Genomic DNA, 56,219 nt, shown 5'->3' with positions numbered 1-56,219 from the left:
CGAGCACGTTCGCCGGCGTGCCGCGTGGGCCGGGATGCTTGCGGTTCCGGACGGGATCGCCGTCGGGGCCTGTGCGCTCGCGCTCCACCGGGTGGCAGGCCTGCCGGCGCGGCTCGTGCCGGAGGTGGCGCGGCCCGACGGCAAGGCCGCGACGGTCGGGTCCGAGGTCGTCCTCCGTCGATACCGATCCTTCTCGACGGTGCGGTACCGGGGCAGGCGGATCACGGCCTTGGTCCCGGCGCTGGCGCAGGCACTCCCGGGTATGTCACGGGACGAGGGGGTGGCGGTGCTCAGCAGTGTGCTGCACCAGGGCTTCCTCGACGAGCCGGCGCTCGATCAGGTGCGCGTCCTGATACGGCGCCGGCGCGGTTCGGTGCAGGCCCTCGGGTGGTTCCCCCTGGTGTCCGCCCTGGACGAGTCGCCCGCCGAGACGGCTGCGCGGCTCTCGTGCCTGGACCGCGGCGTCCCGCCCGACGGTCAGCAGGTGACCTTCACACGGGGCGGTGTCTTCCTCGCCCGGGTCGACCTGGTCTGGCGGCTGCCGGGCGGGCGGTACCTGGTGGTCGAGATCGGCGGGCGCGCGTTCCATTCGGGCCAGGCGATGCTCGCCGACGACTCCGTGCGGCAGAACGGCCTGGTCGCTACGGATCGTCTGGTCGTGCTCCGCTACCCGGCGGCTCAGGCCCTGGACGCCGAGGGCATCGGTCAGGACGTTGCCGCCCGCCTGACCGGCCTGCGCTGGACCTCGGGTGCCCCGCTGCAGGGTGCGGTCGAGCTTCACGGCGAATGAGCGCGGAGGTAGTGGCGGAAAAGGCGCTCAGAGTGCAACCCGCTCCGCACTCACTTGCGGGTCACGCGGTGCGGAGCGTGCGCCACGGGATGTTGAGGTCGCCCAGGAGCTCGCGGAGGAGGGGAAGGCTGATGCCGACCACGCCGTGGTGGTCGCCCTCGATGCGCTCGACGTAGGGGCCGCCGAGGCCGTCGATGGTGAACGCGCCGGCCACGTGCAGCGGCTCGTCGGTGGCGACGTAGGCGTCGATCTCGTCGTCGTCGATGTCGGCGAACCAGACGGTGGTCGAGCTGGTCGAGCCGAGGGTGCCGCCGGTGCCGCCCGCGGCGTCGTCGCGCAGGTCGACCACCCAGTGGCCCGTGTGCAGCACGCCCTTGCCGCCGCGCATGGCGCGCCAGCGCTCGCGCGCGGTGGCGGCGTCCGCGGGCTTGCCCACGATGGTGCCGTCGATCTCCAGCATGGAGTCGCACCCGACGACGATCACGTCGACGGGCGCCTCGGCGGCGGGAGAGCCGGCCCCGGCGGGGGCGCCGTCGGCCGGAGCCTCGGCGTCGTCCCAGGACTCCTCCAGCCGGGACGCCACCTCCTCGGCCTTGGCCTGGGCCAGGACGAGCACGGCGTCGGCGGGATCGAGCTCGCCGAACCGTTCCGTGGCGTCGGCGAGGACCTTGTCCTCGTCCACGCCGGACACGACGACTTCCGGCGTGACTCCGGCGGACTTCAGCGTCGCGAGTCGGGCGGGGGACTGGGAGGCGAGGACCAGGCGTGGCACGCGCGCCACAGTAACGAGAATGCGGGCGGACGAAACAGCAAATACGAGATCTGCCGAAAGTGACGCCGGTCACGTGTCAGACGGACAGGTCGCCCGAGGGACCCGTCCGTCTGACACGCGCCCTCAGGACAGGGCCTCGCGGAGGGTGTCCAGGCCCACGGAACCGAGGTTCAGCGCCCGGGCGTGGAACGCCTTGGCGTCGAACTCCTGGCCCGCCGGCACGGCCGCCCGGGCGGCGTCGCGCGTCTGCTCCCAGAGGCGCTGCCCCACCTTGTACGACGGCGCCTGCCCCGGCCAGCCGAGGTACCGGTTGAACTCGAAGCGGACGAACTGCTCGGGCATGTTCACGTTGGCCAGCAGGAACGGCCAGCCCTTCTCGGCGGTCCAGGTGCCGCCGCCCCACTGCTCGGGGGCGGGCAGGCCGAGGTGCACGCCGATGTCGAACACCACGCGGGCCGCGCGCAGGCGCTGCGCGTCGAGCATGCCGAGGCGGTCGCCCGGGTCGTCCATGTAGCCGAGGTCGGCCATGAGGCGCTCCGCGTACAGGGCCCAGCCCTCGCCGTGGCCGGACACCCAGCAGGCCAGCCGCCGCCAGGTGTTCAGCGTCTCGCGCGCGAACACGGCCTGGCCGCACTGGAGGTGGTGCCCCGGGACGCCCTCGTGGTAGACGGTCGTCTTCTCGCGCCACGTGTTGAACTCCGTGACGCCGGCCGGCACGGCCCACCACATGCGGCCGGGCCGGGACCAGTCGTCGCTCGGCGGGGTGTAGTAGATGCCGCCCGACTGGGTCGGCGCGATCATGCACTCCAGGTCGAGCACGGGCTCGGGGACGTCGAAGTGGGTGCCGTTCAGCGCGGTGATCGCGGCGTCCGACGTCTCCTGCATCCAGGCCTTGAGGGCGTCGGTGCCCAGCAGCTTGCGCGCGGGGTCGGCGTCGAGCGCCGCCACCGCCTGCTCGACCGTGGCGCCGGGCCCGGCGATCTGCGCGGCGACCTGCTCCTGCTCGGCGACCACGCGAGCCAGCTCGTCGAGGCCCCACTGATAGGTCTCGTCGAGGTCCACCTGCGCACCCAGGAAGTACCGCGAGAACAGGGTGTAGCGCTCGCGGCCCACGGCGTCCGCCTCGGGGGCGCGCGGCGCGAGGTCGCGCTCCAGGTACTCCGCGAGCTTCCCGTAGGCCTCGCGGGCGGCGGTCGCGCCGTGCTCCAGCTCCTTGCGGACCAGGCTGCACGCCGCCGACTCGTCCAGCACCGCGTCGACGGCGGGGCCACGCGTGAACGACGTGAAGAAGGAGTCGCTCCCGGCCAGCTCGCGCGCCTGGACGACGCACTCGCGCACCTGACGGATCGCGGCGACGTTCCCCTGCGCGGCCGCCGCCGTCAGCGACTCGATGTACCCGTCGACGGCGTCCGGCAGGCCGTTGAGGCGGGACGCGATGTTCTCCCAGGCCTCGACCGAGTCGGTGGCCATGATGTCGAAGACGTCGCGCAGGCCCTGTACGGGGGACTCGATGTTGTTCAGGTTGCGCAGGCCCTCGCCGGCCTCGTGGAGCTCCAGGTCGAGCCCGATCCGCTCGCGCATCGCGGAGAGCGTGACGCGGTCGACGTCGTCGGCGGGCTCCACGCCGTCGAGGCGGGCCAGGACGTCCCGCCCGGCCTGGGCCAGCTCGTCGTGCCCGGCCGGCGAGAGATCGCCGATCTCGTGGTCGTGTCCGGGCAGGCCCATGGCTGTGGCGGACAAAGGGGCGAGTTCAGTGAGACGCTTGACGTAGTCATCGGCGATGACGTCGATCTGCGTGGATGTGCGCACAGGGCTGGTCATGTCGGCCGAGCCTACGTGCCTCGCCGGTGACAAACGAGAAGTTAACGTGCTATGTGGCGCTCGTGGGGCCGCTGGATCGGCCTGGACGGTACGATCGTCCCCGGCTTGAGCGCCCAGCTCGCCGACCCCGAGAAAGGTATATGGATGAACGTTCGAGGCCGGAGCCTGCGCCGTCGCGCACTTCGCAAAATCGCCAGGACGGCTGATCGCTGGGCCGGCACCAGCGCGCCGCAACCCAAGAAGTCCGCCGAGGCAGCTGCGAAGGCACCGTCCTCGGGGTCGTCGGTCAAGCCGACGGTCAACGAGAAGGCCGCCGCGCGCCTGCGCGGCTCGTACCGCCAGATGACCGAGGTCGTCCTCGGCGTCGAGCCCGGCAGCCTGCCCGAGGAGGAGGTGCGGGCGAAGCGCCAGTACGTCCACGCCGCCAAGCGCCTGGCCGCCGACGCGGAGCTCACGCGCAGCCTGCGGTCCGGCGTCCCGCTGACCGACGCCGTGGTCAAGCTGATCCGCGGCCGGTTCACGCGCAAGCTGAACGCCGAGGTCCTCGTGGGCGCCCGCGCGCTGTGCCACTCGCTGCACAGCCAGCCCGAGACCCGCGTCGCCGGCGCGCTCGGTGGGGCGCTCGTCGCCCGCCACGCCGGGACCTACGACCTCGCCTGGGACCTGTTCACCGAGGTGCCGCGGGACGTCGTGGCCCGGAACGCGCCCGTCGAGTTCCTCCGCACCGCCGCCCAGGTGGGCCAGCTCGGTGTCGTGGACGAGGTCGTCAAGTGGATCGACCAGGGCGTGGTGCACGGCGCCAAGCCCCTGTACAACATGGCGTCCATCTTCTTCGCCGTGAAGGAGTACACGGCCGCGTCCCGCGCGATCGACGCGGCCCGCGAGGCCACCGACGCCGACGAGGCGCTGACCCGGCGCATCGAGCTGCTGGCGGACTTCACGGCGCGCGCGATCACGCCGCAGACCGCCACGGTCCCGCAGGGGCGCGTGTCGTTCGGCGTCATCGACTACAAGCAGCCGGACGAGGGCACGACGTCGTCCAACGTGGGCGACTACGTCCAGACCATCGCGAGCCTCGGCCACCTGGTCCGCCACGCGAACCTGCGCCTGCACGGCGACGACGAGCTCGTCGAGGTGGTCTCCGAGCTCCAGGGCCGGGTGCGCCCCGAGCTGCAGATCGACGGCCCGGGTGCCGACGTCCAGCTCATGACCCTCAACCGTGACTCGTCGAGCTACGACGCCGTCCCGGAGAACACGTGGGCCATCGCCTTCGGCTGGTACATGCAGGACATCTTCGGGCTGGCCTACGACTTCCCGTTCAACCCGAACGTGAACCCGCTGTTCATCTCGTTCCACGTGAACCGCCCGAACATGCTCACGCCCGAGGCGATCGAGTACCTCAAGGCGCACGGCCCGATCGGCTGCCGCGACTGGAACACGGTCTACCTGCTGCTCGCCCGCGGCGTGCCGGCCTTCTTCTCGGGCTGCCTCACCACGACGATCAGCACGGTGTTCCCGGACGCCGCCGCGCCGGTCCCGGTCGGCGGCCCCACCGCCTACGTGGACACCCCGGCGCCGACGGACGACGCCATCCAGATCACGCAGATGCACGAGGACGTCCGCTGGACGTCGATGGGCCCGAACGTCCGCGAGGCGCTGGGGCTCCTGGAGAGCTACCGCTCGGAGTTCGGCCAGGTCGTCACCTCGCGCCTGCACTGCTACCTGCCGTCGTGGTCGATCGGCGCGAACGTGCAGTTCACCCCGAAGAACCGCGCCGACGTGCGGTTCGCCGGCCTGCTCGACGCCGACGAGAACGACCTGAACGAGATGCGCGAGCGCATCCGTCGCCTGCTCGCGCCGGCGATGGCCCTCGTGCTCCAGGGCGCGTCGCGCGAGGAGGTCTACGCCGAGTGGCGCAAGACCGTCGCGCCCGAGGTCGCCCTGGCGGAGCAGCGGTTCGCCGCCCCGACCACGCGGCTCACGGCGTCCTTCGACGTCGACGAGGCGTGCCGGACGGCGCGGGCGTCGCGCGTGCTGACGCCGGCCACCGCGCCGCGCACCGGTGAGGTCGTCAACGTGGCGGTCGCGCTGGACGGCAACCTCAAGCAGGAGATGGAGATCGTCATCGGCGGTCTGGTCCAGCACTCGGACCGCCCGCTGCACGTCGTCGCCCTCACGCGTGACCACACCACGGAGGACCACGACCGGCTCGCCGGCCTGTTCCCCGAGGTCAGCTTCGAGTGGATCGCGTGCGACGACATCGACTACGGGCCGGTGCTCGGCATGCTCAAGCACATCACGGTCTCCACGATGGACCGCCTGCTGCTGCCGGAGCTGCTCCCGGACCTCGACCGCGTGGTCTACCACGACATCGACGCGCTGACCGTCAAGGACATCGCGACGCTGCACGACGTCGACCTCGGCGGCTCCCCGCTGGCCGCCCGCCCGTCCGTCGGGCACGGCGTGCGCAGCGGCCTCGGCAACATCCTGAAGCAGGGCCGCCGCCTGTCGGAGGAGCCCGTGGTCGCCAACGAGTTCTTCCGCGCGATGTACCAGCGGCACCCGAACGACTTCGACGGCTTCAACGCGGGCATCCTGCTCATGGACCTCGCGCAGATGCGGTCGGAGGGCTTCACCGCCGACTACGTGGCGTACGTGGAGACCTACGGTCTCAACGACCAGGAGATCCTGAACTGCTACGCCGGTTCCCGGTACCGCAAGATCGCGCCGGCCTGGAACAACTGGCCCACGCAGGAGACGGTGACCGACCCGAGCATCGTCCACTGGGCGGGCTGGCTCAAGCCCTGGAACCAGGAGCTGTACGTCAAGTACCGCGAGCTCTGGGACAAGGGCAGCGCGTTCGTCGAGTCGCGGCGCGCGGCGGCCTGACCCGATGAACCGGGGCCCGGACGAGGCACCGCACCGCGAGGTGCGGCACCCCGTCCGGGCCCTTCGCGTTCCCGGCGGCGGCATCGACCTGCCGACGGCGAAGCGCCGGGCACGCGATCTCGTGGCGGCGGGGGCGCCCGCGCACGAGGTGGACGACGCCTACGGCCAGGTGCTGCTCATCGATCCGACGAGCGCCCAGGCCTGGGCCGAGTGGCGGGACGCGCCCCGCGGCGCCGACGACGTGCCGCTCCCCGAACGGCTCTCCGCGCTCCAGGCGGGCTCGGCGCGACCGCTCCCCGTGGTGCTCCTCGCCCTGCTCGGCGGGCCGACGGCGGACCCGGCGCGGCACGACCACGCCGCGCACCTCGCGGCGTTCCTCGAGACCGACGACGCCGCCGCGTGCGCCCGCGTCTGGGCGGCCTACTCCGCCCTCCGCCCGTTGCCCGAGGCTGACGCCGCGCGCGTCGGTGCGCTGCAGCCCGCCGTGATCAAGCTCTACTTCGCCGCCATGCGGCCCCGGGTGCTGACGTTCGAGGAGGCGGCCGAGGCCGGGGAGCCGCTGTCCGCCGACGCGGTCGCGTGGTGGCAGGACGAGTTCCTCAGCCCGGACGTCCCGCAGGCGGACGACCGGGAGTTCGTCACGCCGGCCCAGCGGCGGATCCACGAGGCCGCGGACCCGTACCTGGGCCATCAGTCGCGCGCGGTGCGTGACCGGCGGCTGGTGCTCCGCGACCCGGTGACCGGCGTTGAGTGCGCGCCGTTCGACGCGGTGGTGACGGTCGGCAAGGCCGTCTACTCGTTCGGTGACGCCGAGCACGCCATGCTCGTGAGCGTCCTGGCGGGGTTCAAGGCCGCCTACCTGTTCCTCCCCGCCCGGGGGCTGGTGCTGAACCTCGGCGCGTTCACGGGGGCGGTGCTCGCGCCGCGCAAGATCACCAACCTGTCGGCCGACCTGCTCCGCCGGGTCGTGGCCCGGCGCGACCAGTACGCCCGCGCGGTCGCCACCCGGCCGGACCCGCGCGCGCGGCGTCGGGTGGTGCTCCAGATGACCGTCGCGGAGAACTTCGCGCACCACGTCTGGAACTTCTACCCCGGCGTCGAGCGACTGATCGACCACGGGCTGGCCGGTAACGTGGCCGAGGTGCGCACGGCGGGGTCCGGGTTCTTCGGGGCCTTCGAGGAGCTGTTCCCGGAGTTCTCGGCGGCGCGCGTCGTGGACGAGCCGCGCCGGCTGCTGCGCGACCCCTACCCCTTCTCCCACGAGCACCTGGTGCTCTCGGTCGGCGGGTACTTCATCCGGCGCTCGCTCGTGGACCGGATCCGGCGGCGGATGGTCCAGGCCGAGCCGACGCCCGGGTACCCGCAGCCGCCCCCGGCCAGGGACGGGCCGGTGGTCTGGATCGGGCTGCGCGTGCGCAGCCGCGCGTGGGCGGACCAGGAGCGCGAGGCCGCCCGGTTCGTCGACGCGCTGCACCGGCGCTACCCGCGGGCGCTGGTGCTCCTGGACGGCTACTCGTACCCGGTCGGCACCGACCTCGTCTCGGACCGGTGGCGTGCCAGCATCGAGGAGCTGCACGCGGTGGCGCGCGCGATCCGGGGCGACGTGCGGCGCCCGGACCAGGTGGTCGACCTGGTCGGCAGCACGCTGCGGGAGGCCGTGCTGTGGGCCGAGGCCACCGACGTGTACGTCGCGCCGAACGGCACCAGCCAGCACAAGGTGGGCTGGTTCAGCGACGCCCCGGGCGTGGTCTACGCGCCGCCGAGCCTGGGCGACGTGCTACCGGAGCTGCGGCCGGGCGCGCGCGAGGCCGAGGGGCGGCCGGTGCCCGTGACACTGCTGGGCGAGCCCGTGGGTGAGGGCGAACGCCGTCGGCACGACGACGCCCGCCCCCACCTGGACAACCTCCGGATCGACCGGCGTCAGCTGCTGGCGACGGTGTGCGAGCTGCTCGACTCGCGGCTCGCCACCTGGCCGAGCAGGTCCCGCCAGGCGTCCCTGTACCGGCGCGGCGAGAAGCTCGTGGTGACGCGCTTCGCCTCCCGGCCGAGCCGGCGGGCCAGCCGGTCGTCCTGGAGCACCTGAACCAGGCGGTCGGCCAGCGCCGGCACGTCGTCCCGGGCCACCAGGAACCCGTTCTCGCCGTCCCGGATCACCTCGGCCGGGCCGTAGTTGCAGTCGTACGCCACGAAGGGCGTGCCGACCGACATGGCCTCGGTGAGGGTCAGCGGCAGCCCCTCGTGGAAGGACGTCATGGCCGCGACCCGGGCGCCGGCGAACGCGTGCAGGGCCTGCGACGTCGCGCCGTGGAACCGCACGGTGGTGCCGAGGTCCAGGCCGAGCTCGGTGGTGAGCTTCTTGAGCGACTCCTCCTCCACGCCGTGCCCGTACACGTCGAGGTGCGCGCCCGGGACCCGCTCGTGCACCAGCACGAACGCCCGCAGCAGGTGGTCGAGCTGCTTCTGCGGCGCGAGCCGGCCGACGAACACGACGGAGTCGCTGTCCCGCCGCACGCCGCGGACCCTGGGCTTGGGTGCGGCGTGCCGCAGCACGTGCAGCGGCAGCCCCGGGTACCGCTGGAGGAGGTCGGTGCGCTGCCGTTCGGTGAGGCAGACCATGGCGTCCACGTTGGTCGTGTCCGAGAAGAAGCCGGCCCAGTGCGGCTTGGTGGGCGCCGCGGCGTCGTAGGGCGCCGCGAGGTGCGAGTTGTGCAGCACCGACACGCCCCGCAGGTGCGGGTGGCGCATGAGGCGCAGGCTGCGCTGCCACACGTTCTCGCCGTCGGCGAAGACCACCAGGTGCTCCGCGGAGGCGAAGGTGGTGTCGAGCCAGCGGGCGATCGCCCCCGCGTAGTCCCCGACCTCCTCCTCCCGCAGGCGCAGGTGCGCCTCGCCCGTGCCGACGTGCCCGTCGACCTCGGCCTCCAGCCAGACGGCGCGCCCGTCGACCACGAGCTCGCGCCGGCGGCCGCCGCCCTTCGGGAGGTGGTCGATCGCGATGAGCTCGCCGTGCGCGAACGCCCACAGCGACTCCCGCGAGCCGTCCTCGCGCAGCACGATGAGCTGGCGCGTGACCTCGGTGCCCTGGTCGAGCAGCTCGATGGTGCGCAGCTTGTCGTCCACCAGCGTGCGCACCTGGAGCACGTCGCTCACGGTCCGCCGACGGCGCTTCACGCCCGGCCCGTCGGCGATGCGGGGCACCGTGACGGGCTCCACCTCGCGGGCGCGCGCCCGGTCGACGGCGTCGGGCCCGTCGCGCCACAGGACGAGCAGATGCACGTCGGGGCGCAGGAGGCCGTGCTCACGGACCCAGTCGCCGTCGTCGTCCAGCAGGCCCGTCACCACGAGCGTGGTGCGGTACCCGAGGCCGGCGTAGAGGTTGGCGCGGGCCAGGACGGCGCGGGTGCCACCCGCGATGCGCTGGCCGAGCGAACGGACGAACAGGACGACGTCGGTGTCCCCGGGGCGGGGAGCCCGGGTCATGAGCGCAGGCTCCAGCGCCACGCGTCGGCGTTGTGCCGTCCGGAGCGTCCGCCGAAGTTCTTGGCGGTCGCGGCACCGTTCCCGCGCAGCACCCGCGAGTGGTTGGTCCACTCGTCGAGCGGCGCGGCGTCGTCGGGCTCCGTGCCGGCCGCCGCGACCGCGGCGAGGCCCGCGACCAGGGCCGCCACCTCGACGTCGTCGGGCTCACCGCGGACCACCCGGACCTCGGGGCTCACTCGTCGTCCTCCTCGTAGAAACCGAAGCCGGGGGCCTCGCCGCGCGAGGCGGCCCACTCGGCGATGTCGTAGCCGCCCTCGGTGAGCTGCGTGGCGACGGACTCGCCGGCGGCGTCGAGCAGGTCGATCACGCCGTCCAGCGAGGCGTCGCCGCCCCGCGCGCCCACGACGAAGCCGAGGTAGAACGACTCGCCCTCCTCCGGCGCGTCGGACTCGAGGATCTCGTCCTCCTCGCCCTCGTGCTCCGGCTCCCACACGGACGAGGTGAGGTCGGGGTGCATGCCCAGCGCGCCGTGCAGCACGTCGAACAGGGCGGCGTTCAGGTGCCCCACCTTCGACTCGAGGGCCAGCACGCGCGGGTCCTCGTCGGCCTCGGCGGCGCCGAACTCGGCGCGTACGCCCACGGCGGTCCCCACGTAGTCGTGCAGCGCGGCCGCCAGGGCGTCGACGGCGCGGTGCATCGGCTCCGTGTCGACGCGGCCCATCGGCGCCGGGCCGTGGGTGGCGTCTTCGTGGCTCATGCGGTCTCCTCCAGGTCTGGACCGGCTCGACATCCCGCTCAGAGCGGGATGTTGCCGTGCTTCTTCGGAGGAAGCGTAGATCGCTTGGTGCGCAGCGCGCGCAGGGCACGCACGACCTGCACCCGGGTCTCGGACGGGCGGATGACCGCGTCGACGTAGCCGCGCTCGGCCGCGTCCCACGGGTTGACGATGGCGTCCTCGTACTCGGCGGTCAGCCGGGCCCGCTCCGCCTCGACATCGCCGCCCGCCTCCTGGACCGTCTTCAGCGCGCCGCGCTGCAGGATGTTCACCGCGCCGCTCGCGCCCATGACGGCGATCTGGGCGGTCGGCCACGCCAGGTTGACGTCGGCGCCGAGCTGCTTGGAGCCCATCACGATGTACGCGCCGCCGTACGCCTTGCGGGTGATGATCGTGACCAGCGGCACCGTGGCCTCGGCGTACGCATAGATCAGCTTGGCGCCGCGGCGGATGATGCCCTGGTGCTCCTGCCCCACGCCGGGGAGGAAGCCCGGCACGTCCACGAACGTCAGCACGGGGATGTTGAACGCGTCGCAGGTGCGCACGAACCGCGCGGCCTTCTCGGCGGCGTCGATGTCGAGCGTGCCCGCCATGGACTGCGGCTGGTTGGCGATGATGCCGACCGACTGGCCCTCCACGTGCCCGAACCCGATCAGCACGTTCGTGGCGAACATCGGCTGGACCTCCAGGAACGACTCCGGGTCCAGCACCGCCTCGACGGCGTCGCGCATGTCGTACGGCTGGTTGTCGCTGTCGGGGATCAGCGTGTCGAGCGCCTCGTCCTCGGCCGTGACCTCCAGCACCGTCTCGTCCTCGGGCGGGAACGCCGGGGCGTCCGACAGGTTGTTCTGCGGCAGGTAGCTCACGAGGTGGCGCACGTAGTCGAGCGCGTCGTCCTCGTCGCTGCCCATGTAGTGCGCCACGCCCGACTTCGAGTTGTGCGTGCGGGCGCCGCCCAGCGTCTCGAAGTCGACGTCCTCGCCCGTCACGGTGCGGATCACGTCCGGGCCGGTGATGAACATGTTGGACGTCTGGTCGGCCATGACGATGAAGTCGGTCAGGGCGGGGGAGTACACCGCACCGCCCGCACTCGGGCCGAGGATCAGGGAGATCTGCGGGATCACGCCCGACGCCGCGACGTTGCGCCGGAACATCTCCGCGAACTGCGTCAGGGCCGCGACGCCCTCCTGGATGCGCGCGCCGCCGCCGTCGCTGATGCCGATCAGCGGCACGCCCGTGCGCAGTGCGAGGTCCTGCACCTTGGTGATCTTCTGGCCGTGCACCTCACCGAGGCTCCCGCCGAACACCGTGAAGTCCTGGGAGTAGATGCACACCTGGCGACCGTCGATCGTGCCGTAGCCGGTCACGACGCCGTCGCCCGCGATGCGCTTCTTGTCCAGGCCGAAGTTGCGGCTGCGGTGCTTGGCCAGCGCGTCCAGCTCCGTGAAGCTGCCCTCGTCGAGGAGCGCCTCGATGCGCTCGCGGGCGGTCTTCTTGCCGCGCTTGTGCTGCTTCTCCTGGGCCGTCTCCTCTGGCGTGTCGATGGCGGCTGCCCGGCGGGCGTCGAGGTCGTCGAGCTTGGCGCGCGTGCCGGCGAGGGTCGTCGTGGAGTCGTTCACATCTCCGAGCGTAGTTGTCGGATGCCTCCCGCTCGATGCGGGAGCGTCCAGCGGGTCGCGCCGCCGACTTGTGGGGTTCCTCCAAGGGCGGTCGCGCGGCCCAGGAGAGAGGATGAGGAGGTGCACCCCTCCCTGTACCTGGATCGGCTCACCGTCCCCGGGTTCGCCCGGGTCGAGGTGGTCGAGACCTCGCCCTCCACCAACGCCGAGCTCGTCGCCGCCGTCCGGGACGACCCGGCCGCCTGGCCCGCGCCGTCGGCCCTGGTCGCCGAGGAGCAGACCGCCGGCCGGGGGCGCGCCGGGCGGTCCTGGGAGACGCCGCCGCGCGCCGGCCTGACCGTCTCCGTGCTGCTCCGGCCCCGCGTCCCCGCGGAGAGCCTGGGCTGGCTCCCGCTGCTCGCGGGCCTCGCGGTGGTCCGCGCGGTGTCCGACGGCGGGGTCGCCGCCGCCGTGAAGTGGCCCAACGACGTGCTGCTGCCCGCCGTCGACACCGTCGCCGGGCTGGGCCCGTACCGCAAGGTCGCCGGGATCCTCGCCGAGGTGGTGCCGGAGGGGCCGGACACCGCCCGTGCCGTGCCGGGCGCAGCTCCCGCCGTTGTGCTCGGGATCGGCCTCAACGTGTCGCAGTCCGCCGAGGAGCTCCCCGTACCGACGGCGACGTCGCTGGCGCTCGCGGGCCATCCCCGGCCCGACCGCACCGACGTGCTGGTGCGGATGCTCGGCGAGGTGCACGCCGTCGTCCGGCGCTGGGAGGAGGCGGACGGCGACGTGGTCGCGGCCGGCCTGCTGGCGGAGTACACGGCCGTGTCCGCGACGCTGGGCACCCGCGTGCGGGCCGAGCTCGCCGGGGATGCCGGCGTGCTGGAGGGCGAGGCCGTGGGCCTCGACGGCACGGGCGCGCTGACGATCCGCACGGACGCGGGCGAGGAGCGCACGGTGACCGCGGGCGACGTCTGGCACCTGCGGTAACGCGGTCTCCCGTCCCGCGCGGCGGCGTCTCCCGCCGTGAGCGACGCCGGCGACCGGCCCGGGTGAACTCGTGCGCGGCGCCGGGTGAACTCGACGGCAGCCCCTGCCGCCGAGCCCCTGACCTGCGGTAATCTCCGCCACAAGCGACGACGGGCAGCACGGGCGGGTGACGGTCAGGAGACGCCATGGAGGCAGGTCGAGCCACGGTCGGGGTGGCCAAGGGAATCGTGTGCGCCGCGGCGGTGGTCGCGGTCTATCTGATCAGCACGGTCCGGCTGGACCGGGGCATCGTCCAGACGGAGGGGACGCCGACGGCGGGCCTCATCGCGGCGGGGATCTCCTGGCTGCTGGTGGTCTGGGTGCTCCTCTACCGGGACGACGGCGTCCCGGGCGTGCGACTGGGCCTGTGGAACGTCGTGACCGTGGTCGGGATGCTCCTGGTGCTCACGGGGATCCCCCTCGTGCTGACGCTCTGGAACTGAGCTCTCCGGAGCCCTGACCGGGGTGTGCCCCGCTGATGCATGCGGTTGCATGTGGTGTGCCCGCCTACAGTGGTGACGTGCTCCACAACTCCGAGACGTCCTCCACGAACCACGAGACCCCCGGCGCCGACACCGCGGCCAGGCTCGACGAGACGCTGCTGGGCGGCGCGCGCCGCTACACCCTGTCGCAGGTCGTGGAGCTCACCGGGCTCGACAAGCAGTTCGTGACCCGCTACTGGCGCTGGATCGGCCTCCCCGTCACGCATCCCACCGAGACCTGGTTCACCGACGCCGACGTCGAGGCGCTCAAGGACGCGGCCGGGCTGTTCGACGTGGAGCAGATGGACGAGCGCGCCCAGATGACCTTCATCCGGTCGGTCGGTCATACGGCTGACCGGCTGGCGCTGTGGCAGGTCGAGGCGCTCGTGGAGCACCTCGTGCGGCGATACGACCTGGACGAGACCTCGGCACGCCTGCTCGCCCTGGACCGGCTCCCGGAGATGACGGAGATGCTGCAGGGGCAGCTCGAGCACGCGTGGCGGCGTCAGCTCGCGGCGCTCACCGGGCGCATGGCCATCGAGTTCGCCGGCGCGCGGGGCGAGGAGCGCAACGACACCCACCAGCTACCGCTGCTGCGGGCGGTCGGGTTCGCCGACATCGTCTCGTTCACCAAGCGCACGGCCGGGCTCGGCTCGGAGGAGCTGGCGGAGTTCGTGCAGCGGTTCGAGGCCGGGGCCCGCGACATCATCGTCAACGCGGGCGGCCGCGTGGTGAAGACCATCGGCGACGCCGTCCTGTTCGTGACCGACGACGTGGTCACCGGGGCGGAGGTGGCCCTGGGCCTGGCCGAGACCTCCGGGGCGCAGCTCGGCACCGCCGCGCCGGGCGACCCCGAGATCCCGGTGCGCGTCGGGTTCGTCTGGGGTCGGGTGCTGTCCCGGTTCGGCGACATCTTCGGCCCCACGGTCAACCTCGCCTCCCGGCTGACGGAGCAGTCCGACCCGTCGACCGTTCTGGTCGACAAGGAGACCGCCGCGCTGCTCGCCACGAGCTCGCGCTACGCGCTCACCGCGCAGCCCGAGCGCGACGTCCCGGGCATCGGTCCGCTGGCGCCGGTGCGGCTGCAGAGGGCGTACCGGGGCTGACGCGGGTCAGCCGGTTCGGCCGCCCTTCATCCGCTGCAGCGCCCGCATCGCGCCGGGCAGCAGCCGCAGCTGCTCGCGGCGCTCGGCCGCGAACGTGCGCCGGTCGCCCGACGACCAGTGCCGGTCGAAGAGCCGCTTGGCCGCCGCCACGGCCTCGGGCCGCCGCTCCGCGATGCGGGCGGCGAGCGCGAACGCCTCGTCCAGGGGCGTGTCGGTCACGGTGCCGGCCAGGCCGAGCCGCCCGGCGTCGGCCCCCGTGAACTCCTCGGCGGTGAAGGTGAGGCGTTTCGCCGTCTCGATGCCCACGAGCTGCGTCAGCGCGCGGATCCCGGACATGTCGGGGATCAGGCCGCGCTCGACCTCCTTGACGGACCAGCGGGCGTCGGGCGTGGTCAGGCGCAGGTCGGCGGCGAGGGCGATCTGCACGCCCGCCCCGATGACGTGCCCGTGCACGGCCGCGATCACCGGTACCGGCAGGCGCCGCCAGGCCCAGCAGGCCTCTTGGAACAGGTTGGTGCCGCGCGGCGTCGGCACGAAGGCCCGGGCGACCGCCGCCGGGTTCCGCGCCGCCGAGCCGAGGTCGAGCCCCGCGCAGAACGAGCGGCCGTTGCCGGAGACGACGACCGCACGCAGCCCGGGTTCGCGCCCCAGGCGGCGTGCGGTGGCCCTCAGCTCGCCCAGCATGCCCAGCGACAGCGCGTTGAGCTTGTCGGGCCGGTCGAGGCGGACGTCGGCGATCCCGTCCGAGAGGGTGCAGGAGACACCGCTCCCGGACGGGATGCCCGTCGTGCTGCTGGCGTTCATGGGCCGCAGCCTACGGTTTGGTGCGCGACCTCCGCGCTAGTTCACGACCTCCGTGTCGACGCCCTCGTACGGCGGCACCGTCACGGTGCGCTTGCCGGGCTTGCCGCCCAGCACGACGGTCCGGTAGCTGACGTTGTTGTCCGTCGTCAGCTCGTGCAGGGCGCCGTTCGGGTTCACGGTGATCTTGATCTGGTAGGTCCCGTTCTTGACGCCCGTCAGGTTGAACGCCTGCGTCTGGGTCTGGTTGTAGGTGTCGCCCCAGCCGACGGGCAGGACCTCGCGCAGCCAGAGCGCGGACCGGTCGCCGCAGGTGCTGTCGAGGCCGGTCGCCTCCGGCCGCCAGGTCGCGCCGGGCACCGACAGGTCGACGGCGTTGGTGGGCGCGAGGCACCACGACTGCTTGCCGCTCGTGGTCACCAGGGAGCCGTCGGGCTTGACCAGCTCGTAGCTCGCGAAGTCCAGGAAGTGCCAGTGGTCGTGCTCGGGGGCGGCGTGGTACTTCATCTTGCCGGTCTTGGTGCTGCCCACCTCCTTGCCGTCCCGGTAGAAGAACTGGTAGGCGTCCATGACCTCCGCGGCGCCCTTGCGGTAGCCCTCGACCACCAGGGGCGCCGGGCCGGCGTTCCACTCGTTCGCGTTGAAGGTGAGCCGGTCGGTGCCGGAGGCCCGCTCGATGCCGATCTGCCACGCCGGCAGGGAGAGGAGGTCGGGGAGCGTGTCCTCGGCGGGGGCCTTGTTCGACGGCTTCGACCCCGGCTGGCCGAGCGCGGGGTGGTCGCCGCCGTGCTCCTGGCTCCCGCCCTGGAGGGTGAAGAGGTTCGCGCGGTGCGAGGAACCGGCGCCGTCGCCGGCGCCGTGGGTCCCGTGGGCGCCGCTGGCCAGTGCCCGCACCTGGTCGGCGTGGGTGGACGCGGCGTCGCCCTCGGCCAGCGTGCTGAAGCCCTCGGCGGGCGCCCCGAGGAGCGCGTCGCCGACCTCGCCGCAGTCCACGACGCTGCACTCGTCGATCACCTTGACGCGCTGGGACACCGAGCGGCCCCCGGCGGGGAGGCCCAGGAAGTCCGCGACGGGGTCGCTGATGGTCACGGTCATCCGGAGGTTCTTGCGCGTGGTCTTCAGCTCGAAGTACGTGTCCAGCTTGGTCGCCCAGCCCTGCTCGATCCCGGAGACGGTGGACTTGGTGAACCAGTCGCCGCCGCAGAACATGGGGTAGATCGGCTCGGTGTTGCCGGTCGGCTCGACGCGCTGGCGTTCCATGCCGCTGAGGCACAGGCTGCGCGACTTCTTGACCAGCACCTTGCCCGTCGAGTCCGTGACCTGGACCGTGAGCCCCTTCTTGAAGCCGCCCAGCCCGTCGACGATCGCGGCGGGGGCCTTCGTGGTGGTGCGCTCGTCGCCGCGGATCACCGTCTTGGTGAGCGTCGCGCGGGCGGAGGGCTTGGCCTTCTTGGCCCAGAACTCGTAGCCCTCGCCGTAGGCGGCCATCCAGACGCCCGAGTCGAAGTACACCCAGCCGTCGTAGTTGTAGGCCTCGACGGTGCTCGCCGCCGGAGCGAAGCGCAGCCCGCGCTGCGCGGCGGTGGGCGCGGCGTCCGCCGGTGCGGTCGCGATCGGCGCGGTTGACGCGGTGGCGTCGGTCGCGCCGCCCTCGCCGAGCAGCCCGAGGGCCAGCACGACGGCGACGCCCATGGTGAGCAGGCGCGGCGACGGGCGGGACAAGCGTGGTGCGGTCATGGATCCCCCAGATCGGTGAGGACAGAAACCTGTCACCGCTAGGGACGCACGAGACGGCCACTTCGTTGGCGGGCGCGCCGAATTCACCCGGTGAATTGTCCGGGCAGGTCAGACGGCGCGCAGCGCGCCCGGCCGGCGCCCGGCGAGCCGGTCCAGCGCGTCCGACGTCGCCGCGTCCGCGGGCAGGTAGGCCACGAGGCGCTGGCCGTCGGCGTCGGGCAGGGCCAGGGTCTCGACATCGAGCCGCAGGTCGCCCGCCTCCGGGTGCCGCATCCGCTCGGCGCCGGTGCGGTAGCGGGCGGTGAGCGGCGCCCTGAACCGGTCGCTGAACGCGGCGCCGGCCAGGACTGCCAGCGCCTCGGCGAGCTCCGCGACGTGGGGGTCGCCCGGCAGCGACTCCATCCGGAGGGCGGCGACCTGCCGGTCGGCCACGTGCTCCCAGTCCGGGTAGGCCGCGCGGGCGCGGGGCTCGGTCAGGACGAACCGGAGCAGGTTGGGACGGTCGTCGTCGAACAGGCCGAACGGGCCGAGCAGCGAGCGGTAGCCGCTCGTGGCGGCCAGCACGTCGCCCAGCCGGTTGAGCAGCACCGCGGGCGACGGCTCCAGCCGGTCCAGGAACGCGCGGACGGGCGGCCGCACCGACGCCGCGGGCGGGTCGACGGCGCAGGCACCGCCCGTGCCCTTGGTGGCGCGGAGCAGCAGGAAGCGCTCGTCCGCCGGCAGCCGCAGCGCGTCGGCCAGCGCGCCCAGGATCTCCGGCGACGGGTGCCTGTCGCGCCCCTGCTCCAGGCGCGTCAGGTACTCGACGCTCACCTCGGCCAGCGTGGCGAGCTCCGACCGGCGCAGCCCGGGGGTCCGGCGCCGGGCGCCGCGCGGCAGGCCCACTTCCTCCGGGGAGAGGGCCTCGCGGTGGGCGCGCAGGAGGGTGCCGAGCTCGCTGGTCATGCACCCCAGCGTAGGGCGGCCGCACGCGCGGAGGGTGGCCCGCTCGGGGCCAGTCTCGGGGCGGTCTGGTTGCCCGGTCCCGCCGCGAGCACGGTGGGGCCATGGACATCGGACTTCAGGAACGGACAGTCATCGTGACCGGCGCCTCGGGCGGCGTCGGCAGGCACATCGCCACCGCCTTCGCGGCGGAGGGGGCGAACGTCGTGCTCACCTACCGCAGTGGACGCGACGAGGCGCAGAAGGTGGCCGACGAGATCGGTGACCGGGCCCTCGTCGTGCGGTATGACCAGGCGGACCCGGGTGCGGCCGAGGCGCTCGTCGCGGCCGCCGTCGAGGCGACCGGGCGGGTGGACGTGCTCGTCAACAACGCGGTGGCCTGGGGCGACATGGTCCCGTTCGACACCGTGCCCGACGAGGAGTGGACCGCGCTGGTCCGGGGCAACGTCGAGGGCGCCATCCGGCTGACCCGGGCTGTGACTCCGCTGATGCGGGCGGCGGGCTGGGGCCGGCTGGTGCACCTCTCGTCCTCGCTCGTGACCGACGGCGTGGCCGGGGGCGAGTACTACACCGCCGCCAAGGCGGCGCTGCACGGCTTCAGCCGGTCGGTCGCGTTCTCGCTCGGTCGCGACGGCGACCTGCTCTCCAACGTGGCGCTGCTGGGGCTGACCAGGACGGCGACCAACACCCACGTCGTCGAGCAGGTGGGCAAGATCTACGAGGAGCGGTCGCCGCTGGGGCGGCTGATCGACGCCGCCGAGGTGGCCTCGGCTGTCGTCTGGCTCGGATCCGGGGCGAACACCGCGGTGAACGGCCAGGTCATCGGGGTGACGGGCGGCGCATAGACCGGCGTGTGACACGATGCGAGCGTGCTGAAAGTCGTTCTCTTCGATCTCGACGACACACTCGTGGACCAGGAGGGCGCCTCTCGGACGGCGCTCCTGGGCTGGCTCCCCGAGCTGGGTCTGGACCACGACGACCCCGAAGAGCTGGTCACGGCGTGGGGCGGCATCGCCGAGGAGGCCTACGGCCGGTACCAGCGGCGCGAGATCACCTTCCAGGAGCAGCGGCGCGTCCGCGTGCGCGAGTTCCTGGGGGCGGACGCCACCGACGACGAGGCCGACGAGCTGTTCTCCGGCTACCTGTCGCGCTACGAGCAGGCCTGGACGGCGTTCGACGACGCCGTCCCGGCCCTGCGCCGCGTGCGGGACGCCGGCCTCGTCGTCGCGCTGCTCACCAACGGCGACAGCGCCCACCAGCGCCTCAAGCTCGACCGCACGGGGCTGGCCGCGCACCTCGACGTCGTCGTCGCCTCGGACGACCTGCCCGCGGGCAAGCCGGACCCGCGCGCCTACGTGGCGACGTGCGAGGTGCTCGGAGTGGCGCCGGGCGACGTGCTGATGGTGGGCAACGACGTCGAGAAGGACTACCAGGGTCCGCTCGACGCCGGGCTCGGCGCGGTGCTGCTGGACCGTGCCGACCGGTACCCGGAGGTCGCGGACCGGATCCGGAGCCTGGACGAGGTGCCGCCGGCCGGCTAGCCCGGGTCACCCTGTAACGCTGGTCCGGCGTCCGGACATGACTCTCTCGTCAGTGTTCCCTCATCGAGAGGCCCCAGGATGCCGGTTCCAGAACCTCCGCCACCAGCCGACCGCGAGGCCCGGTTCAACGCGCTCTTCGAGTCCACCCACCGTGCGCTGCTCGCTTACGCCGTACGCCGTGTGACTGAGCCGGCCGACGCCGCCGACGTCGTGGCCGAGAGCTTTCTCGTCGCCTGGCGACGCATCGACGACGTCCCGGACGGAACCGACGCCCGGCCCTGGATGTTCGGCGTGGCGCGCCGGGTGCTGGCCAACGCACGCCGCGGCCACCACCGCCGGCTCGCGCTCGCGGACCGGTTGCGCACCCACCTCACCCACCTCACCGACGTCGTGGACGCACCGTCCGGCCCGGGGAGCGACGTCGAGCACGCCCTCGCCCGGCTCTCCGACGACGACCAGGAGCTGCTGCGCCTGGTCGCGTGGGAGGAGCTCGCTCGCGACGAGATCGCGCTGGTCCTCGGCATCTCGCGTGCCGCGGTGCGGGTCCGGCTGCACCGCGCCCGCCGTCGGCTTGCCGACCAGCTGGCGCAACAGGCCTCGGGTGCCCGGGAGGACCTGAAACGTTCGGCCGCGGGCGGACAGGTGATGGGCAGGTGGGCACGAGCCCACCACGGGATCGAGGAGGCGTGATGACGGACGCGATGAAGCAGCTCAAGGCTGCGGACCCGGTGCGCCGGGTCGACCTCGGCGCCGTGGAGCCGGCGGCGTTCGCCGCCCTGCGCGAGGAGATCACCATGACAGGAACCGAGCTCGACGACGCCTCGGCTGCGCGTGCGGCGGACGAGGCAGGCCCGACCCGGACACGCCGGCGAAGGATCGGACGCCGGGGGGCGATCGCTGTCGGCCTGGCCGCCGTGCTCGCCGGAGGCGGGGTCGCTTACGCGGCGATCCAGGCGTTCGTCGCCCAGGACACGGCGGGCCTGACGTGCATGGCCACCTGGAACGACAGCGCTCTCGAAGGGCAGCACATCGATGCCGGCGGGCCCTGGCTCACGGGCGACGCCGTCGCTGACTGCACCACGCTGCTGGCCGAGGAGGGCCTGCCGCCCGTCGAGAATCCCGTCGTGTTCGAGCACGACGGCTGGGTCTTCGTGACCCCGGCCGACCAGGCACCCGACTGGATCGAGCCGATCGACACCGACGGCGGGCCGGCCGTGGACAAGAAGGTCATCGAGCTGCAGCAGAGTGTCGGTGACCGGGTCGACGGCGGGAACGGCACCTGCCGGACCGTCGACGAGGCCGTTGTCTGGGCGCAGTCCGAGCTCGACCGGCTCGGGCTGGAGGGCTGGACCATCGAGACGGCTGTCGTGGACGAGCCGGACCGGACGTGCTCGGATGTGTCGGCGGAAGCGACCGGGAAGGTGGTGGTCGCCTCTGCCGTCGATCCGGACCAGACCTATGGTGTGCCGGAGCTCGACCCGATCGTCGCCGCGCTCCGCGATGCTGTCGCCGAGGAGTGCCTGACGACGGAGCAGCTGGGGGCGATCGTCGACGAGGAGCTCGGGTCGCTCGAGCACCACTGGCCGACGACCACCGTCCGGGACGACGCGGCCGAGTGCGCCCGGGTGGACTTCGTCGTCGGTGGCAGCGTGCAGGTCACGGTGTACGGGCCGGTGGCCGCCGGCTGAGCCGACGGTTGACATGGTCGGAGACCATGGCGGGAGACCAGGGTGCGCCGCATCGGCCTCGGCCGGTGCGGCGCACCTGTGTCCCGGCGGGGCCGGTCAGAGTCGCACCGGTTCCGGCGCAGGGCCCCGGGGCTCCCGGTCGGCGGTCTTCAGAGGACCGTGAGCCTGGATCTCCTCAACGATGACGGCCTCGAGCTCCTCAGGGTCGGGGAGGGCGGCCTGCTCTGCCGGCGTCAGGCCCTCGTAGAGCGCCACCGCCACGGGCGACGCGGTGCTCGCGAGCGCGTAGTCGAGCGTCGCGTCGTTGCGCTCGGTGCACAGCAGGATCCCGACCGTCTTCGCGTGCAGCTCCGGGTCCCGGACCTCACCGTCGATCATCGCCACGTACGTGCCGATCTGGCCCATGTGGGCCGGCTGGAACTTGCCCACCTTCAGCTCGACCACGACGTAGCGCAGCTGGGTCACGTGGAAGAAGAGCAGGTCGACGAAGAACTCGTCGCCGCCCACCTCGATCCGGAACTGCCGTCCGACGAAAGCCATGTCCCGGCCGAGCTCCAGCAGGGTGGCCTGGATGCGGTCCATGAGCGCGCGCTCGCGGTCCCGTTCCGCGACGTGCTCGTGCGGGTCGAGGTGCTCGAAGACGTAGGAGTCCTTCACCGCCTGCTGGGCGAGGTCGGAGTCGGCGGCGTCGAGCGTCGCCGCGAAGTTCGACGGCGCGAGTCCGAGACGGCTCTTGAGGTTCACCTTGATCTCGAACTCGAGGCTCGCCCGGGACCAGCCGTTCTCCACCGCCTTGGCGGCGTACCAGGTGCGGTCTGGGGCGGCGGCGAGGCGTTCGATCAGGACGACGACATGGCCCCACGGCAATTGGCCAACAGCTTGCTGGCCAATTGCGTCGGGGCTGGGCCAAGCCTCCGCGAACCGTCGCATGTTCTTGATGTTCGAGCGCGACCAACCCCGCTGACCAGGGAACTCACGCCGCGGGTCCGCCGAGATCTGGTCCACGACCTTCGCGCCCCAGCCCGCCTCCCGCTGGCGGTCGAGGATGTCCCGGCCCACGGACCAGTACAGGCGCAGAACCTCGGTGTTGGCCGCGCGGACGGCGCGGAACTGGGTGGTGCGGACCCGTCGTTTCAGGTCCGTGATGAACTCCCTGTAGCCGTCGGGCGCGGGGAAGTTGCTGGTGTCGATAGTCACGAGCATCAGCGTGTAGAGGAATCGCGACATCCGCCAGTCGAGTTGCGTATACGCAACGAAACCGAGTCAACCGGCAGGCAGTTTCCCGCGGTTCGGCCGGTTTGTCAGACCCGGACCGGCTCCGGGTCCCTCGGTTCCGGGTCTTCCTCGATCAGCGACGGCCCGTCGTTCTGGACGGAGCCGACGGCGTCGCCGACCGGCAGCGTGGTCAGCGGTGCGTTGTCGAGCTTCAGCAGTTTGGACGCGTCGCCGACCGCCGGGTCGAGCCACTGGTCCCAGGCGCCGGCCGGCAGCACGAACGGCATGCGGTCGTGGATCGGGGCCATGCTCTCCGACGCCGGCCGGGTGATCACCGTGGTGGAGACCAGCCAGCGGTCGGGGTCGGTCTCGCTCGCCGCCGGGTTGCGCCAGAACTCGTAGAGCCCCGCGAAGGCCGCGACACCCTGTTCGGCCGGGTGGATCCAGTAGGGCTGCTTGGGGATCTTCTTCGAGCCCGTCGCGGGCAGCGCCAGCTTGCGCCACTCGTAGTAGCCGTCGGCCAGCACGATGCAGCGCCGCACCTTGAAGGGTTTGGCGAACGCCGGCTTGTCCAGCAGCGACTCGGAACGCGCGTTGATCATGCGCGCGCCGCCGCTCGGGTCCTTGGACCAGGACGGCACGAGCCCCCAGCGGGCGAGCCGCACGGAGCGCGTCACCTCGTCGGAGCCCTTGGCCGCCCGCTCGACGACGATCCGCACGGGGTCGGTCGGTGCCACGTTCCAGGACGGCGGCAGCAGCCGCGCGTCCTCGGCGATCTCGGCGATCGCGAGCTCGTCGGCGAGGTCCTGGGTCTGGGTGAAGGAGGCGAAGCGTCCGCACATGGGACCAGCATGCCCCCAGCCACTGACACTCGCGGGAGGTCGTCTCCCGGTGGTGAACTCCTGGCGAACGCGTGACCGGAGAGCGAGATCACTCTTCTCATCGTCGTATCGATTCGATAGCATCGTGCGCATGCCAACCTCTGCGCCGTCGGGCGTCTCCCCAGTCGTGCCCGCGCGTCGAGTGTCCTCCCGGTCCACCGTCAAGTGGGTCCTCATGCTCGGGGCCCTGTCGGCCCTGCCCGCCTTCACCGTCGACATGTACCTGCCCGCGCTGCCGCAGGTGGCCCTGGACCTCAACTCCACCGAGGCGTTGGCCCAGCTCACGGTGTCCTGCATGCTCATCGGCGGTGGTGTGGGCCAGCTCGTCATCGGCCCGCTCTCCGACCGGTTCGGCCGGCGCACGCCGCTGCTCATCGGCCTGGCGCTGCACGTCGTCATCTCGCTGCTGTGCGTCGTGGTCACGAGCATGCCGCTGCTGATCGTCCTCCGGCTCGCGCAGGGCTTCTTCAACGCGGCCGCCGGCGTGGCCTCGGTCGCCGTGGTGCGCGACCGGTTCGTCGGCGCCGAGGCAGCCCGCATCCTCTCCCGCCTCATGCTCGTCATCGGCGTGGCGCCGATGTTCGCGCCCACGCTCGGCACCTTCGTGCTGGCGCACGGCACGTGGCGCTGGGTGTTCGCGGTGCTCGCCGTGATGGGCGCCGTGCTCGCGCTCGTGGTGCTCCGCCTCATGCCGGAGACCCACCCGCCGGTCAAGCGGCTCACCGGTGGCCTCCGCACCGTCGCGGGCGGCTACGGCCGCCTGCTGAAGGACAAGCACTTCCTGGCGCTCGCCGTGATCCCCGGCCTGGGCTTCGGCGTGCTCATGAGCTATGTGGTGGGCTCGCCCATCATCTTCCAGCAGGAGTTCGGGCTCAGCGAGGGGCAGTTCGCCCTGCTGTTCGCCGTCAACGGCGTGGGGCTCGTCCTGTCCGCCCAGGTCAACGCGGCGCTGGTGCGCAAGGTCGCGCCGGTCCGGCTGCTCCGGTTCGGCGTGGTCGCCCAGGCGGTGCTCGTCGTCGTGCTCCTCGTCGTGGTCCTGACCGGCGCGGGCGGGCTGATCGGCCTGCTCGTGGCCCTGTGGTGCGTCCTCGCGTTCCAGGGCCTCGTCCCGGCCAACGCGTCGGCGATGGCGCTGTCGCGGCACGGCGAGATCGCCGGCACGGCGGCGGCCATGATCGGCGCGATCCAGTCCCTGGTCGCCGGCACGGTGAGCTCGCTCGGTGGGTTCCTCGGCGGGGACGCCACGGCCATGGCCCTGGTGATGCTTGCGGCGGTGACGCTCGCGATCGGCGTCCTGGCGATCGCCACCCCCGCGTTCCGGCGTGGCGGCTGGCACATGCCGGTCTGAGTCCTGCCGGAGCGTTGCGGCCCGGTCGGACGCTGGGTCCCGCCCGAGAGTTCACCGGGAGGTAGCGCCGGATTCACCGGGATTTGGGGTGCGCCCACTTGGCTCGCCCCCATGAGCACACCCCTGCGTACCCGCGCCACGCGCGTGGTGGCCGCCGCGGCGGCGGCATCGTTGCTGCTGCCGGCGGTCTCCGCCGTCGCCGGCCCTCGCCCTGGCCCCGCGTCCGAGCACCACGGCGGGACTCACCTCGCCGCGTCCCTGGCGGGCCGCGCCACGCTGTCCGCCGACTACCTGGCCGACGGCCCGCCGTCGGGCGCCGCCGCGAGCCCGGGCAACGGGCGCCAGGGACCCTGGGACGGCCAGGTGATCCCCGGCTTCTCCGCGATGGTCGACAACCACGACGGCACCTTCTGGGCCCAGCCCGACAACGGGTTCGGCGCCAAGGGCAACTCCGCCGACTTCCTGCTGCGCAACTACCTGGTGCGCCCCCAGTGGGACACGGGGCGACGCGGCTCGGGCGACATCGAGGTGCTCGACTTCATCGAGTACAACGACCGCAACGACGTGCTCGACTTCGACATCGTCAACGAGGACACCGACGAGCGGCTGCTGACGGGCGCCGACTTCGACATCGAGTCCCTGGTGCGCGCCGCCGACGGCACGCTGTGGGTGGGTGAGGAGTTCGGCCCGTTCCTGCTCCACTTCGACGCCGACGGCACCCTGCTGGAGGCCCCGTACGCGTTCCCCGACGGCAAGTCGCCCGGCAACCCGTACCTGGAGCCCGGCGAGACGCCCAACGTGGGCAGCAGCCGCGGCTTCGAGGCCATGGCGGGCATCGGCCGCTACCTCTACCCGGTGGTCGAGGGCGCGCTGGCGAACGACGCCGACCCGCGCCGCCGCTGGATCTACCAGTTCGACACCCGCCGCGGCGAGTACACGGGCAAGCGCTGGGCCTACCAGACCGACCAGCCCGCCGACGTCATCGGTGACGCCTACGCGACCGGCCGCGACTCGATGCTGCTCATCGAGCGCGACGACTTCGAGGGCGACCAAGCGGTCACCAAGCGTGTCTACGAGATCGACCTGAGCACGAAGGACCGCGACGGGTTCGTGCGCAAGGAGCTCGTGGTGGACGCCCTGCGGATCGACAACCCGCGCGGCATCGACGCGGGCGAGGGCTACGGCCTGGGCGAGACGTTCGCGCTGCCCGTGCAGTCCTTCGAGACCGTCCTGTTCGTCGACAAGGACACGCTCCTGATCGGCAACGACAACAACTACCCGGGCAACGACGCGCGTATCACCGGCACCCCGGACGACACCGAGATGGCCCTGGTGGACCTGCGCACGAAGCGCGTCACGGACGACGGCGTCACCGTCGTCGGGCACCGCGGGGCCTCCGGCTACCGGCCGGAGCACACGCTCGCCGCCTACGAGACCGCCATCAACCAGTGCGCCGACTACATCGAGCCCGACGTGGTCTCCACGAAGGACGGCGTGCTCGTCGCCCGGCACGAGAACGAGATCAGCGGCACCACCGACGTCGCGGCCCACCCCGAGTTCGCCGCACGCCGCACCACCAAGACCATCGACGGCACCCGGATCACCGGCTGGTTCACCGAGGACTTCACGCTCGCCGAGCTGCGCACCCTGCGCGCCAAGGAGCGCCTGCCGCAGGTCCGGCCGCAGAACACGGCCTTCGACGGGCTCTACCTGATCCCGACGCTCGACGAGGTGCTCGACCTGGCCCGCAACAGCCGCACCTGCGACGGCGCGCCCGTCGGCGTCTACCCGGAGACCAAGCACCCCACCTACTTCGACTCGGTGGGCCTGTCCCTGGAGGAGCCGCTGGTGGCCGAGCTGCGCCGCAACGGGTTCGACGACGAGGACGCACCGGTGATCGTGCAGTCCTTCGAGGTCGGCAACCTGAAGGAGCTCGACGAGCTCACCGACGTGCCCCTCGGCCAGCTCGTCAGCAGCAGCGGCGCACCCTACGACCTGGTGGCCGACGGCGACCCGCGCACCTACGCGGACCTCGTCACCCGGCAGGGGCTCCGCGAGATCGCGACCTACGCCGACGGGATCGGCGCCGAGAAGAACGTGCTGATCCCGCGCAAGGCTGACAGCACGCTCGCCGCGCCGAGCAGCGTGATCCGCGACGCCCACCACGCGGGCCTCGAGGTGCACACCTGGACCTTCCGGCGGGAGAACCAGTTCCTGCCGGCGGAGTTCCGCTCCTCGGCCGACCCGAACGGGATCGGCGACCTCGTCGGCGAGATCCGCGTCTTCCTGGACGCCGGTCTGGACGGGTTCTTCTCGGACAACCCGGACCTCGGTGCCGCCGCGGTCAGGTGATCTCCGGGTGACTTAACAGGCCCCGTGCCGGGGTACGTGCTTATGCTCCGCATGTGCCCCGGCACCTCCGTCACCAGCGCAGTCATCGCGTCGCGCGCACCGCGGCGCTCGTCGTCGTCGGCGCGCTCGCCCTCGTGGTCGCCGGCGGCGCGGCCGCCTATCTCGACTTCAAGCAGCAGATCGGCGTCAGCGACGTCTCGGGTCTCGTCAAGGGGCCGACGCCGTCCGTGGACCCCGACGACCCGTTCACCGGGAACAGCCTCAACATCCTCGTGCTGGGGACCGACCTCCGCGGCGGCGAGAACACCGAGATCGCCGGGGCGGGCGACGGCGGCATGCGGTCGGACACCACGATGCTGGTGCACATCTCCGGCGACCGGTCCCGCATCGAGGTGGTCTCGATCCCGCGCGACTCGCTGGTCGACATCCCGTCGTGCGAGCTGCCCGACGGCAGCGAGTCCGGCGCGACCTACGGCATGTTCAACAGCGCGTTCACGATCGGCGGCGGCGCGGAGGAGGACCTCACCCATGCGGCCGCCTGCACGATCTCGGCAGTGCAGACCCTCACGAACGTCCCGATCACCAACCACATGGTGGTGAAGATGGACGGCGTGGTCGACGTCGTCGAGGCCCTCGGCGGGGTCCGCATGTGCCTGCCCGAGCCGCTCGTCCAGAACCCGGCGTACGGCCGCTTCGAGCTGCCCGCCGGCGAGCAGACCCTCGACGGCCGCCAGGCGATCGGGTTCCTCCGGGCACGGCACGGCACCGGCCTGGGTCTGGAGCAGGGCAGCGACCTGACCCGCATCGACCGCCAGCAGGCGTTCGTCGACGCGCTGGTGCGCCAGATCCTGGACCAGAACATCGTGACCAACTCGCCCAAGCTGTACCGGACCGTCCAGGCCGTCCTGCGCGCCATGTCGGCCGACCCTGGCCTGGCCGACCCCGCGGCGCTCGCGGGCCTGGCGTTCAGCATCCGGGACATCGACCCGGCCGAGATCGTGTTCACGGAGCTGCCGGTGGTGGCCGCACCGACGGACCCCAACCGGGTGGTCTGGACCGAGGACGCCACGGCGATCTGGGAGCGCCTCGCGGCGGACGAGCCGCCGCCCGGCCACGAGAGCGCGGCGCCCGTGTCCGGCGGGGCGTCGGACGGCGCCTCGGACGAGCCCACCACCGAGGCGACGGACGACGGCGGTGCGACCGCGCCGTCGGACACCTCCAGCCCGTCCCCCTCGCCCTCGCTGCTGCCGGGCGTCTGTGCGGACTGAACCGCGGGCCGGACCCCCGACGCGGCCTGGACGCTGCCTGGGAACGGCAGGACTTATTTACACGATTGTTGCACTGAGGCCCTAGTCTCCGATGCGTGGCGAGTGACTTCTGGACGGCAGTGCGACCTGTCGGCGAGATAATTCCCGGGGTTCCCCGACATGCGCGCACGGGTGAACGCCAGCCGCGCCACGTGCGCAGCTGGCGCAGGGCGCTCGTGTTCCGCAGTGTCACGATGGGCCTGGTCGGGGTGATGGCCTTCGGCTCTGCTGCGGCCGCAACGGCGTACCACAACGCGATCTCGCAGATCGAGGTCCAGGACCTCGACGGCCTGGTGACCGAGGTGGTCGAGCCGAAGGACCCGTCCGACCCGTTCAAGGACCAGGCCGTCAACCTGCTCCTCATGGGCACGGACATCCGGGACGGCACGAACGCCGACATCGGTGGCACGGTCTCCGGCATGCGTTCGGACACCACGATGCTGGTACACATCTCGGCGGACCGGCAGTGGATCGAGATCGTGTCGCTGCCCCGCGACACGTTCGTCGACATCCCGTCCTGCAAGCTGCCCGACGGGAGCCAGTCGCAGCCGTACCGGGACAAGTTCAACGCGTCGTTCACCGTCGGCAGCGGCGGCACGGACATGAAGTACGCCGCCGCGTGCACCATCAACACCGTCAACGCGATCACCGGCGTGACGGTGACGAACCACGCCGTGGTCAAGATGAACGGCGTGATCGACGTGGTCGACGCGATCGGCGGCGTCAAGATGTGCCTGCCCGAGGCGCTGCACGGCAACCCGAAGTCCGCCCGCATCGACCTGCCCGCGGGCGAGAACCTGCTCGACGGCAAGACGGCGATCCAGTTCCTGCGCGTGCGCAAGGGCACGGGCATGGGCCTCGAGATGGGCAGCGACCTGACGCGCATCGAGCGTCAGCAGGCGTTCATCAACGCGACGTTCCGGCAGATCCTTTCCGCCGAGACGCTCGCGGACCCGACCAAGACGTTCCGCCTGATCAACGCGGCGCTCGGTTCGCTGAGCGCCGACCCGGCGATCGCCAACCCGGGCAGCGTGGCCGGCCTCGCGTGGTCGCTGCGCGAGATCGAGAAGCGCAACATCATCATGACCAAGGTTCCGGTGTACGACACGGAGGAGGGCGGCGTCGGCGGGCTGGGCTGGGGGCCGGAGGCCGCAGAGATCTTCGCCCGCATGGCCGCCGACCAGCCGCCGGAGGAGGTCGTGCTGGACACGCCCGAGCCGGCTGCCTCGGGCAGCCCGAGCGGTGAGGCACAGGAGGGCGACGCGGCCGGGGACGCCGGTGGCGACGCCGGGGAGGGCGCGGACGCTGGTGGAGACGCGGAGGGCACGGAGGGCGGCGACGCCGAGACCGGCGACACGAGCGAGGCCGACGGCACCGCGACCGAGCCGGCCACGCCGAAGCCGAGCCCGAGCCCGGAGGTGCTGCTCGACGGCGTCTGCGCCTGACGGCTCAGCCGGACGCTCGTCCTGGGCTCAGGCGCCCAGGACGAGCGTGGCCGCGACGACCATCATGGTCACCGCGACCACGCTGTCCAGGACGCGCCATGCGCCCGGCTTCTCCAGCAGCGGCGCGAGGTAGCGGGCCCCGTAGCCCAGCGCGACGAACCACGCCGTGCTGGCCAGGCAGGCGCCGAGCCCGAACCACCACCGGTCGTCGCCGTGCGTCGCGGCGAGGCCGCCCACGAGCACCACGGTGTCGAGGTAGACGTGGGGGTTGAGCCAGGTCAGCGCGAGGGTGGTGGCGACGGCGGCGCCCATGGTCCGCGACGTCATGCTGTGCCGCCCCATGACGACCTGCTGGCCCTTCCAGGCGCGGCGGGCGGCCATGCCCCCGTAGACCAGCACGACGACGGCGCCCGCCCACCGCGCGACCTCGACCACCATGGGCGCGCTCTGGATCAGGGTGCCGAGCCCGCCGACCCCGGCCGAGATGAGCACGAAGTCGCTGACGGCGCAGATGCCGGCGACGAGGCCCACGTGCTCCCGCCGCAGGCCCTGGCGGAGGACGAAGATGTTCTGCGCACCGACGGCGACGATGAGGGAGAGGCCGAAGGCCATCCCGGCGAGCGCTGAGAGCATGCGTGAACCGTAGGAAGTCGGACACAGGATGTCCGGTTCATGAATCGGAAGTGCGGAAGGACTGGAAGAGGGTTAATGATGGGGATACGTCCAGATTTCACGCCGGCAGCAGCTTGCGCGTTGCTTCTTTTCGCAGCGCTGCCGTGACCCGGTCCAGCACCGCGGAGCGGAGCTTCCACTGCTGCAGGAGGAGCGGGATGTCCAGGACGTAGCCGGGCTCCAGCAGCGTGATGCCGCCGCCCGTGCCGGCGTGCAGACCGCCGATGGCGGGCCGCTCCAGGAGCATGCCCCAGCCCAGGCCGAGGCGGATCGTGTCCTCGTACTCGACGGTGCTCGGCACGTGGAACCGCGGTGGCCGGGCGTGCGGCGCGCGGGCCCGCAGGTAGACGTCCTGCAGGTCGTCGGTCCGGTCGAAGACGACGACGGGCGCGGCGGCGAGGGCCTCCGGCGTCGGGCCGTGGGGGAACCAGCGCTCCGCGAAGGTGCGCGTGCAGGCCGGGCGGTAGCGCATGATCCCGAGCGGGGTGCTGCGACAGCCCTGCACCTGCGCGGTCTGGGAGGTGACCGCCGCCATGACCACACCCTCGCGCAGCAGGTCGGCGGTGCGGCTGTCGTCGGCCCGGTGCAGGTCGAAGGTGATCCCCTCGACCTGGGCGAGGGCCGGCAGCACCCACGTGGCCAAGGAGTCGGCGCTGACGGCCAGGGGCACCGTGACGAGGCGGCCGGGCGTGCCGTCGTCCGCGTCCTCAGGCGGGTCGTCGGTGCCGTGCGCGCCCAGCTCCGCGGCGACCTCCGCGCCGAGCAGCTCGGTCTGCCGGGCGAGCCGCAGCAGCGCCTGGCCCGACGGCGTGGCGACGACCGGCCGGGCGCGCCGCACGAGCACGCTGCCCGCCGCGTTCTCCAGCGCGCGGATGCGCTGGCTCACGGCCGACGGCGTCACGTGCAGGGCGCGGGCCGCGGCGTCGAACGAGCCCTCGGCGACCACGGCGGCCAGCGCCTCGAGCTGGCGGGAGTCCCATCGCATGGAGCCAGTCTGACGTATCTTCAGTTCTCCTTACGTGGCGTGAGAAACATGAACTGGTCTTCAGGTGGTTCCGCTGCCTAGCGTGGAGACATGCTCGCCCTGCTCGCCGGACTCGGATTCGGCCTCTCGCTCATCGTCGCCATCGGAGCCCAGAACGCCTTCGTGCTGCGTCAGGGGCTGCGCCGCGAGCACGTGGGCGTCGTGGCGGCGATCTGCGCGGCGTCCGACGTCGCCCTCTACGCGGCCGGCGCCGCCGGGTTCGGACCGCTGGTCGAGCGCTGGCCGGACGCCGTGGTGGTGGTGCGCTGGCTGGGCGCCGCCGTCGTGATCGGGTACGGGGCCATGGCCGCCTGGCGGGCGGTCAAGGGCGACACGACGCTCGCCGCGGCGGACGACGGCGCCCTCGGCGACAGCCCAGGCCGCCGCCTGCGTCCCGTGGTCCTGACGGCGCTCGCGCTCACGTGGCTCAACCCGCACGTGTACCTCGACACCGTGGTGCTGCAGGGCTCGGTCGCCGCCACCTACGGCGACACCCGCTGGTGGTTCACCGCCGGGGCCATGGTGTCCAGCGTCGCGTGGTTCGCCGCCCTCGGGTACGGCGCGCGCCTGCTCGCACCCGTGCTGCGCCGGCCGAACGCGTGGCGCGTGCTCGACGGCGTGATCGCGCTGATCATGGTGGCCGTCGCGGTCTCGCTGCTGGCGGGCTGAGCCGTGGCCGCGGTGCTGCCCTCAGGTGATGGTGAGCGTGAGGAGCCCGGTCTGCTGGTCGACGCCGGAGGACAGGCAGGCGAGCACGTCGAGGTCCGCGTAGACCGCGACGCGCTCCGACAGGGCGCCCTCGCGATACCCGCCGGTCACGGTCCCGGTCGAGGTCACGACGAGCTGGTTCGCCAGGTGCAGCACCGTGGTCGCCGAGTAGGTGATCACGCTCGACCGGCCACCCTGCCACTGGTAGGTCACCACGTTCTCGACGAGTGTGTCGCCCAGCCCCTGCAGCAGGCAGCCGACCTCCTGCTCGAAGACCGTGGTGGCGACGGCGCCGGAGAACGGCCCCGTGCAGCTGCCACCGCCGGTCGCACCGGGACGTTCGACCACCTCCTGGGCGGTCAGCCGAGGCAGCGGCCCGAGCGGCGGCGTGTAGGTGACGGTGACCGAGCCGGTGCACACGATCGGGGTCTGGTCCGGTGCGGACGGTTCCGCCGGGGCGGCGGGGGCCGCATGAGCAGCCGGGGCGATGAGCCAGAGGGCGGCGAGCAGGCCTGCTACGGCGACCGCGACGACTCCGCGTGGCGGGGTGTTCTGGTTCATGACGGCGACCCTTTCCGGCGACGTGGTCGGCGGCAGGTTGCTTGCGCGCCGAGCCGTCCCGGAGAACACCGGGCCGGCCCCCACACGGTGACGCCGGTCACAGGCGGCGGCAACTCGGGTCGGTCCGGCTACTGCGGCGTGATCCCCAGGCTCGCCAGCCGGGTCGCCGCCTCGCGCAGCACCTCCTCGCGCTTCACGAAGGTGAACCGCACGTGGTTCGCGAGAGCCTGCGCCGTCGGGGACCCCGCGCGGCAGAACGCCGACGCCGGGATCGCCACGACCCCCGCCAGCTCGGGCAGGCGGCGGCACAGCTCGACGCCGTCGCGCAGGCCGAGCCGCGCGAGCACCGCCGACGCGTCGGCCATCACGAAGTACGTGCCCGCCGGGCGCGTCACCACGAAGCCTGCGGCCTCCAGGCCCGCGCACAGGAGGTCCCGGCGGCCGGCCAGCGAGGCGGCCAGGGCGCGCGGCGTGTCGTCGTCGGCCAGGGCCTGCGCGATGGCGGGCTGGAAGGGCGCGCCCGACGTGTACGTCAGGTACTGCTTGACCGTCCGCACCGCCGTGACCAGGTCGGCCGGCCCGTGCACCCAGCCCACCTTCCAGCCCGTGAACGAGAACGTCTTGCCCGACGACGAGATGGTCAGCGTGCGCTCGGCCATGCCCGGCAGTGTCGCGACCGGCACGTGCTCGGCTCCGAACGTCAGGTGCTCGTAGACCTCGTCGGTCACCACGATCGCGTCGTGCTCCCGGGCGACCGCGGCGACAACCTCCAGCTCGTCCCGCGTGAGCACCGTCCCGGTCGGGTTGTGCGGGGAGTTGAGCAGGATCATCCGCAGGCGGTCGGTGGCCGCCGAGCGCAGGGCGTCGACGTCGAGCCGGAACCCCTCCGGCCCCGGGACCAGCGGGACGGTGACGTGCGTGGCGCCCGACATGCCGATCGCCGCCGCGTGCGAGTCGTAGAACGGCTCCAGCGTCAGCACCTCGTCGCCCGGCCGGGTCAGGGCCAGGACGGAGGCCGTCAGGGCCTCGGTGGCACCCGTGGTGACCAGCACCTCCGTGTCGGGATCGACGTCCAGCCCGTAGTGCCGCTTCTGGTGCTCGGCGACGGCCTGACGCAGCTCCGGCACGCCGTCGCCGGGGGCGTACTGGTTGCGGCCGGCCTCGATCGCCTTGATCGCCGCCTGCTTGACGTACTCCGGGCCGTCGACGTCGGGGAATCCCTGGCCGAGGTTGATCGCCCCCGTGCGGACGGCCAGGGCCGACATCTCGGCGAAGATCGTGACGGCGACGCTGCCGTCCTCGGCCAGCAGCCCGGCGGCGCTCGCGGTGGCCTGCCAGCGGTCCGTGCCGCGGCCGGAGCCGCTGCCGGGGTCGCGCTCGGAGTCGTGGCCGGATGAAGGATGGGCGTTCATGGGCTAGACGATATCCACCGCTCGTCCACCGCGGGTTCATCTCCGGGCATCCCGGACAACCCGCTTTACCTGCACCTTTGTGGACAACTCTGTGGATTAGGTGGATAACTCCGGCTTCTGGGGAAAGTTATCCACAGGGTGGTCTGCGGAGATGAACGTTTGGATCTAGCGTTGCCGCTCATGGGCGATGAGGGGGCGCGGATCCTCGAGCGCGAGGTCCGCGAGCTGGTGCGACGCAGGGGGCTGGACCCGATCGGTGATCGGGAGGGGCTGTCGAGTCTCGTGACGGACGCGGTGGGTGACTACGCGACGCGGGCGAGCGTCGGCGTGGTGCCGCCGCTCGACGATCCTGATGCGGCGGCGCGCACCGTGACCGACGCCGTGGGTGGGTTCGGGCCGCTGCAGCCCTACCTCGACGACCCCGAGATCGAGGAGGGTCTCGCTCAACGCCCCGACGCGCGCTGCAAACCTTCCTGATGCGTGCTTCCAACTCGTCGGGCTCGCTTCGCCGGCCTGCGTGACCGGTAGGCGGAATGCCGGGGTTGCTGGTCGCGGGTGAGGCCTTGCGCATGGTGTCACATCCTGGCTCGTCGACCATGGCTTCGTGCCCGGCCTCGACGCCCTGGCCGGGCTTGGGTCCCGCCATCCATGACGGCGAGTACCGAAGGTCCCCGTGGAGTGCTTGGTTCGCGCATGGGACCCGCCCGTCGTGGGGGTGACCGTGCCGCCCGAGGTCATTGCTGGTGATCCGGAGAGACACCGAGAAGACACGACTTTGACGCGGCACGCAGTTCGCATGTGATGTCCGGCAGGAGTCCCCTGTGCGACCCAGGGTGTCCTGTTCGCGCCCCAGTGATCGCGGCGTGCTCGTGCTCGTGCTCGTGCTCGTCGTGCTCGTGCTCGTGCTCGTGCTCGTCGTGCTCGTGCTCGTGCTCGTCGTGCTCGTCCTCGTCGTGCTCGTCGTGCTCGTCGGGATCGACTGGCGGCAGACAGGCCGTGAACAGTTCGACGGGGCTGTCGAGAGACTCCTGAAGGCGAAGTGTGACGCCGAGCCAGGAGCGAGTGCGTTCTCGCCCGACGGGCGCGGTGGTGATGGCGGGATCGATTTTGCGAATAAGCGCAATCTTCCGCTTTGTGGATCGATGTCGGTTCAGGGCCATGTCGACCAGTTGAAGGGTTGGCAGCGCGGGTTGCGGACCGCTCTCTACGGGTTTGCTTCAGCGGGGTGTTGGAATCGAGGCTTCAACGTTCCCAGAGACGCATGGAGCCAGGCCACTCGCGCGCCACGTCTCTCCGGTGGAATTCGTATAAACTCTCGTGGGCAAGTCTATCGAATCATCCAGACCGTGCGAGTGCAGCAACCAGCCTATCGGTCCTCACGTGTCGCTGCACCAAGATTGCGCTATACCAACATGGGATGGGGAGGGCTGATGCGCGTCCGTGGAGGCGGAGGTGCGGGGTCCCCATTCAGCCTGAGGTAGATGGTCGATTTTCACCCTGGTGTCACGGGCGAGGTTTGGGGATAGCTGCAACAAGGGGCGTCTTCTGCCCAGAGGGAGGTAAAGGGCTGTGGCGAGCATGCCGTTCGTATTGGAATCAATGATCTGGTGGATCGTTCAGCGCGAACCGTCGGAGATTCGCTTCCCGGCCGTGCGAGACGTCATGAGTCGAGCGCTGCGCCGAATGGAGGCGCTGGATCACGACAGTGCTGGACTTTACGCGCACCTGGTCGCGCGCGCCGAGTCCGAATTCGAGCACGAGTACCTTGCTTCCTGTTTTCCGGAGGCGGCCGGATTGACCCCGGCACCGGAGGTTTCCCTGCGCGGTGTGCCTGGCACTCCGATGCACATCGACCACCCGGAGCATCGATGGCGAGTTGACAATGTCGACTTTGCCATACGCGACCTGGACGCCGCCGTCGAACTGTGGTGGTTCGGCAGGCGTAACATAGAAGTGCTGGACGATCTCATCTTTGACGGCGTCGAGATTGCTGTCTCGAACGTGTTGGGACAATCCCGGCGTCAGGCCAGGATGTTGTTCGACGGGCTCTGGGTTGAGGCGCGCGACGCTCTCGAGAAGTCCTCGTTGATCACCGCACTCGCCGAAGAGTTCTCTCGACGAGATATCTTTCATGAATTTCCGATCTTGTATCGGTGGGCCGACGTCGATGGTCCGGTTCGCGCCGAGATGCTGAATCAGGGATATCTGGCCGGCCGTGCGGACGGTCCATCGGGTCCACCTCCCGAACGACCTGACTGGGTGGCCATCGCGAGGAGCTTTTGGACAGACGTGCGTGAGCTGGACAAGGAGGGCCGCCGGGATACTGCCATCGACATGGAGGTGCTGTTGCACGGGCCGGTGTTTCGGTCCGTTTTCATCTTCCGTGAACTGTGGTTAAGCGCACGCAATGACGACGAGCTGATCTGGCTGTTGGACTATTTTCGTTTTCCGTTCTGCGAACTGGGTTTGGGGACGGAAATCTCAGAAGTTAAGGATGCTGCCCAACGAAGTGCGGAGATTCGACTTGTGCTGGAGGGGCTCACGTCGAGCCAATGAGGGGCGTGCGGGAGCTGCCGGCGGAACGGGCCATCTCAGGGGCCGAGTAGTTCCGCTGGTACGACGGCGATCCCGTCGTCACGTCGGTATGCGGCGGGTCCGGTCGTGATGAGAACGGCGTCGAGCAGGTCGTCGCCCAACTTGTCCTGGAGCCACTTCAGGTGTTTGACGTCATCCCCGCCGGGGATTGCCGTGAGCTTTACCTCGATGGCCACGATCTTGCCGTCGCCGCGTTCGACGATGAGGTCGACTTCACGTTCACCGCGCTTGGTACGCAGGTGGCTGACACGTGCCCCATGGGCCTCCGCGTAGACCTGGACTGACAGCGTGACCAGGCTCTCGAAGAACGCGCCGATCAGCGAGCCGTTGCGAGGGAGCGGAACGGTACCGGGATTCGCGCGTTCCAAGAGCGCATCACTGCTGACGTTCAGGAGTCGTGCCGCCAGTGCGGGATCGCACATCTGGTGCTTCGGCGAGGCGCCGAGCGCCGTCATGATGCTGCCGATTCCGGTCCACGCCGGGACCTCTTCGACAAGCCACATGCGTTCCAGGATCTCGCGATAGGCGACTGTCGTGGTACGCGCCGGCTTGTCGGCATCTCCGGGTGTCGCAGCCTCGAGTATCGAGTTGTACGAGGCGGTCGTCGATGTCGCCGCCGCATAGGCACGTAGCCAGGCACGGAGCGTTCCAGGGCGGCGTACGACATGACCGAGCTCCGGGAAGTCGCGATCCACCACGGCCGCCAGGTACCCGTCGAGAGCGTCCTTGCGGAATCGCTCAGGGAGGCGTCGTATCCCCGGAAAGCCTGAGGAGGTGATCTCCCGGGCGTAGTCCTCGAGGCCTGCCGAGGAGTCGCCCGACACCGTCGGGCGCCCTCCTGCGAGCAGTGCACCCAGCGATACCGAGGGTTCGCCGATCGCTCGCTCTGCGAGCGACATTGGACGCATACGCAGCTGGACGATGCGGCCCGCGCCGGAGTGCATGGGCTTCTTCGTCGGGGCCGCTGAGCCGGTCAGCAGGAAGTCTCCGGCATTTGCGCCGCGGTCGACAGCTCGCCGAACCGAATCCCAGACGGGCGGATGTACCTGCCACTCGTCGACGAGGACCGGACGTTCCGCCCTCGTCAATCGGCCCGGATCGTTCTGGATCAGGCTCAGTTCGAACTCGTCGCCCAGGTCCAGGACCGACCGAGCCCGGCGCGAGGCTGTCTCGGTCTTCCCCACCGCTTTGGGGCCGACGATCGCCACGGCGGGAAGCCCCTCGAGAAGGTCGTCCAACTGATGGTCGAGGATTCTCGGGATGTAGTCCACAGTCCTAGGCTACATATTTGCGGCATCCTACGCTACCGATCTTCGCGTATGTACGAGACTGATCTTCGTGTATCTGTGCTACCGATGTGCGAGTTGGGCCGCTCGCGCACTCGCTGGCCAACCGCTGCTCGCGTACTGATATCACGGTCAGAGCAAGAGGTTGTCCACAGGCTATCCTGCACGGGAGTGGCGGAGCGCTTAATCTCGCTGGGGGCCCCAGGAGGGGGCGTGGTGGAGCCGGGGGGCGAGCATGTCCGATCACGACGGTGTCGCGATCTTGGTGGGTGAGGTGCGGGAGCTGGTGCGGCGCAGGGGGCTGGACCCGATCGGTGATCGGGAGGGGCTGTCGAGCCTCGTGACGGACGCGGTGGGTGACTACGAGACGCGGGCGAGCGTCGGCGTGGTGCCGCCGCTCGACGATCCTGATGCGGCGGCGCGCACCGTGACCGACGCCGTGGGTGGGTTCGGGCCGCTGCAGCCCTACCTCGACGACCCCGAGATCGAGGAGGTCTGGCTCAACGCCCCGACGCACGTCTACGTCGCGCGGCGCGGGATGTCCGAGCTGACCAGCACCGTCCTGACCGACGAGCAGGTGCGCGACCTCGTGGAGCGCATGCTCAAGACCTCCGGGCGGCGCCTCGACCTGTCCAGCCCGTTCGTGGACGCCCGCCTGCCGGGCGGGGAGCGCCTGCACGTCGTGATCCCCGACATCACGCGCGCGGCGTGGGCCGTGAACATCCGCAAGCACGTGGTGCGGGCCCGCTCGCTGGCGGACATGGTGCGGCTCGGCTCGCTCACGGCCCAGGCCGCGACGTTCCTCGACGCCGCCGTCCGCGTCGGGCTCAACGTGCTCGTGTCGGGGCAGACCCAGGCGGGCAAGACCACGATGCTCAACGCCCTGGCGGGTTCGATCCCGGGCTCCGAGCGGGTCATCTCGGCCGAGGAGGTCTGGGAGCTGCGCCTCCCCGTCCGCGACCACGTGGCGCTGCAGACCCGCCCCGCCAACCTCGAGGGCACCGGCGAGGTGCCCCTGCGGCGCCTGGTCAAGGAGGCCCTGCGGATGCGCCCCGACCGGCTGGTCATCGGCGAGGTCCGGGAGGCGGAGGCGTTCGACCTGCTCATCGCGTTGAACAGCGGCGTGCCCGGGATGTGCACGCTGCACGCCAACACGGCGCGGGAGGCCGTCGCGAAGATGACCACGCTCCCGCTGCTCGCGGGGGAGAACGTGTCCGACCGGTTCGTGGTGCCCACCGTCGCCTCGGCCGTGGACCTCGTGGTGCACCTCGGCCTGAGCCGGGCGGCGGACGGCGTGGTGCGCCGCCAGGTCCGCGAGATCGTCGCAGTGACCGGGCGGGTCGAGGAGGGGCGTATCGAGACCGCCGGGATCTTCCACCGGGACGCCGACGGCGACCTGCGCCGCGGCGACGGGATGCCGCCCGGCGAGGACCGGTTCGAGCGCGCAGGTTTCGACGTCCGGGCCCTGCTCGCCGACCCGCGAGCGCTGTCGCCGGACGCGGGGACACGCTCCGCGCGGAGTGCCACCACCGGTCCGTGGGCCGGGGTGGGCGCCCGTGCCACGGTGGGCAGTCGTGCGGGCGCGAGCCCCTGGGCGACCCGCTGATGGGCGTGGTGGTGGGCCTGCTCCTGGGCGCCGGACTGTTCTGCGTGTGGTGGTCGTTCTGGGCCCCGACGCCGCGCCCCGCGGGCCGCGTGACCTGGCAGATGCGCACCCGGGACCTGCTGACCCAGGCCGGGGCGCCCTCCGTGACGCCCGCGATGCTCGTCGGCTCGTGCGTGGCGCTCGGCGTCGTGACCCTGCTCGTGGCGCTCGCCCTGACCCGCTCGCCGGCCATCGCGGCCTGCTTCGCGCTGCTCGCCGCGCCCGGCCCCGTGGTGCTGGTCCGGGCCCGGGCGCGCCACCGCCGTCGGGCGCTGCGGGAGGTGTGGCCCGAGGTCGTGGACCACCTCGCCTCCGGCGTGCGCGCCGGGCTGTCGCTGCCCGAGGCGGTGGCCCAGCTCGCGCACCGTGGTCCGGTCGAGCTGCGCGAACCGTTCGGCCGCTTCGCCCAGGACTACCGGGCCGGCGGCCGGTTCGGCGACGCCCTGGACGCGCTCAAGGAGCGCCTCGCCGACCCGGTGGCCGACCGCATAGTGGAGGCCCTGCGCCTCACGCGGGAGGTCGGCGGCCAGGACCTGGGCCGGCTGCTGCGGACCCTGAGCGGTTTTCTCCGCGAGGACGCCGCGACCCGGGGTGAGCTGGAAGCGCGGCAGAGCTGGACCGTCAACGGCGCGCGCGTGGCGGTCGCCGGGCCGTGGGTCGTCCTCGCCCTGCTGTCCACCCGGCCCGAGACCGCGCGCGCCTACGACTCGCCGGCGGGCGTCACGGTGCTCGTCGCCGGCGGCCTCTGCGCCCTGGTCGCCTACCGGCTGATGCTGCGGATCGGCCGCCTGCCCGCGGAGCGCAGGGTGCTCCGGTGACCGGCTGGGCGGCGGGGGCACTCGTCGGGCTCGGCGTCGCACTGGGCGTGCTGATCGTGCTGTCGCGCCTGCGGGCGCGAGCCGTCAGCCTTGACGAGCGGCTCGCCCCGTACCTGCGCCCGCGCGACGCGACCTCGACGCTGCTGCGCGAGGCCAGCCGCACCTCGGCGGTGGTCCGGCTCCTCGGCCTGCACGACGTCGGCGCGCGCCTCGAACGGTTCGGCGCACCCCGGGAGGAGATCCGCCGCAGGCTCGACCGGGCCGGGTCCGCGGAGACGGTCGACCACTTCCGGGCCCGCCAGGTGGTCTGGACGGTCGCGGGCCTCGCGGCGGGTCTCGGCCTCGCGCTGCTGCTCGCGGCGACCCGCGGCGCGGGGGCCGTCCCGCTGGTGGCGCTCGTGGTGGTCGCGGGCGGGTGCGGCTACGTGGCGTGCGACCAGGCCCTCACGCTCCGGGTTAGCCGCCGCGAGGAGCGGCTGCTCGCCGAGCTGCCGACCATCGCGGAGCTGCTCGCCCTCGCCGTGGCGGCAGGGGAGAGCCCGCCGGCCGCGCTCGAACGGGTGGCGTCCACGGCCCGCGGCGAGCTGGCGGGCGAGATCCGACGCATGGTCGCCGAGGTGCGCGCGGGCGCGCCCGTGACGGCCGCCCTCACCGCGCTCGCGGACCGGTCCGGCCTGCCGCCCCTGTCCCGGTTCGCCGAGGGCGTCGTGGTCGCGCTGGAACGCGGCACCCCGCTGGCGGACGTGCTCCGTGCGCAGGCCCGCGACGTCCGCGAGGCCGGCCGCCGCTCCCTCCTGGAAGCGGGCGGCCGCAAGGAGATCCTGATGATGGTCCCGGTCGTGTTCCTCGTGCTGCCGGTCACCGTCGTCTTCGCTGTTTTTCCCAGCCTGGCCACCCTCCGGATCGGGCTCTGACATGACCTCGCCACGAGGTCTGCCGACGAAAGGAAGCGCTGTGCGCGACGACCGAGGGACCAGGAGCACCACCGAGACCACCGAGGCCGAGCGGGGCGACGTGCCCGGCTGGGTGCTCGTCACCCTGATGACCGCCGGACTGGTGGTGGCACTCTGGGCCGTGGCGGGTCCGCTGCTCGAGGACGCGTTCCGCCAGGCGATCAGCAGCGTCACGGGCCAGGGGTGAGCACCGGCCGGCGCGAGCACGGCTCCGCGGCGGTCGAGTTCCTGCTGGTGTCGGTGCTGGTCCTGGCGCTCCTGCTCGGGGTGGTCCAGGTGGCGCTCGCCGTCCACGTGCGTTCGCTCGCGATCGACGCGGCCGCCGAGGGCGCCCGCGTGGCGGCCCGCGCCGACCGGTCCCCGGCCGACGGCGTCGCCCGCACGCGGGCGCTCCTGGCGGGGGCGCTGACCGGGGACTACGCCCGCGACGTCACCGCCGGCAGCACGACGCGCGACGGCATGGAGGTGACCGAGGTGACGGTGCGGACGCCGCTGCCCGTGGTCGGCCTGCTCGGTCCCGGCGGCACGCTCACGGTGCGCGGTCACGCGCTGGAGGAGAGATGAGCGGGTCGCGGCGGGGGTTGCGGGGGACTGGTTGCGCAGCGGGGGTGGTAACGCTGGGCGAGCAGTGCTCCCTCTCCGTTACGTCTCCCGGTGCGATGGTGTTGCTCCGAGGAAGGACGGTCCGTGCAGACCCGAGCCGGGTGGACCGCGGCCGCGAGGACGGCTCCGCGATGGTCGAGTTCCTCGGCGTCGCGCTGATCCTGCTGATCCCGCTGGTCTACCTCGTGGTGACGCTCGGCCGGGTGCAGGCCGGCGCGTTTGCCGCCGAGGGTGCGGCGACCGGCGCGGTCCGCGCGCTGGTCACGGCCGAGTCGGCCGCGGTCGGGACCACCCGGGCCGACGCCGCGGTGCGGCTCGCCCTGACGGACCAGGGCTTCGCCGGCGACGAGGGCGCGCTCACCCTGGAGTGCTCGCAGTCCCCGTGTCTGACGCCGGGCGGCTCCGTGGCCGCCGTCGTCCGCGTCGAGGTGCCCCTGCCCCTGCTGCCCGAGGCCGTGCGTGGCTGGGTGCCGCTGTCCGTCCTGGTGGAGGCGGCGCGCACGGGGACGGTCGACGAGTACGTGGCGGTCCGGCCCTGAGGAGTGCCCGGCAGGGCGTCGGGCACGACGAAGGTCCGCACCCCTCCGTGGGTGCGGACCGCCGTCGTCCTGCACGGCCGAGCGGCCTCGCGGCCGGCGGCCGGGCCGGGCTCAGCTCGTCAGCTCGTCGAGCAGGTCGCCGTGGGCAGGTTGGTGTTCCCGTTCTTGTAGAGGGTGATGCCGAAGTTGTTGCCGGACCCGTTCGGCGTGGCCGTCAGCGTGCCGGTGGTTCCGGACACCGTGGCGTTCCAGGAGTTCTGCAGGCTCTGGCTGCCCTGGAGCCCGACGGAGACGCGCCAGGTCGAGCTACCCGAGACCGCGAGCGACACGTTGAACCGGTCGGACCACTCCTCTGCGCGGGTGACGGTGACGGTGCAGCCGTCGCCAGGCTGTGGGTTCCCGGTCCCGCCCGCGTTCAGCGCGTCCAGTGTGTAGTTGTAGGCGAGCTTCTTGTTGCCGTTGCCGTCGAAGAGGAGCGGCGTGTCACCGGAACGCCACGAGTCGGAGTCCCGCACGCCCCAGACACTGATGCCGGTGCAGCGCGAGACGGCGAGGCACGCCTGGACGATCCCGCGGTACTGCTCGGCCTGCGAGGTGCCGGAGCCCGCGATGTCGAGCTCGGTGATCTGGACGTCGACCCCCAGCGCCGCGAAGTTGCCCAGGGTGGTGTGGTAGTTGCTCGGGACCGGGTTCCCGCTGTTGAAGTGGGCCTGGAAACCCACGCAGTCGATCGGCACGCCGCGGGACTTGAAGTCGCGGACCATGTTGTACACGGCCTGGGTCTTGGCGTGGCTCCAGTTGTCCGTGTTGTAGTCGTTGTAGCAGAGCTTGGCGTTCGGGTCGGCGGCCCGGGCCGCGCGGAACGCGGCCTCGATCCAGTCGTTCCCGGTGCGCTGCAGGTTCGAGTCGCGGCGGGCACCCGAGGAGCCGTCGGCGAACGCCTCGTTCACCACGTCCCACGAGTGGATCTGGCCGCGGTAGTGGGTCGCCACCTGGGTCACGTGGTTGAGCATCGCGGACCTCAGGGCCGAGCCGCTCATGTTCTGCATCCAGCCCGGCTGCTGCGAGTGCCAGGCCAGCGTGTGTCCCCGGACCTGCTTGCCGTTGCTCCGCGCCCAGCTCACGATGCGGTCGCCGTTGGTGAAGCTGAACTGGTTCTGGTTCGGCTCGGTGGCGTCGAGCTTCATCTCGTTCTCGGCGGTGACCATGTTGAACTCACGGTTCGCGATGGTGGTGTAGGCCGACTCCGAGAGCTTGTTCGCTGCGATCGCGGTGCCGAAGTAACGGCCGGACTCCGCGGCGGCGGCCTGCAGCGTGCTGCCGGCGGCCTGGGCCGAGGTGACGGCCACGCCGGTGCTGAGCACCACCGCGGCCAGGGTGGCGAGCGAGACCGCGCGCAGCGTGCGCCGGTGGCGCCGTGGGGTGAGCGTTCGGGTCATCATCGTTGATCCCCTTCGTTCAGGACGTGCCGTCGTTGGCCCGTCGGGACGTGGAAAAGGATTTCTATGCCTCCCACCAGGTGTCAAGGGTTTCGCTAAACGTTTTCGAAGATCGGGCGAATCTAAACGATTAGGTCGCCTCCCGGGCGACGACCAGGGCGGCGGACCACCGCTCCGAGACTTTTCCACAACCCTGCCGAGCCGGGCCCGCCGCTCCGGCGAACAATGGGCGGATGACCGTCGCAGACCGCACCGACGCCCGTCCGGACGCCCCTGACGGGTCGCGCGAGAGCGGCCGCATCATGCTGCTCACCTCGGCCTTCGTCGCGTTCGCGCTCATGCTGGTCGCGGTGGTCGCCTCCGCGAGCGCGGTGCACCTGGACCGCAAGGCCCTGTACGACGTCGCGGACCTCGCCGCGGCCGACGCGGCGGACGCCATGTCGCCGGACGCCTTCTACGCCGGCGCGGGCGTGCCCGCCGCCGACGCCCGGCTCACCCTGTCCGACGCCGACGTGCGTGCCGCCGTCGAGCGCTACCTCGCCGCGCACCCGCCCGGCCTGCCTGTGGCGGTCACCGGGGCGTCGTCGCCGGACGGGCGTTCCGCGCGGGTGACGCTCGCTGCCGTGTCCCGCCCGCCGCTGCTGCGCTGGTTCACCGACACGTTCGGGGGTGGCATCGGCCTGTCGGCGTCGTCGACGGCCCGGGCCTGGTGAACCGACGGGCCCGGTGAGCCGGGTTAGGTTGTGGCCATGAGCGAGCACGGCACGAGCGACCCGCACGGCGACGACCAGGGCGGCACGCGCCTCGAGCCCGATCAGGTCTTCGACCTCGCTCGCCAGGGCGCGGACGTGCTGCTCGACCTGGTGGACGCGGGCCTGCCGGTCGAGCTGGCCGACGACGCCGGCAACTCGCTGTTGATGCTCGCCGCCTATCACGGGCACGCGGACCTCACGGCGGGTCTCGCCGAGCGTGGCGCGGACGTGAACCGGCGCAACGCCAACAACCAGGCGCCGCTCGCGGGCGCCGTCTTCAAGAACGAGGCCGACGTGATCCGGGTGCTGGTCGAGCACGGCGCGGACCCCGACGCGGGGACGCCCAGCGCCCGTGCGACCGCGCAGATGTTCGGCCGTGAGCTGCCCGAACCGGGAGCTCGCTGAGCCCGACGCGGGCCGGTGCGAGATTTTCCGGCGTCGGACACCGGGATGCGCGGGTAACCTTGAACATCGTGGCCACCAACGACTTTCCCGCTGAGATCAAGGCGCTCCGCACGACCCTCGAGTCCATCGAGGCCGTGAGCGACCCCACCGCGCTCGAGGCGAAGATCGCCGAGCTGTCGGAGCAGGCGTCGGCGCCCAACCTGTGGGACGACCCGGAGGAGGGCCAGAAGGTCACCTCCGCGCTCTCGGCGGCGCAGGCCGAGCTGAGCCGGGTCGAGAAGCTCGGCGCGCGCATCGACGACGTCGAGACGCTCGTGGAGCTCGGCCAGGAGATGGACGACGCCGACTCGCTGACCGAGGCCGAGGAGGAGGTCGCCAAGATCCGCAAGGACCTCGCGGCGCTCGAGGTGCGCACCCTGCTGAACGGCGAGTACGACTCCCGCGAGGCCGTCGTCACGATCCGTGCCGGCGCCGGCGGCGTGGACGCCGCCGACTTCGCCGAGATGCTGATGCGCATGTACCTGCGCTGGGCCGAGCGGCACGGCTACCCCACCAAGGTGGGCGACACCTCCTACGCCGAGGAGGCGGGCCTCAAGTCCGCGACCTTCGAGGTCAACGTGCCCTACGCCTTCGGCAACCTGTCCGTCGAGGCCGGTACGCACCGCTTGGTGCGCATCTCGCCGTTCGACAACCAGGGCCGCCGGCAGACGTCGTTCGCCGCCGTCGAGGTGATCCCGCTCATCGAGCAGACCGACCACATCGACATCCCGGACTCCGAGCTCAAGATCGACGTGTACCGCTCCTCGGGCCCGGGCGGCCAGTCGGTCAACACGACGGACTCCGCAGTCCGCATGACGCACATCCCCACGGGCGTCGTCGTCGCGATGCAGAACGAGAAGTCGCAGATCCAGAACCGCGCGGCCGCCTACCGCGTGCTCCAGTCGCGCCTGCTGCTGCTCCGCAAGGCGGAGGAGGCCGCGAAGAAGAAGGAGATGGCCGGCGACATCAAGGCCAGCTGGGGCGACCAGATGCGGTCCTACGTGCTGCAGCCGTACCAGATGGTCAAGGACCTGCGCACCGAGCACGAGTCGGGCAACCCGCAGGCCGTGTTCGACGGCGCCATCGACGACTTCATCGAGGCCGGTATCCGCTGGCGCCGCGGCGGCTCGGGGAGCTGACGCCGGCTTACCCGTGCGGCACGATGACGGCGCGGCCGGAGAGCTGCCCGGACTCGAGCTTGCGGTACGCCTCGTCGAACTGGTCGAGGGTGTACCGCTCGACGTCGGGCACGATCTGCCCCGCCCGGTACATCGCGACCACCTCGTAGAGCTCCTCGACGGTGCCCCAGTAGGTGTTGGTGATCTCGGCCTCGTACGGGTTGGTGAAGAAGCTCCACTCGGTCACGCCACCGGCGATGCCGACCACGGTGAGCCGCCCCCGCTGGGCCAGGCACGCCTGCGCCGTCCTGATCGTGGGCGCCGCGCCCACCAGGTCGAATGCCGCGTCGACGCCGCGTCCGCCGGTGAGCTCGCGGATCGCCGCGACCTGGTCCGGCCCGCCGGGCACGGTGACGGCGCCGTTGGCGGCCGCGCGGTCCATGGCGTCCTGCTTCATGTCGGTGGCGATCACGGTGGCGCCGGTCAGGGCCGTGAGGATCTGCACGGCCACCTGACCCAGCCCGCCCAGGCCCACGACCAGCGCGAACCTTCCGCCGCCCGCCAGCTTCGGCAGCGAGAGCTTGATCGCGTGGTACGGGGTGAGGCCGGCGTCGGCCAGGGGAGCGGCCGCGACCGGGTCGGAGTCGCCCAGCGGCACCAGGTTCCGCGCGGGTGTCACCATGTACTCCGCCATGCCGCCGTCGCGGCCGATCCCCGTCGCCGCCCAGGGCATGGTCGCAGCGTTCTCGCAGTAGGTGTCCTGGCCGCGTGAGCAGGCCTTGCAGTGCCCGCAGCCGTTGGGCCCGTACACGAGGAATGCGTCGCCCTTCGAGAACCCGGTGACCCCGGGGCCCAGCTCCTCGATCCAGCCGGACGCCTCGTGGCCGAGCACGAACGGCGGCGCGAACGACCCCGGCTGCCCCTCCGCGAACTCCTTGTAGAGCGCCACGTCGGAGTGGCACGCCCCGGAGCCCGCGATCTTCAGCAGCACCTCACCAGGGCCGGGGCTGGGCCGGTCCACCTCCCTGAGGGTGGGGAAGGTCTGGAACTTCTCGAACACGACAGCACGCATCAGCTCACGCTCCTGTTGCCGGGGGCCGGTTTCTCCATGAGAACCCATCCGGCGTGGTCCGGCGCGGGGTACGGCATTGGCAAAATGCCGCTTGCGCACGTTTTGGGCAGGTATGGCGGTCGACGCCGATCAACGGGGTGAGTGTCGTCGGCGTGTCTGCCCGACACGCCACCCGATCTCCCACCTAGGGTCGGCTCGTGATCAGGTTCGAGAACGTGTCGAAGGTCTATGCGCGCGGCGCTCGACCTGCCCTCGACCAGGTCTCCGTGGACGTCGAGCGTGGCGAGTTCGTCTTCCTCGTGGGGGCCTCCGGCTCGGGCAAGTCGACCTTTCTGTCGCTCGTGCTGCGCGAGCAGCGGCCCACCCGCGGCCGCGTCTACGTCGCGGGGCGGGACGTCGCGAACCTCTCCGGTTGGCGCGTGCCCACGCTGCGTCGCCAGCTCGGCGTGGTGTTCCAGGACTTCCGGCTGCTGCAGAACAAGACCGTCCACGAGAACGTGGCGTTCGCCCTGCAGGTGATCGGCAAGCCGCGCCACGTCATCCGGGACACCGTGCCCGAGGTGCTGGACATGGTCGGCCTGGCGGGCAAGGGCAAGCGGATGCCCACCGAGCTCTCCGGCGGTGAGCAGCAGCGCGCCGCGATCGCGCGCGCCATCGTCAACCGGCCGCAGATCCTGCTGGCGGACGAGCCGACGGGCAACCTCGACCCCACGACCTCGCTGGGCATCATGCGCCTGCTGGACCGCATCAACCGCACCGGGACCACGGTGGTCATGGCCACGCACGACGACGAGATCGTCAACGAGATGCGCCGCCGCGTCGTCGAGCTGTCCGACGGCGTCGTCGTCCGCGACGAGGCCCGCGGCGGCTACGGCGAGCGCGAGGCGATCCTGCCCGACGTCGGCGCCTCACCCGTGCTCGACGCCCCCGGCAGCGGCACGCGTGCGCCGGTCCAGACGGTGCGGGGGTCCTGAGCGTGCGCTTCCAGTTCGTGCTCGGCGAGGTCTTCAGCGGCCTGCGCCGGAACACCACCATGGTCGTGGCCGTGGTGCTCGTGACGTTCGTGTCGCTGACGTTCGTCGGCGCGGCAGCCCTGCTGCAGGCGCAGATCGGCAAGCTCAAGGACGACTGGTACGACCTCGTCGAGGTCTCCGTCTTCCTCTGCCCGGAGGGCTCGGTGTCGCCCACGTGCGCCACGGGCGAGGCCACCGACGACCAGGTCGACGCCGTGCGCCAGGTCATCGACACCGAGCTGTCCTCCCAGGTCAGCAAGGTCTACTTCGAGTCCAAGCAGCAGGCGTTCGAGGCCTTCAGCCAGCGCTACCCCGACGGCTACCAGGGCACGCAGCTCACCGCCGACGACATGCAGGCGTCCCTGCGCCTCAAGCTGACCGACGCCGAGCAGTTCGCCGTCGTGAGCGACGTCCTGTCCGGGCGGGACGGCGTCGAGATCGTCGAGGACCAGCGGGCCGTCTTCGAGCCGCTGTTCCGCACGCTCAACGTCGCCACCCTGCTCGCGGCCGGCCTGGCCGGCGTCATGCTCCTCGCGGCGGTCCTGCTGATCACCACCACCATCCGGCTGAGCGCCGTCTCCCGGCGCAAGGAGACGGAGATCATGCGCCTGGTGGGTGCGTCCAACCTGTTCATCCAGCTGCCGTTCCTGCTGGAGGGGGCCCTGGCGGCCGTGCTCGGTTCCCTGCTCGCCGGCGGAGGGCTCTGGCTCGCCGTGCGGTTCATGGTCAGCGACTGGCTGGAACGGTCGGTCGACTGGGTCGCCTACGTGTCGGAGGCCGACGTGTTCCGCGTCGCGCCGCTGCTCGTGGTCATGGCGGTCGCGCTGGCCGCCCTCTCGTCCTTCTTCACCCTGAACCGGTACACGAGGATCTGATGTCCACTCCCCGAAACCCTCGCTCCAGGGTCCCCGGCCGCAGCACCCTCGCCGCGGCACTCGCCGTCCTGCTCCTGCTGGGCGGCTCGACCGCCGTCCAGGCCGACGACCTGGACGACCGCCGTGCCGCCGCGGAGCGCCAGCAGGCGGCCAAGGAGAAGGAGCGCGAGAGCCTGGAGGCCGAGCTGGAGCACACGGACTCGCAGCTCGCGGACGCCGTGCTCGAGCTGGACCAGGTCGAGGGCCGGCTGCCGGTGGCGGAGGCGGAGCTCGCCGTGGCCGAGGCCGAGCTGCAGCGGGCCGAGCGGGAGGCCGCGATCCTTGCCCAGCGGCTCGCCGACGCCCAGCTCGAGGAGGCGCAGGTCACCCAGCTGCTCCAGGACGGCTCCGGCAAGGTCGACGACGCCCGCGACGACATCGCGCAGATGGCCCGCGAGGAGTTCCGGGGGTCCGGCAGCGCCTCGACGCTCGGGCTGGTCACCGGCGCCCAGAGCACCGAGGAGTTCATCGACGGGTACTCGGTGTCGTCGTCCGCGGCCCGGATCCGGGCGCGCACGCTCGCCGAGCTGCAGGACGCCGAGGCGACAGCCCGCAACCTGCAGGCGCGGCTCACGGCCATCCGGGAGGTCGTCACCGAGCTCAAGCGCCTCGCGGACGAGAACGTGGCGTCCAAGGAGCAGGCCAAGCAGGCCGCGGTGGAGCGCAAGGCGGAGATCGAGCGCCTGATCGCCGAGCAGCAGCGGCTCAAGGCCCGCATCGAGCACCGCAAGGACGCCGCGCTGGCGAGCATGCAGGCGAACGAGCAGGAGCTGGGCTCCATCGAGTCCGACCTGAAGTCGATCATCCGCAAGCAGCAGGCGCGGGACGAGCGCCTGGCCCAGCAGCGGCAGGAGGAGCAGGGTTCCTCGGGCGGTTCCTCCGGAGGTGGCGGCGGTTCCTCGTCGGGCAGTGGTGGCGGCGCCGGCACCATGACGTTCCTCAGCTACCCGACGGCGAACCCGTTCGTCACGTCGTCGTACGGCATGCGGTTCCACCCGGTGCTGAACTACTCCCGCCTGCACGCCGGCACCGACTTCCGGGCCTACTGCGGCACGCCGATCCTGGCGGCCGCCGACGGCACCGTGCTCTACGCGCGGACCCTGGCGGGCCTGGGCAACCAGGTGCTGATCGACCACGGCTACACGTCGAGCGGCACCAGCGTGATGACGAGCTCGAACCACCTCACGTCGTTCGCGGTCTCGGCGGGGCAGCGTGTCTCGCGGGGGCAGTTGATCGGCTACTCGGGCACCACGGGGACGTCCACGGCCTGCCACCTGCACTTCGAGCTCTACATCAACGGTTCCACGGTGGACCCGATGACCTGGCTCTAAAAGCCTGGTCCCCGCGGCCCGGGCGCGTAAACTGGGACGTCGCGCCGCCCGCAGCGGGTGCCGCGCGCCCGCAGACCCCGGAGGGAGACCATGGCCAAGAAGAACGTCGATGATCCGCGCAAGATCGTGGCGAACAACAAGAAGGCCCGTCATGACTACGTGATCGAGGACGTCTTCGAGGCCGGACTGGTGCTCTCGGGCACCGAGGTCAAGGCACTGCGGATGGGCCGCGCGTCCCTGACGGACGGCTACGCCGCCATCGACCGCGGCGAGGCGTGGCTCGAGAACGTCCACATCCCCGCGTACTTCCAGGGCACGTGGAACAACCACGCGCCGCGGCGTCGGCGCAAGCTCCTGCTGCACCGCGAGGAGATCGCACGCCTGGAGTCGAAGTCGCGGGAGAAGGGGCACACCCTCATCCCGCTGTCGCTGTACTTCCTGGACGGCCGCGCCAAGGTCGAGATCGCGCTCGCGCGCGGCAAGAAGGAGTACGACAAGCGCCAGACCCTGCGCGAGCAGCAGGACATGCGGGAGGCCCAGCGGGCGATCCGGCACAAGGAGATGCTCGGCTGAGCCGGAGGCGCAGCGCAGGGTGTGGGCCGAGGGACGAGGCACGCGCCCGGAGCGGAGCCGCAGGCTCAGCCGACAACAAGCAGAGCTGAGCCGAGCCGAGCCGTACCGACTGTCGGCGCTGTCCGGCTGTTACGGAAATAACGTTCCCGAACGGGGCGTTGATCAACTAGGCTGGAGACGTTCCGCAGGGGCCTGGTCCAGGCGGGGCGGTTGAAAAATCCATAGGGGCTGATCGGTTTCGACGGTGGTCGTGCTTCGAGGAGAAGCGGGCCGAGGATGCAGGCTTATCTCGTAAACGATGCCTGTAAACCAATAGTTGCCGATAACTCGCGCAACGACTTCGCCCTCGCCGCCTGAGCGAGCCCGAAGTCCGTGGGCCCGGAGTCTGCTTTCGCTCCGGTAGTCCGCGTCATCTAGAAAGCCACTGCTCGTAGCTCTCGTCATCGGGGCTACGGGAACACTCAGGTGACTGGGCCTGTCCGCGAACGTGTCTGCGCGAGCGCGGGGGCCGAGAAAATCCATAGCAGACTGCGCCCGGAGAAGTCCTCGTCAACCGATACCGGACCCGGGTTCGATTCCCGGCAGCTCCACTCGACAGCCCTGTGGCAGAAGGCCTCGCCGGTGTTCCGGCGAGGCCTTCGTCGTGCCCGGGGTCTGCTGCCCGCCTGCCCGACGTCGCGGCCCGCCTACCCGACGTCGTGCAGCGCCGAGAGCACGGCGACCGTGTCGGTGCCGTACGTCTCGTCGGCGTAGCGCTGGATGCTGCCGTCGTCGTAGACGACCGTCACCCAGACGTAGCCGTTCTCGGCCCAGCCGCTGAGGCCGCCGAGGTCGTCGTACACCTCGTTCTGCAGCTCGCCGGCGTCGGATCCCGCTCCGGCCGCCCCGGCGTTGTCCGGCGCGAGCCGGGGGTCGTCGGGGGGCGCGGACGGATCGTCCGGGGCGGCTCCGGCCTCGGTGAGGTCGAAGGTCTCGCCGTCCCAGGTGCCCTCGACCATGAACATGCCCCAGGTGGTGCCCTGCGCGGACTCCTCACCGTCGACGGCGTCCCAGTCCCATCCGGCGATCTCGGGTCCGCCGCACTGGGGCGGGTACGACTCGGCCACCCCGCCCAGGCAGAGCTCGGGCGGGTTGTCGCCCTCCTGGAGCACGGTCGCGACGGTGGTCACGGCGCCAGGGGCCGCGGGCGTGGGCGGGGCGGCTGCCGCCGTGTCGCGGGGCTGGGTTCCGTCCGATGCTGGGCCGGCTGGGCCGGCCTGGCCGGCGCACGCGGCGAGGAGCAGGACGCCGGCCAGGCCGGTGCAGAGGACGCGGAGTGGTGCTCGAAGCGGGCTCATACCCGGCATGTGTCGTCAGGACGACGGCGCTTGCGCGCCCGGTGTCGCGCACTTTGCTGGGGCGACGCCGAACGGCACCCCCGCTGGGGCCGCCCACTCGACGATCCCGCACCTCCGGGGCACACTGGCAGCGGCGCGGACACCGGGGTTCGCGGCGGAGAGCTGGAGGGCCCATGGCCGACTACGCGGACGTCTACCGGCGCAGCCTCACCGACCCCGAGGGTTTCTGGGGCGAGCAGGCGGCCCTCGTCTCGTGGTTCCGCAAACCGACCCGGGTGCTCGACGGCGACAACGCGCCGTTCTACCGCTGGTTCCCCGACGGGCGGCTCAACACCTGCTACAACGCGCTCGACCGGCACGTGATCGCGGGCCGGGGCGACCAGACCGCGCTGATCTACGACAGCCCGGTCACCAGCGACTCGGAGACGATCAGCTACGGCACCCTCCTGCAGGACGTCGCGGCGTTCGCCGGTGCCCTGCGCGACCTCGGCGTCGAACAGGGCGACCGCGTGGTGATCTACATGCCCATGGTGCCGGAGGCGGTCGTCGCGATGCTCGCCTGCGCCCGCCTGGGTGCGGTGCACTCGGTGGTGTTCGGCGGGTTCGCCGCGAACGAGCTGGCCGTGCGGATCGACGACGCGCAGCCCAAGGTCGTGGTGTCGGCGTCCTGCGGTATCGAGCCGAGCCGGGTCGTGGAGTACAAGCCGCTGCTGGACCGGGCGCTGGAGCTGGCCGACCACCAGCCGGCGTCGTGCGTGGTCCTGCAGCGGCCGCAGGCCGTCGCGACGCTCGTCGAGGGGCGGGACCTGGACTGGGCCACCGCGATGCACGCCGGACGCACCAATCCCGCGCCCTGCGCGGAGGTCGCGGCGACGGACCCGCTCTACATCCTGTACACGTCGGGCACGACGGGCCGCCCCAAGGGGATCGTGCGCGACAACGGCGGGCACGCCGTCGCGCTGGCCTGGTCCATGCGCAACATCTACGACATCGAGGCCGGCCAGGTCTGGTGGACGGCGTCCGACGTCGGCTGGGTGGTCGGCCACTCCTACATCGTCTACGGGCCCCTGATCGCGGGCGCGACCACCGTGCTCTACGAGGGCAAACCGGTCGGCACGCCGGACGCCGGCGCGTTCTGGCGCGTGGTCGCCGAGTACGGCGTCGAGGCGTTGTTCACCGCCCCGACCGCGATCCGCGCCATCAAGAAGGAGGATCCGGAGGGGATCCTCGTGGCCGCGCATGACACGACCTCGCTGCGGCACCTGTTCCTCGCGGGGGAGCGGCTCGACCCCGGCACCTACGAGTGGGCGGGCCGGATCCTCGGCGTTCCCGTCGTCGACCACTGGTGGCAGACCGAGACCGGCTGGGCCGTCGTCGCCAACCTGCGCGGGCTCGAACCGATGCCCACCCGGCCCGGGTCGCCCTCGGTGCCCGTGCCGGGCTTCGACGTGCAGGTGCTGCTGCCGGACGGCTCGGTCGCGGGACCGAACCAGGAGGGGAGCCTCGCGCTCCGGCTGCCGTTGCCGCCGGGGACCCTGCCCACGCTGTGGCGCGACGACGCGCGGTACGTGTCGTCGTACCTCGCCGCCTTCGACGGCTACTACCTCTCCGGCGACGGCGGCTACGTGGACGACGACGGCTACGTCTACGTCATGGGCCGCACCGACGACGTCATCAACGTCGCGGGCCACCGCTTGTCGACCGGAGCGATCGAGGGCGTGCTGGCGAGTCATCCCGCCGTCGCCGAGTGCGCGGTGATCGGCGTCGCCGACGCGCTCAAGGGGCAGGTGCCGCGCGGGCTCGTGGTGCTCAAGGCGGGGGTCGATCCCGAGGGCGTCGCGGCCGAGCTCGTCGCCGCGGTGCGCGACCAGATCGGTCCGGTCGCCGCGTTCAAGGACGTCGAGATCGTCGCCGGGCTGCCCAAGACCCGCTCGGGCAAGATCCTGCGGCGCACCATGCGCCAGCTCGCCGACGGCGAGCACCCCGCGGTGCCCTCGACGATCGAGGACCCGGCGGTCCTCAGCGCGCTGGAACCGATCCTCCGCCGTGAGTGACCGTCCTCCGAACGGGACGCCGCGCTAGGGTGTCCGGCGTGCACCAGCCCGGAGATCCTGGTCTTGTTCCCCTGCCTGCGTCGACGCAGGTGCCGGGCGGTTCGGTGCTGCTCACCGACGGCGCACGGGTCCTGACCGACCCGGCCCTGCGGCCGGCCGCGCGCTGGTGGCGCCGGGTCACCGAGGAAGCCTTCGGGATCGACCTCGTGCCGGTGACCGACGGGCCCGCCGACGTCGTCCTCGCCCTCGCGTCCGACCTGCCGACCGGGGGCTACCGCGTCGAGGTGCGCTCGGACCCTGCCGCGCTCGGGACCGTGCGCGTCGAGGCCGCCGACCTCGCCGGCGCCCACGCCGCGGCGCAGACGCTGCGCCAGCTCGCCGGCCCGGAGGCCTTCCGCCGGGCGCCCGCGGACTACCGGGGTGCGGGCGGCGGAACGCCGGGACCCGTCCTCCCGGTCATCCGGATCGAGGATCACCCGCGGTTCGCCTGGCGCGGCGTGCTGCTCGACGTCGCCCGCCACTTCCTGCCCAAGCACGACGTGCTGCGCTTCGTCGACCTCGCGGCCGCCCACCGGCTGAACGTGCTGCAGCTCCACCTCACGGACGACCAGGGCTGGCGCGTGCAGATCGACCGGTACCCCGAGCTGACGCGTACCGGGGCGTGGCGGCGCGAGTCCATCGTCGGCACCTGGCGCACGGGCTCCCCGGACGGCCGTCCGCACGGCGGCTTCTACACGCAGGACGACCTGCGCGAGATCGTGGCCTACGCCCGCGACCGGGGCATCACCGTGGTGCCCGAGATCGACGTGCCCGGCCACGTCGAGGCCGCCGTCGCCGCCTACCCAGAGCTCGGCACCCGCAAGGACCGCAGCGGGGTGCGCACCACCTGGGGCATCAGCCAGGACGTGCTCGACCCGTCCGAGGGGGCGCTCGCCTTCTTCCGGCACGTGCTGGACGAGGTGCTGGAGGTCTTCGACGCGCCCTGGATCGGCCTCGGCGGCGACGAGGTGCCGCCCACCCTCTGGCGGGAGTCGCCGGCCATCGTCGAGCGCGCCCGGGCGCTGGGCCTGTTCGCCCCCGACGGCGCGGTCGACGTCGCGCAGCTGCACGGCTGGTTCGTCGCCCGGCTCGCCGAGCACGTGTCCGCCGCCGGCCGCCGCGCCGTCGTCTGGGACGAGGCCGTCTCGCCCATGCTCCCGCGCAACGTGATCGTCACGTCCTGGCGCGGGTACGCCCAGGGCGCGGCCGCGCTCGCGGCGGGGCACGACGTCGTCATGGCGCCCGAGCAGGTCGTCTACCTGGACCACCGGGCCGGCGACCACCCGGCGGAGCCCATCCCGGTCGGCTTCCTGCGCAC

The 56,219-nt window shown here is 71.9% G+C and carries 51 protein-coding genes and 1 other RNA gene (2 of these 52 running past the window's edge); 32 read left to right on the top strand and 20 right to left on the bottom strand.

The features are described from left to right. On the top strand, positions 1-790 hold the 3' portion of the coding sequence (locus ACIPN7_RS09555; protein ID WP_400540361.1) for a type IV toxin-antitoxin system AbiEi family antitoxin domain-containing protein. 209 nt of this gene lie to the left of the window's left edge; the window shows 790 of its 999 coding nt (coding positions 210-999); its start codon lies off the left edge, out of view; the stop codon is at positions 788-790. 61 nt (positions 791-851) lie between these two features. On the opposite strand, the gene ACIPN7_RS09550 is transcribed toward ACIPN7_RS09555, so the two are convergent. Further along, positions 852-1,562 carry a Maf family protein gene (locus tag ACIPN7_RS09550; RefSeq protein WP_400540359.1) on the bottom strand — a complete coding sequence of 237 codons (711 nt, stop codon included), beginning with the start codon at positions 1,560-1,562 and terminating at the stop codon, positions 852-854. 123 nt (positions 1,563-1,685) lie between these two features. After that, a complete protein-coding gene (locus ACIPN7_RS09545; protein ID WP_400540357.1) occupies positions 1,686-3,383 on the bottom strand; it encodes a DUF885 domain-containing protein in 1,698 nt (565 codons plus the stop codon). Positions 3,384-3,527: 144 nt separating this feature from the next. Here ACIPN7_RS09545 and ACIPN7_RS09540 point away from each other — a divergent pair, with 144 nt between their 5' ends. Continuing rightward, the gene (locus ACIPN7_RS09540) at positions 3,528-6,272 is read left to right on the top strand and encodes a glycosyltransferase family 8 protein (RefSeq protein ID WP_400540355.1); all 2,745 of its coding nucleotides are present in this window, start codon (positions 3,528-3,530) and stop codon (positions 6,270-6,272) included. A 1,920-nt stretch (positions 6,273-8,192) separates the two neighbouring features. Here the strand turns inward: ACIPN7_RS09540 and ACIPN7_RS09535 are convergent. Genes ACIPN7_RS09535 through ACIPN7_RS09520 form a run of 4 tightly spaced genes read right to left on the bottom strand, consistent with a single transcriptional unit; the run spans position 8,193 to position 12,146 of the window. Further along, positions 8,193-9,752 (bottom strand): glycosyltransferase, encoded by a 1,560-nt coding sequence (locus ACIPN7_RS09535; protein WP_400540353.1) that lies wholly within the window; start codon positions 9,750-9,752, stop codon positions 8,193-8,195. Beyond that, on the bottom strand, positions 9,749-9,988 hold the full coding sequence (locus ACIPN7_RS09530) for an acyl-CoA carboxylase epsilon subunit (protein WP_377227914.1): 240 nt from the start codon (positions 9,986-9,988) through the stop codon (positions 9,749-9,751). Before ACIPN7_RS09530 ends, ACIPN7_RS09535 begins: the two co-directional genes overlap by 4 nt. Beyond that, positions 9,985-10,509 carry a hypothetical protein gene (locus ACIPN7_RS09525; protein WP_285102813.1) on the bottom strand — a complete coding sequence of 175 codons (525 nt, stop codon included), beginning with the start codon at positions 10,507-10,509 and terminating at the stop codon, positions 9,985-9,987. Before ACIPN7_RS09525 ends, ACIPN7_RS09530 begins: the two co-directional genes overlap by 4 nt. A 38-nt stretch (positions 10,510-10,547) precedes the next feature. Beyond that, on the bottom strand, positions 10,548-12,146 hold the full coding sequence (locus tag ACIPN7_RS09520) for an acyl-CoA carboxylase subunit beta (protein WP_400540350.1): 1,599 nt from the start codon (positions 12,144-12,146) through the stop codon (positions 10,548-10,550). 120 nt (positions 12,147-12,266) lie between these two features. Here ACIPN7_RS09520 and ACIPN7_RS09515 point away from each other — a divergent pair, with 120 nt between their 5' ends. The 3 genes from ACIPN7_RS09515 (at position 12,267) to ACIPN7_RS09505 (ending at position 14,742) form a co-directional block, all read left to right on the top strand. Next, positions 12,267-13,115 (top strand): biotin--[acetyl-CoA-carboxylase] ligase, encoded by an 849-nt coding sequence (locus tag ACIPN7_RS09515; RefSeq protein WP_400540348.1) that lies wholly within the window; start codon positions 12,267-12,269, stop codon positions 13,113-13,115. Positions 13,116-13,300: 185 nt separating this feature from the next. Next, a complete protein-coding gene (locus tag ACIPN7_RS09510) occupies positions 13,301-13,597 on the top strand; it encodes a hypothetical protein (protein WP_400540346.1) in 297 nt (98 codons plus the stop codon). A 77-nt stretch (positions 13,598-13,674) separates the two neighbouring features. Further along, positions 13,675-14,742, top strand: coding sequence for an adenylate/guanylate cyclase domain-containing protein (locus tag ACIPN7_RS09505; protein WP_400540344.1), 1,068 nt, complete (start codon positions 13,675-13,677; stop codon positions 14,740-14,742). Between the two features lie 6 nt (positions 14,743-14,748). On the opposite strand, the gene ACIPN7_RS09500 is transcribed toward ACIPN7_RS09505, so the two are convergent. The 3 genes from ACIPN7_RS09500 to ACIPN7_RS09490 form a co-directional block, all read right to left on the bottom strand. Further along, positions 14,749-15,546: a crotonase/enoyl-CoA hydratase family protein gene (locus ACIPN7_RS09500; protein WP_400540342.1), complete on the bottom strand. Its 798-nt coding sequence runs from the start codon at positions 15,544-15,546 to the stop codon at positions 14,749-14,751. Positions 15,547-15,582: 36 nt separating this feature from the next. Continuing rightward, the gene (locus tag ACIPN7_RS09495; protein WP_400540340.1) at positions 15,583-17,280 is read right to left on the bottom strand and encodes a lysyl oxidase family protein; all 1,698 of its coding nucleotides are present in this window, start codon (positions 17,278-17,280) and stop codon (positions 15,583-15,585) included. 108 nt (positions 17,281-17,388) lie between these two features. Continuing rightward, positions 17,389-18,225: a helix-turn-helix domain-containing protein gene (locus tag ACIPN7_RS09490; RefSeq protein ID WP_400540338.1), complete on the bottom strand. Its 837-nt coding sequence runs from the start codon at positions 18,223-18,225 to the stop codon at positions 17,389-17,391. A gap of 101 nt (positions 18,226-18,326) precedes the next feature. Here ACIPN7_RS09490 and ACIPN7_RS09485 point away from each other — a divergent pair, with 101 nt between their 5' ends. From ACIPN7_RS09485 to ACIPN7_RS09470, 4 genes are all read left to right on the top strand, one after another. Next, positions 18,327-19,067 (top strand): SDR family NAD(P)-dependent oxidoreductase, encoded by a 741-nt coding sequence (locus tag ACIPN7_RS09485; RefSeq protein WP_400540336.1) that lies wholly within the window; start codon positions 18,327-18,329, stop codon positions 19,065-19,067. A 24-nt stretch (positions 19,068-19,091) separates the two neighbouring features. After that, positions 19,092-19,763: an HAD family hydrolase gene (locus ACIPN7_RS09480; RefSeq protein WP_400540334.1), complete on the top strand. Its 672-nt coding sequence runs from the start codon at positions 19,092-19,094 to the stop codon at positions 19,761-19,763. A 78-nt stretch (positions 19,764-19,841) separates the two neighbouring features. Beyond that, a complete protein-coding gene (locus tag ACIPN7_RS09475) occupies positions 19,842-20,453 on the top strand; it encodes an RNA polymerase sigma factor (RefSeq protein WP_400540332.1) in 612 nt (203 codons plus the stop codon). Further along, positions 20,453-21,451: a hypothetical protein gene (locus tag ACIPN7_RS09470; RefSeq protein ID WP_400540331.1), complete on the top strand. Its 999-nt coding sequence runs from the start codon at positions 20,453-20,455 to the stop codon at positions 21,449-21,451. The genes ACIPN7_RS09475 and ACIPN7_RS09470 overlap by 1 nt, the downstream gene beginning before the upstream one ends. 96 nt (positions 21,452-21,547) lie before the next feature. Here the strand turns inward: ACIPN7_RS09470 and ACIPN7_RS09465 are convergent, their stop codons facing one another. Then, a complete protein-coding gene (locus ACIPN7_RS09465; RefSeq protein ID WP_400540434.1) occupies positions 21,548-22,654 on the bottom strand; it encodes a YhcG family protein in 1,107 nt (368 codons plus the stop codon). A gap of 98 nt (positions 22,655-22,752) precedes the next feature. Beyond that, positions 22,753-23,508, bottom strand: a complete 756-nt coding sequence (locus ACIPN7_RS09460; RefSeq protein WP_400540329.1) for an SOS response-associated peptidase — start codon at positions 23,506-23,508, stop codon at positions 22,753-22,755. Positions 23,509-23,638: 130 nt separating this feature from the next. Here ACIPN7_RS09460 and ACIPN7_RS09455 point away from each other — a divergent pair, with 130 nt between their 5' ends. From ACIPN7_RS09455 to ACIPN7_RS09440, 4 genes are all read left to right on the top strand, one after another. After that, complete coding sequence (locus ACIPN7_RS09455; RefSeq protein ID WP_400540327.1) at positions 23,639-24,895, top strand: multidrug effflux MFS transporter; 1,257 nt, start codon at positions 23,639-23,641, stop codon at positions 24,893-24,895. Positions 24,896-25,006: 111 nt separating this feature from the next. After that, positions 25,007-27,247 carry an esterase-like activity of phytase family protein gene (locus ACIPN7_RS09450; protein ID WP_400540325.1) on the top strand — a complete coding sequence of 747 codons (2,241 nt, stop codon included), beginning with the start codon at positions 25,007-25,009 and terminating at the stop codon, positions 27,245-27,247. Positions 27,248-27,300: 53 nt separating this feature from the next. Continuing rightward, entirely contained in the window at positions 27,301-28,515 is a 1,215-nt protein-coding gene (locus ACIPN7_RS09445) for an LCP family protein (protein WP_400540323.1), read from the top strand. A gap of 215 nt (positions 28,516-28,730) precedes the next feature. After that, on the top strand, positions 28,731-29,999 hold the full coding sequence (locus ACIPN7_RS09440) for an LCP family protein (protein ID WP_400540321.1): 1,269 nt from the start codon (positions 28,731-28,733) through the stop codon (positions 29,997-29,999). Positions 30,000-30,026: 27 nt separating this feature from the next. Here ACIPN7_RS09440 and ACIPN7_RS09435 read toward each other — a convergent pair whose 3' ends face one another. Further along, positions 30,027-30,632, bottom strand: coding sequence for a LysE/ArgO family amino acid transporter (locus ACIPN7_RS09435; RefSeq protein ID WP_400540319.1), 606 nt, complete (start codon positions 30,630-30,632; stop codon positions 30,027-30,029). A 97-nt stretch (positions 30,633-30,729) separates the two neighbouring features. Beyond that, positions 30,730-31,656, bottom strand: coding sequence for a LysR family transcriptional regulator ArgP (locus ACIPN7_RS09430; protein WP_400540317.1), 927 nt, complete (start codon positions 31,654-31,656; stop codon positions 30,730-30,732). Between the two features lie 90 nt (positions 31,657-31,746). On the opposite strand from ACIPN7_RS09430, the gene ACIPN7_RS09425 reads away from it, so the two are divergent. Then, positions 31,747-32,364, top strand: coding sequence for a LysE/ArgO family amino acid transporter (locus ACIPN7_RS09425; protein WP_400540315.1), 618 nt, complete (start codon positions 31,747-31,749; stop codon positions 32,362-32,364). 21 nt (positions 32,365-32,385) lie between these two features. On the opposite strand, the gene ACIPN7_RS09420 is transcribed toward ACIPN7_RS09425, so the two are convergent. Then, the gene (locus tag ACIPN7_RS09420) at positions 32,386-32,964 is read right to left on the bottom strand and encodes a hypothetical protein (RefSeq protein WP_400540313.1); all 579 of its coding nucleotides are present in this window, start codon (positions 32,962-32,964) and stop codon (positions 32,386-32,388) included. Between the two features lie 128 nt (positions 32,965-33,092). Next, positions 33,093-34,376, bottom strand: a complete 1,284-nt coding sequence (locus tag ACIPN7_RS09415) for a pyridoxal phosphate-dependent aminotransferase (protein ID WP_400540312.1) — start codon at positions 34,374-34,376, stop codon at positions 33,093-33,095. A gap of 180 nt (positions 34,377-34,556) precedes the next feature. On the opposite strand from ACIPN7_RS09415, the gene ACIPN7_RS09410 reads away from it, so the two are divergent. Further along, positions 34,557-34,853, top strand: a complete 297-nt coding sequence (locus ACIPN7_RS09410) for a hypothetical protein (RefSeq protein ID WP_400540310.1) — start codon at positions 34,557-34,559, stop codon at positions 34,851-34,853. Positions 34,854-35,110: 257 nt separating this feature from the next. Here ACIPN7_RS09410 and ACIPN7_RS09405 read toward each other — a convergent pair whose 3' ends face one another. After that, complete coding sequence (locus ACIPN7_RS09405; protein WP_400540308.1) at positions 35,111-35,536, bottom strand: hypothetical protein; 426 nt, start codon at positions 35,534-35,536, stop codon at positions 35,111-35,113. Positions 35,537-35,945: 409 nt separating this feature from the next. Between ACIPN7_RS09405 and ACIPN7_RS09400 the strand changes: the two genes are divergently transcribed. Next, positions 35,946-36,932, top strand: coding sequence for a hypothetical protein (locus ACIPN7_RS09400; RefSeq protein ID WP_400540306.1), 987 nt, complete (start codon positions 35,946-35,948; stop codon positions 36,930-36,932). A gap of 35 nt (positions 36,933-36,967) precedes the next feature. Here ACIPN7_RS09400 and ACIPN7_RS09395 read toward each other — a convergent pair whose 3' ends face one another. Next, positions 36,968-38,242: an ATP-binding protein gene (locus tag ACIPN7_RS09395; RefSeq protein WP_400540305.1), complete on the bottom strand. Its 1,275-nt coding sequence runs from the start codon at positions 38,240-38,242 to the stop codon at positions 36,968-36,970. Positions 38,243-38,492: 250 nt separating this feature from the next. Between ACIPN7_RS09395 and ACIPN7_RS09390 the strand changes: the two genes are divergently transcribed. The 6 genes from ACIPN7_RS09390 (at position 38,493) to ACIPN7_RS09365 (ending at position 42,815) form a co-directional block, all read left to right on the top strand. Next, positions 38,493-39,863 (top strand): CpaF family protein, encoded by a 1,371-nt coding sequence (locus ACIPN7_RS09390; RefSeq protein WP_400540303.1) that lies wholly within the window; start codon positions 38,493-38,495, stop codon positions 39,861-39,863. After that, positions 39,863-40,720 (top strand): type II secretion system F family protein, encoded by an 858-nt coding sequence (locus tag ACIPN7_RS09385; protein ID WP_400540301.1) that lies wholly within the window; start codon positions 39,863-39,865, stop codon positions 40,718-40,720. Before ACIPN7_RS09390 ends, ACIPN7_RS09385 begins: the two co-directional genes overlap by 1 nt. Then, entirely contained in the window at positions 40,717-41,634 is a 918-nt protein-coding gene (locus ACIPN7_RS09380; protein WP_400540299.1) for a type II secretion system F family protein, read from the top strand. Before ACIPN7_RS09385 ends, ACIPN7_RS09380 begins: the two co-directional genes overlap by 4 nt. A 1-nt stretch (position 41,635) precedes the next feature. Next, a complete protein-coding gene (locus ACIPN7_RS09375; protein WP_400540297.1) occupies positions 41,636-41,860 on the top strand; it encodes a hypothetical protein in 225 nt (74 codons plus the stop codon). Further along, the gene (locus ACIPN7_RS09370) at positions 41,788-42,237 is read left to right on the top strand and encodes a TadE/TadG family type IV pilus assembly protein (RefSeq protein WP_400540432.1); all 450 of its coding nucleotides are present in this window, start codon (positions 41,788-41,790) and stop codon (positions 42,235-42,237) included. Before ACIPN7_RS09375 ends, ACIPN7_RS09370 begins: the two co-directional genes overlap by 73 nt. A 140-nt stretch (positions 42,238-42,377) precedes the next feature. Beyond that, complete coding sequence (locus ACIPN7_RS09365; protein ID WP_400540295.1) at positions 42,378-42,815, top strand: pilus assembly protein; 438 nt, start codon at positions 42,378-42,380, stop codon at positions 42,813-42,815. Positions 42,816-42,934: 119 nt separating this feature from the next. Here ACIPN7_RS09365 and ACIPN7_RS09360 read toward each other — a convergent pair whose 3' ends face one another. Further along, positions 42,935-44,257: an endo-1,4-beta-xylanase gene (locus ACIPN7_RS09360; RefSeq protein WP_400540293.1), complete on the bottom strand. Its 1,323-nt coding sequence runs from the start codon at positions 44,255-44,257 to the stop codon at positions 42,935-42,937. Positions 44,258-44,487: 230 nt separating this feature from the next. Between ACIPN7_RS09360 and ACIPN7_RS09355 the strand changes: the two genes are divergently transcribed. The 3 genes from ACIPN7_RS09355 (at position 44,488) to prfB (ending at position 46,589) form a co-directional block, all read left to right on the top strand. After that, positions 44,488-44,967, top strand: a complete 480-nt coding sequence (locus ACIPN7_RS09355) for a hypothetical protein (protein ID WP_400540291.1) — start codon at positions 44,488-44,490, stop codon at positions 44,965-44,967. Positions 44,968-45,003: 36 nt separating this feature from the next. After that, on the top strand, positions 45,004-45,411 hold the full coding sequence (locus ACIPN7_RS09350; protein ID WP_400540289.1) for an ankyrin repeat domain-containing protein: 408 nt from the start codon (positions 45,004-45,006) through the stop codon (positions 45,409-45,411). A gap of 68 nt (positions 45,412-45,479) precedes the next feature. Further along, positions 45,480-46,589, top strand: a complete 1,110-nt coding sequence (prfB, locus tag ACIPN7_RS09345) for a peptide chain release factor 2 (protein ID WP_285102872.1) — start codon at positions 45,480-45,482, stop codon at positions 46,587-46,589. A gap of 7 nt (positions 46,590-46,596) precedes the next feature. On the opposite strand, the gene ACIPN7_RS09340 is transcribed toward prfB, so the two are convergent. After that, positions 46,597-47,640: an NAD(P)-dependent alcohol dehydrogenase gene (locus ACIPN7_RS09340; protein ID WP_400540287.1), complete on the bottom strand. Its 1,044-nt coding sequence runs from the start codon at positions 47,638-47,640 to the stop codon at positions 46,597-46,599. A gap of 197 nt (positions 47,641-47,837) precedes the next feature. Between ACIPN7_RS09340 and ftsE the strand changes: the two genes are divergently transcribed. The 5 genes from ftsE (at position 47,838) to ssrA (ending at position 52,064) form a co-directional block, all read left to right on the top strand. After that, positions 47,838-48,614, top strand: a complete 777-nt coding sequence (gene ftsE, locus ACIPN7_RS09335) for a cell division ATP-binding protein FtsE (protein ID WP_357480028.1) — start codon at positions 47,838-47,840, stop codon at positions 48,612-48,614. 2 nt (positions 48,615-48,616) lie between these two features. After that, complete coding sequence (gene ftsX / locus ACIPN7_RS09330) at positions 48,617-49,528, top strand: permease-like cell division protein FtsX (protein ID WP_400540284.1); 912 nt, start codon at positions 48,617-48,619, stop codon at positions 49,526-49,528. Further along, positions 49,528-50,898, top strand: coding sequence for a peptidoglycan DD-metalloendopeptidase family protein (locus ACIPN7_RS09325; RefSeq protein ID WP_400540282.1), 1,371 nt, complete (start codon positions 49,528-49,530; stop codon positions 50,896-50,898). The genes ftsX and ACIPN7_RS09325 overlap by 1 nt, the downstream gene beginning before the upstream one ends. Positions 50,899-50,988: 90 nt before the next feature. Then, the gene (gene smpB, locus ACIPN7_RS09320) at positions 50,989-51,471 is read left to right on the top strand and encodes an SsrA-binding protein SmpB (protein ID WP_285102881.1); all 483 of its coding nucleotides are present in this window, start codon (positions 50,989-50,991) and stop codon (positions 51,469-51,471) included. Between the two features lie 224 nt (positions 51,472-51,695). Further along, positions 51,696-52,064: a transfer-messenger RNA gene (ssrA, locus tag ACIPN7_RS09315) on the top strand. 93 nt (positions 52,065-52,157) lie between these two features. On the opposite strand, the gene ACIPN7_RS09310 is transcribed toward ssrA, so the two are convergent. After that, entirely contained in the window at positions 52,158-52,808 is a 651-nt protein-coding gene (locus ACIPN7_RS09310) for a hypothetical protein (protein ID WP_400540280.1), read from the bottom strand. 173 nt (positions 52,809-52,981) lie between these two features. Between ACIPN7_RS09310 and ACIPN7_RS09305 the strand changes: the two genes are divergently transcribed. Together ACIPN7_RS09305 and ACIPN7_RS09300 are read left to right on the top strand one after the other, a co-directional pair. Further along, on the top strand, positions 52,982-54,862 hold the full coding sequence (locus ACIPN7_RS09305; RefSeq protein ID WP_400540278.1) for a propionyl-CoA synthetase: 1,881 nt from the start codon (positions 52,982-52,984) through the stop codon (positions 54,860-54,862). 38 nt (positions 54,863-54,900) lie between these two features. Next, positions 54,901-56,219, top strand: the 5' portion of a protein-coding gene (locus tag ACIPN7_RS09300; protein ID WP_400540276.1) for a beta-N-acetylhexosaminidase. 442 nt of this gene lie beyond the right edge of the window; the window shows 1,319 of its 1,761 coding nt (coding positions 1-1,319); it begins with the start codon at positions 54,901-54,903; the stop codon falls past the right edge of the window.

It is taken from the genome of Promicromonospora sp. NPDC090134 (genome assembly GCF_044746965.1).
GTDB lineage: Bacteria > Actinomycetota > Actinomycetes > Actinomycetales > Cellulomonadaceae > Promicromonospora.
The sequence above is the reverse complement of the archived record's forward strand: the minus strand, read 5'-3'. Positions and strand labels throughout refer to the sequence as shown.

Bases quoted from the DNA above. Each gene is read 5' to 3' on its own strand.
- ACIPN7_RS09545 (WP_400540357.1), bottom strand. From the start codon at position 3,383: ATGACCAGCCCTGTGCGCACATCCACGCAGATCGACGTCATCGCCGAT.
- ACIPN7_RS09540 (WP_400540355.1), top strand. From the start codon at position 3,528: ATGAACGTTCGAGGCCGGAGCCTGCGCCGTCGCGCACTTCGCAAAATC.
- ACIPN7_RS09535 (WP_400540353.1), bottom strand. From the start codon at position 9,752: ATGACCCGGGCTCCCCGCCCCGGGGACACCGACGTCGTCCTGTTCGTC.
- ACIPN7_RS09525 (WP_285102813.1), bottom strand. From the start codon at position 10,509: ATGAGCCACGAAGACGCCACCCACGGCCCGGCGCCGATGGGCCGCGTC.
- ACIPN7_RS09510 (WP_400540346.1), top strand. From the start codon at position 13,301: ATGGAGGCAGGTCGAGCCACGGTCGGGGTGGCCAAGGGAATCGTGTGC.
- ACIPN7_RS09500 (WP_400540342.1), bottom strand. From the start codon at position 15,546: ATGAACGCCAGCAGCACGACGGGCATCCCGTCCGGGAGCGGTGTCTCC.
- ACIPN7_RS09495 (WP_400540340.1), bottom strand. From the start codon at position 17,280: ATGACCGCACCACGCTTGTCCCGCCCGTCGCCGCGCCTGCTCACCATG.
- ACIPN7_RS09490 (WP_400540338.1), bottom strand. From the start codon at position 18,225: ATGACCAGCGAGCTCGGCACCCTCCTGCGCGCCCACCGCGAGGCCCTC.
- ACIPN7_RS09485 (WP_400540336.1), top strand. From the start codon at position 18,327: ATGGACATCGGACTTCAGGAACGGACAGTCATCGTGACCGGCGCCTCG.
- ACIPN7_RS09475 (WP_400540332.1), top strand. From the start codon at position 19,842: ATGCCGGTTCCAGAACCTCCGCCACCAGCCGACCGCGAGGCCCGGTTC.
- ACIPN7_RS09470 (WP_400540331.1), top strand. From the start codon at position 20,453: ATGACGGACGCGATGAAGCAGCTCAAGGCTGCGGACCCGGTGCGCCGG.
- ACIPN7_RS09465 (WP_400540434.1), bottom strand. From the start codon at position 22,654: ATGCTCGTGACTATCGACACCAGCAACTTCCCCGCGCCCGACGGCTAC.
- ACIPN7_RS09460 (WP_400540329.1), bottom strand. From the start codon at position 23,508: ATGTGCGGACGCTTCGCCTCCTTCACCCAGACCCAGGACCTCGCCGAC.
- ACIPN7_RS09455 (WP_400540327.1), top strand. From the start codon at position 23,639: ATGCCAACCTCTGCGCCGTCGGGCGTCTCCCCAGTCGTGCCCGCGCGT.
- ACIPN7_RS09450 (WP_400540325.1), top strand. From the start codon at position 25,007: ATGAGCACACCCCTGCGTACCCGCGCCACGCGCGTGGTGGCCGCCGCG.
- ACIPN7_RS09435 (WP_400540319.1), bottom strand. From the start codon at position 30,632: ATGCTCTCAGCGCTCGCCGGGATGGCCTTCGGCCTCTCCCTCATCGTC.
- ACIPN7_RS09430 (WP_400540317.1), bottom strand. From the start codon at position 31,656: ATGCGATGGGACTCCCGCCAGCTCGAGGCGCTGGCCGCCGTGGTCGCC.
- ACIPN7_RS09425 (WP_400540315.1), top strand. From the start codon at position 31,747: ATGCTCGCCCTGCTCGCCGGACTCGGATTCGGCCTCTCGCTCATCGTC.
- ACIPN7_RS09420 (WP_400540313.1), bottom strand. From the start codon at position 32,964: ATGAACCAGAACACCCCGCCACGCGGAGTCGTCGCGGTCGCCGTAGCA.
- ACIPN7_RS09415 (WP_400540312.1), bottom strand. From the start codon at position 34,376: ATGAACGCCCATCCTTCATCCGGCCACGACTCCGAGCGCGACCCCGGC.
- ACIPN7_RS09410 (WP_400540310.1), top strand. From the start codon at position 34,557: ATGGGCGATGAGGGGGCGCGGATCCTCGAGCGCGAGGTCCGCGAGCTG.
- ACIPN7_RS09405 (WP_400540308.1), bottom strand. From the start codon at position 35,536: ATGGCCCTGAACCGACATCGATCCACAAAGCGGAAGATTGCGCTTATT.
- ACIPN7_RS09390 (WP_400540303.1), top strand. From the start codon at position 38,493: ATGTCCGATCACGACGGTGTCGCGATCTTGGTGGGTGAGGTGCGGGAG.
- ACIPN7_RS09385 (WP_400540301.1), top strand. From the start codon at position 39,863: ATGGGCGTGGTGGTGGGCCTGCTCCTGGGCGCCGGACTGTTCTGCGTG.
- ACIPN7_RS09375 (WP_400540297.1), top strand. From the start codon at position 41,636: ATGACCTCGCCACGAGGTCTGCCGACGAAAGGAAGCGCTGTGCGCGAC.
- ACIPN7_RS09360 (WP_400540293.1), bottom strand. From the start codon at position 44,257: ATGATGACCCGAACGCTCACCCCACGGCGCCACCGGCGCACGCTGCGC.
- ACIPN7_RS09355 (WP_400540291.1), top strand. From the start codon at position 44,488: ATGACCGTCGCAGACCGCACCGACGCCCGTCCGGACGCCCCTGACGGG.
- ACIPN7_RS09350 (WP_400540289.1), top strand. From the start codon at position 45,004: ATGAGCGAGCACGGCACGAGCGACCCGCACGGCGACGACCAGGGCGGC.
- ACIPN7_RS09340 (WP_400540287.1), bottom strand. From the start codon at position 47,640: ATGCGTGCTGTCGTGTTCGAGAAGTTCCAGACCTTCCCCACCCTCAGG.
- ACIPN7_RS09325 (WP_400540282.1), top strand. From the start codon at position 49,528: ATGTCCACTCCCCGAAACCCTCGCTCCAGGGTCCCCGGCCGCAGCACC.
- smpB (WP_285102881.1), top strand. From the start codon at position 50,989: ATGGCCAAGAAGAACGTCGATGATCCGCGCAAGATCGTGGCGAACAAC.
- ACIPN7_RS09310 (WP_400540280.1), bottom strand. From the start codon at position 52,808: ATGAGCCCGCTTCGAGCACCACTCCGCGTCCTCTGCACCGGCCTGGCC.
- ACIPN7_RS09305 (WP_400540278.1), top strand. From the start codon at position 52,982: ATGGCCGACTACGCGGACGTCTACCGGCGCAGCCTCACCGACCCCGAG.